Source organism: Variovorax robiniae (genome assembly GCF_037889955.1).
Taxonomy (GTDB): domain Bacteria; phylum Pseudomonadota; class Gammaproteobacteria; order Burkholderiales; family Burkholderiaceae_C; genus Variovorax; species Variovorax robiniae.
Map to the genome: position 1 here is coordinate 280,373 of NZ_JBBKZS010000005.1, position 57,671 is coordinate 338,043.

Consider the following 57,671-nt stretch of genomic DNA (forward strand, 5'->3'; position numbering starts at 1 on the left):
GCACCCGACTGAAGGCGCTGTGGTCGCACCTGGCGAACGAGCCGGTGGTGCTGCTGCCCTTTGGCCAGGCGCTGGTGTTCGAGCCGCGCCATCCCTTGCGCGACATCGATGGCCGCGATGCCTCCGGCGGCTGGCGTGCCGCGGCGGTGTCGGCGCTGTCGTCGGTCAACCGCGATTCGCCGATGCTGCGCTGGTACGAGGACCTGGCGAGCCGGCTGTGGGCCGACAGCAGCGACCGCGCGGCCATCGAGATCTTCACGTTGCCCACGCATGCCGACCCGGGCGACCCGTGCACCGCCGAGGCCGCGCTGCGCCACATGATGTGGGTGCCGGTGGCCGACGTCGGGCAGGTGCATGCGGGCTGGCTGCTGGCGCGCGACACCGAATGGGAAGAGGCGCACCGCAAGCTGGCCGCGCGACTGGCCCAGGCCTACGGCCACGGCGCCAGCGCGATCATCGGGCGGAACAAGCCCACGCGCGACTGGGGCCGCACGATGCGCCGCAGCGCGCTGGTGCTGGCGATCATCGCGGCGATGCTGGCTTTCATCCCGGTGCCTTTGACGACGCTGGCGCCGGTCGAAGTCACGCCGCTGGACCCGTTCGTGGTGGCCGCGCCGGTTGCCGGCGTGGTCGAGCGCATCCTGGTCGAGCCCGGCGCGCAGGTGAAAGTCGGCGACCCGCTGGTGCAATTGGTCGACACCGCGCTGCGCAGCGATTCGGAGGTCGCGCAGCAGAAGCTCGAAGTGGCACGCGCCAAGATGCTGCGCTTGCAGCAGGCCTCGATGGAGGACGCCACCGCCAAGCGCGAACTGGCCATCGCGCAGTCCGAGGAAGCCGTGGCCCGCGCCGAGCGCGACTATGCCAAGGCCATGTTCGACAAGGCCGTGATCAAGGCGCAGCAACCGGGCGTGGCACTGTATGGCGATCCGCGCGACTGGGTCGGCCGGCCGGTGGTGGTGGGCGAGGCGATCATGCGCGTGGCCGATCCGTCGCAGGTCGAGTTCCAGCTCAAGGTTCCCGTGGCTGATGCGGTGAACCTGCGCGAGGGCGCGGAGACCCGCGTGTTCCTCGATGCCGCGCCGTTGCGCCCCGTCGACGCGAAAGTCGTGCGTGCCGCCTACAAGGCCGAGACCGACCCCTCCGGCGTCGCCAGCTTCATCGTGACCGCGCGTGCCACCGACGCATCGGCCCCAGCGGCGCGCCTCGGCCTGCGCGGCACCGCGCGCGTCTACGGCGAGCAGGTCACGCTCTTCTTCTACCTGCTGAGGCGCCCGATCACGGCGCTGCGCCAATGGACCGGGATGTGAGCCATGGACCATGTCCTGCACCCTGGCGACATGCAATCGGCGCCGTTGCCGCGCCCTCTCACGAAGGAGAGCCTGGCCGACCGGCAGCTGCCGCCGCTGCGCCCCGACCTGCGGCTGATCGAGGGCGGCGCGCAGGAGCCGTGGAAGATCCACGACCCGCTGGCGCAGCGCTTCTTCGAGATCGACCAGGACGCGGTTGACCTGCTGGCCTGCTGGGGCCCGGGCACGATGGACGAGCTGCGCGCCCGCGCATCTGCGAAGACCGGCCGGCCGATCGCGGAGCACAGCGCGGCCTCGCTGCTGGAGTTCCTGTTGCGCAACGAACTGGTGCAATCGATCGAGCATGCGACCTATGCGCGCGCGCAGCAGCACGAGGCGATGTTGCGCAAGCGCTCGCTGTGGTCGCGCATCGTGCACAACTACCTGTTCCTCAAGGTGCCGCTGGCCCGGCCGGATCGCTTCCTGCGCGCGACGCAGCATCTCACCGGTTTCTTCTTCAAGCCCTGGTTCTGGTGGCTGCTGTTGCTGGCGGCGCTCGGCGGGCTGTACCTCGTGTCGCGGCAGTGGGAGGCCTTCAAGAGCACGCTGCCCGAGATGTTCAGCGCCGCGGGCATCGTCACCTTCGGCATCAGCCTGGCCGTGGTGAAGACGCTTCACGAACTGGGGCATGGCTATGCGGCGGTGCGCATGGGCACGCGTATCACCACCATGGGCGTGGCCTTCATCGTGATGATGCCGGTGCTCTACACCGACACCACCGATGCCTGGCGCCTGCGCAGCCACCGCCAGCGCGTGCTGATCGACGCGGCCGGCATGGCGGTGGAGCTGATCGTCGCCGTGGTCGCGACATGGGTGTGGGTGCTGGTGCCCGATGGGCCGGTGCGGCATGCGGCCTTTGCGCTGGCTACCACGGGCTGGGTGCTGAGCATCGCGATCAACATCAACCCGCTGATGCGCTTCGACGGCTACTACCTGTTCAGCGACCTCGTGAACGTGCCGAACCTTCAGTACCGCGCCTTCGACATGGGCAAGTGGTTCCTGCGCGAACAGCTCTTCGGCTATGGCGACAAGCCACCACCCGCCGAAGGATCGCATTCGCGCGCCTTCTTCATCGGCTTCGCCTTCGCGACCTGGATCTACCGCTTCTTCCTGTTCCTGGGCATCGCGCTCTTGGTCTACCACTTCTTCTTCAAGGTGCTGGGCATCGTGATGTTCATCGTGGAGCTGGGCTGGTTCATCGCGCTGCCGATCTGGCGCGAGGTGCGCGTGTGGCTCAAGCGCCGGCGCGAGAGCGGCGCGCGACTGCGCATCACGGCGCTGGTGGTGCTGGTGCTGGTGGCGCTCTTCGTGGTGCCGCTGCCGTACCGCGTGCGCATTCCGGCGGTGCTCACGGCGGCGCAGCAGGTGCCCTCCTTCGCGCCGCGGCCGGCGCGCATCGACGAGATCCTGGTCGAGCCCGGGCAGGTCGTGAAGGAAGGCCAACCCATGATCCGCATGGGCGCGCCGGAACTGGACCAGCAACTCGTCAGCGCCCGTGACCGCGCGCAACTGCTCGAGGAACGCCTGGCCCGCCGCACCTCCGACACCAAGGACCTGGCCGACAGCCTGGTGCTGGTGCGCGAGCTGCGCATGGAGCGCGACCGCATCGACGGCTACCTGCGCGAACAGGCCCGCCTGGTGGTGCAGGCGCCGATCGACGGCGTGGTGCTGGACGTGACGCGTGAGCTGCACAAGGGCCGCTGGGTCGATGCGCGCACGCAGCTCGTGCTGGTGGGTGTGCCCGGTGTCGTCGAGGCGCGCGGCTATGTCGACGGCGACGACCTGGAGCGCATCCGCGAAGGCGTCAGCGGCCGCTTCGTCGATGAGGACCGGTTGAGGCCGCCGCTCGACGTGAAGCTCAAGCGCATTGGCGCCGCCGCCTCGGACACGCTGGACAACTGGGTGCTGGCCTCCGTGCATGGCGGGCCGGTGGCCTCGCGGCTGGACGGCAAGAAGGCGAAGTCCGAGCACGCGACCTTCGAGCTGTCGGCGACGGTGCTCGACCCGGTCGGGCCGATGCCGATGGAGATCCGCGGCGAGCTGCAACTGAAGGGCGCGTTGCAGAGCCTGGCGGTGCGCGTGTTCGAGCGCGTGGCGCATGTGCTGGTGCGCGAAGGCGCCGCCTGAAGGGCACCGCGCAAGCGGCAAGGACAGGAAGGAAAGGACACTGCCATGTTCAAGCGCAATACCCAGGCGAGGCATCACGCCGAAGTCGATTGGTCGCGCCCTTCCGCCGATCTGGCGGCACCGCTGCACCTCCAGGCGCTGGAGCCGCGCGTGCTGCTGGACGCCGCGGCAGCGGCCACTGCGATGCAGCATCAGGCCGACATGCAGGCGCTCGCGGTGCAAGCGGTCCACGACATGCAGGCCGAGGCCGCGCTGGTGCAAGCACTGGCCCATGCCATGGCGCCGCCGTCCGTCACGCCGCCCGCCGTCGCCCCCCATGGCCCCGCCGTCTACTTCATCGACGCCGCCCTGCCCGACACGCAGCAACTGGTCGCCGCATTGCCCGCGAATGCCGAGGTCCACTACATCGAGCCCGGCACCGACGGCGTGAAGGACATCGCACAGGCCCTGCAGGGGCGCACCGGCATCAGCGCCATCCACATCGTCGGCCATGGCAGCGAAGGCGTGGCCGACCTCGGCACCGCGACGCTGACCACCGCCACGATGCAGGGCGCCTACCGCGATGAACTCGCTGCCATCGGCCGCACGCTCACGCCCGACGGCGACATCCTGCTCTATGCCTGCGACTTCGGCGCGGGCGCCGACGGCCTGTTCGCCGCGCAGATGCTGGGCAGCCTCACGCAGGCCGACATCGCCGCCTCCACCGACCTCACCGGCACAGGGCGCTTGGGCGGCGACTGGCAACTGGAACTGCACATCGGCACCATCGATGCGCAGGCACTCGCCGCGCCGGAATGGAACCACCTGCTGGTGCCGGGCCCGAGCGCCATCACCGTCTGGTCGCCCACCGACACCACGGCCGATGGCACCAACACCGCCACCGTCACGCAGACCGCGACCGGCGGCATCGCACGCACCATCGACTTCACGCTCAATGCCTTCGACGGCCCCGGCGATGGCGCGGTCACGCAGACGGCCGACTGGTCGACCATCGCCGCCACCTCTGCCGTGGCGGCCGGCGCCGTCAATGCCGGCTCCATCAATGACGCAACCACGGTCGACGTGTCATCGCTGGGTGGGGCGGCCACCAACACCATCGGCTTCACGCATGCGTCGGGCAATGCAGTGACGCTCATCGACCCGGTCATCCTGATCTCGGGCGGCGATGCGGGCTCGGTCTTCACCTTCACCGACCCCGGCGTCACTGGCCTCGTCATCCTCCAGCAGAACGGCGTGACGGCCACCGTCACTGGCAACCAGTTGAGCTTTGCCACCGGCGGCAACCTGGCCAGCGATGGCGTGGCGGTGCGCGTGCAGGGCAGCTTCACGAGTGCGATCCATTTCACGGCGACGAGTCCGCAGCCCGATGGCGCTGCGCTGATGTCGTTGCTGGTCGGCGATGTGGACGTGGCCGGCTCCTTCAACCAGATGCCGGCCGCGCAGTCCATGCAGCAGGCAGGCACGCTGGTGCTATCCGGCGCCAATGCGATCCAGGTGGTGGACGTGGATGGCATCGATCCCACGGGCGTCGAGCCGATCATCACCGTCACGCTCACCGCCACCGGCGGCACGATGAACCTGACCGACACCACCGGCCTGAGCTTCACCTCGGGCGATGGCCTGCAGGACGCGACGCTGAGCTTCAGCGGCACGCGCAGTGCCGTCAACGCGGCCCTCAACGGCCTGACCTACACCGGCAATGTGGACTTCTTCGGCACCGGGGCCATCGATGTGCAATCGACCGATGCCAACTCGCCGGTCGTCAACAGCACCTCGCTGCCGATCACGCTGGCGGAGTCGACCAACCATGCGCCGGTGCTGAGCAACCTGCGGGTCGATGGCGTGGTGCCGCTGGCCGACAGCCTCGATCCACCGGTGGGTGCGGTGGGCCTGGCGGTGACGGACATCGCCAACGACATCAACATCACGGACCAGGACGCCGGCGCGGTCAAGGGCATTGCCATCAACACCCTCGACACCACACTCGGCACCTGGTGGTACAGCATCGACAACGGCGCGAACTGGTCCAGGTTCGGTGCGATCTCGTACTCCACCTCGCTGCTGCTCGCGGCCGACAACTCGCGCATCTACCTGCAATCGGATGGTGAGTTCGGTGGCCGGGTCGACAACGGCTTCACCTTCCGGGCCTGGGACCAGACCACCGGCGTCAACGGCACGCGCGTCGACACCAATGCCAATGGCGGAACGCATGCCTTCTCGATCGTCTTCGACACGGTGGCGGTGGACGTGCTGTCCTCCAACCTCGCGCCAGGCAACACGCTGCCCGCGAGTTTCACCACGCCGGAGGACACCGACGTCGCGCTCACCGGGCTGTCGGTGACGGACACCGATGCAGGCGCCACCGACACCTACAGCATCGCGCTCACCGTGGGCAGTGGCACGCTGAACGCGACGGCGGGCGGCGGCGTCACCGTCACCGGCGGCGGCACCACCTCGCTCACGCTCAGCGGCACGCTGGCCAACATCAACGCCTTCCTCGCCGCAAGCGCGCCGGTCTACACGCCGGTGCCCAACTTCAACGGCTCGGTGCCGCTCACCATGCTCACCAACGACGGCGCACCCGGCGCAGCGCAGACCGACAGCGACACCAGCGCCATCGTGGTCACGCCCGTCAACGATGCGCCGGTGCTGGACCCGACGCCGGTGCTTGCGATGCCCGGCATGGTGGAAGACAGCGGCGTGGTGCCGACCGGCGCCGCGGGCGTCGCGGTGTCTTCGCTGTTGACCACCAACGTGACCGACATCGACGTGACGCCCGCGCCGATCAAGGGCATGGCCATCACCGGCGCCGATGCGACCAACGGCACCTGGTACTACTCCACCAACGGCGGCAGCAGTTGGCAGGTGATGGGTGCGGTGTCGGACGCGAGTGCGCTGTTGCTGTCGTCGCCGAGCAACTCGCGCATCTGCTTCCGGCCGAACGCCAACTTCACCGGCACCGTCGACCCGGTGCTGACCTTCCGCGCGTGGGACGCGACCAGCGGCACGCTGGGCAGCAAGGCCAACACCACGCCGAACGGCGGCACCACGGCCTTCTCGATCGCCACGGACACGCTGTCGATCGCCGTGAGCGCGGTGAACGATCCGCCCGTCAACGGCTTCCCGGCCGCGGGCTGGACCGCACCGGAAGACACGCAGCAAACGCTCACGGGCCTTTCCGTCAGCGACGTGGATGCGGGCGCGGCCAACATCACGGTGCGACTCTCGGTACCCAACGGCTTCCTCACCGCCTTCGCCGGCAACGGCGTGACGGTCGGCGGCAACGGCACCACCTCCATCCTGCTGACCGGCACCGCGGCCGACATCACGGCCTGGCTGGCTGCCACGCCACCGGTCTATTCCCCGCCCGCCGAATTCAGCGGCACCGCCGTGCTCACGATGGTGAGCGACGACGCGGGCAACACCGGCACCGGTGGCGCGAAGACCGACACCGACACGATCAACATCGTGGTGACCGCAGTGGACGACCCGCCCGTCATCACGCTCACCACCAACCTGCTGACGAACGGCTCCTTCGAAAGCGGCAGCGCCGGTTGGACCAGCAACACCGGCGGCGTCGAGACCAATCCGTCCGCCTTCTACGGCGTGCCCGCGACACCCGACGGCACCCGCGTCATGGAAGTGGAAGGCAGCGCCAACACGCCCGAGACCGCCGAGACATGGGACGAGACCTCGGTGCCCACCATCGTCGGCGAGACCTACCGGCTCTCCTTCATCGCGGTGAACCGGGCCGGCCATGTCGGGGACAGCGGCTATGCCTCCATCGACGGCGTGAAGGTGCTGCCCTTCGTCACGACCTCCGTGTGGACCACCTACAGCATCAGCTTCACCGCGACCAGCACGTCCACGGTGGTGCGCATCACCTCCACCGGCAGCGCCAGCGGCAGCGGTGCCAACCCGCTGCCCGGCGATGGCGAAGGCCTGATCGTGGACGACGTGCAGGTGCACCAGATCTCCAGTGCCACGCAGACCACATGGACCGAGGACGGTCCCGCCGTGGCCGTCGCGCCGACGCCGCTCATCACCGACGCCGACAGCGCCAACATGGTGTCGGCGCGGTTGGTCATCACCAATGCCGAAGCGGGCGACGAACTGCTGGTGCAGGGTGCCCTGCCCGCGGGCATCACGGCCAGCTATGACGCGGCCACCTTCACGCTCACGCTCACCGGCAGCGCGACCAAGGCGGCCTACGACAGCGCGATCCAGAACGTCTACTTCCAGAGCACCTCGCAAGACCCGCCTGCGGGCCTGCGCGACATCGCGGTGACGGTCAATGACGGCACCTCGAACTCGAACACCGCCATTGCCAACGTGCTGGTCGAGAAAGCCAATGATCCGCCCGTCAACACGCTGCCCCCGACCTATGGCACGGGCAAGGACCAGAGCCTTGCGCTCACGGGGCTTTCCGTGGCCGACCCGGATGTGGAAACCGGCGAGATCAGCGTGACCTTGAGCGTGACAAGCGGCACGCTCACCGGCACCTCGGGCGCGGGCGTCACGGTAACGGGATCGGGCACCGCCTCGTTGTCGCTGACCGGCACGCTGGCCAGCATCAACGCATTCCTGGCCTCGGCTGCTGCGCCGCTCTTCGTGCCCGCGGCCGGTTCCACCGCCGACGTCACGCTGACCATGCTGACCAACGACGGCGGCAACACCGGCACCGGCGGCGCACTGACCGACACCGACATCGCCACCATCACCATCCTCGCCGACGGCGACGGCGACGGCTCGCCCGACAGCGCGGACATCGACGACGACAACGACGGCATCCTGGACGTCAACGAATCCTCGCCGGTATCGGTGAGCTTCAGCACCGCGACCTCCACGGCGACGCCCGTCGCAGCGCAACCGATCACCATGATCAACGACGGCATCACCACGCCCGCCAACTACTACCTGACGGACGACATCACCATCGCGCTGATGACCTTCAGCTTCGCGCAGCCCACCGACGGCGTGCGGGCGATCCAGATCTACAACAACGGCGGCAACAACATCACCGACGGCGAGTCGATGGGTGCGATCGGCACGATCAACGTGTACGACGCCAACAACCAACTGCTCTACAGCAGCACGGCCTACGCGGCGGACGATTCGATTCCCGAGGGTGCAGCGGGCCGCCCCTTCACGATCGCGTTGCCGGGGCTGAACGGCGTTTCTCGCGTGGAATTCGTCAATGTCAGATCCCGCACCAACGGAAGCAACCCCGGCATTTCCGTCGGGGAGATCGTCGCCGTCGGCGCGGTCGACATCGACACCGATGGCGACGGCGTGCCCGACCGCCTCGACCTGGACAGCGACAACGACGGCATCACGGACAACGTGGAAGCGCAGGCCTCGGCGGCCTACATCGCGCCTTCAGGTCAAGGCGCGGCGATGGTCGATGCGGACGGCGACGGCCTCGACGACAACTACGACGCCAACACCGCCGGTGCGGACCGCAGCGTGGGCCTCGTGCCGGTCAACACCGACGCCACCGCCGCGGTGCCCGATGCGATCCCTGACGTCCTCGACCCCGACAGCGACAACGACGGCACGCCCGACATCGCCGAGCGCGGCGACGGCCGCCCGACCTCGATCACCAGCAGTACCGACACCGACGGCGACGGCCTGCTCGACATCTTCGAAGGCCCGGTCGTCAACAACGGCTACGTGGTGACCGGCGCCAACCTCACCGGCACCACGATCAACCTGCTGGACAGCGACGCCGATGCCGGAGCAGGCGGCGCGAGCGCGGTGCCGATGACCGCCGACTTCGACTTCCGCGACGCCGCCAACACCCCCTTCATCGACCTCAACTCGCCCGCCATCGGCAGCGACACCGCACGCAACAACACGGTGAACTACAGCGACGGCCAGCCGCCCGTGAACATCGCCACCGCCACCGCGGGCATCAACGACGTGCAGGAGAACGACCTGGCCAGCCTGCACATCGCGGTGGCCGGCACCCTGGACGGCGCCAACGAGATCGTGAACATCGGCGGCAAGGACTTCGCGCTGAACGCCAACAGCACGCAGACCGCGAGCGCCGGCACCACGCCCTTCCTCATCGCCTACACGGTCGCGGACGGCTTCACCATCACGCGCAATGGCGGCGGCGTGATGACGCCGGCCGACCTCGCCTTGCTGGTGCGCGGCATCACCTACAGAGACACCCTGCCGCATGCCACCGAAGGCAGCCGGACGCTGACCTTCACGCTCACCGACAGCACGGCCCTCGCTTCGCCCGATGCCGTCGCGACCATCGTCGTCACGCCCGCCAACAACCCGCCGGTGGCTGTCGACGACACGCTGGTGACCAACGAAGACACGCCCCTGCCGATGACGCTGGCCGCCAACGACACCGACGTGGACGGCGACACCCTCAGCGTGTACTCGATCAACGGCACCGTGCTCACACCCGGCACCGCGCAGGACATCGTCGTGCCCAACGGCCACGTCACCGTGTCCACCACCGGCGTCACGACCGTGCTCGCGGGCACCTTCGCCATCGTCACGCCGCAGTTCCCGCTCGCCACGCTAACCATCGGCAGCACCACCTTCACCACTGCGGAACTGCAGGCGTTCACGCCCGCCGCGCCATCGGCCGCGATCGCGATGGCGCATGGCACGCTGCAGGTCATCGGCTTCGATGTGGCAACCGGCACGCTCGACTATCGCTTCACGCTGACGAGCGCCGCCGACCACACGGCCGGCAACGTCATCGACACCATCAACCTCTCGCTGACAGACTCGGTGGGCAACAACACCGCCGCCTTCCCGAAGACCCTGGCCATCGAGATCGTCGACGACGTGCCCACCGCCACCGGCGATGCCGCCGCCATCACCGAGAACGCCGCGCCCAACACCGTGACCGGCAATGTCGAGACCAACGATGTTCCGGGCGCCGACGGCGTCACCACCACCGGCATCGTCGCCGGCCTGACGCCCGCAGCGGGCAACGTGGCGGCACCCGTCGCAGGCAACTTCGGCAGCGTCACCATGCAGGCCGATGGCAGCTGGGTCTACACGCTGGACAACGCCAACCCCTTCGTCGACGCACTCGGCACAGGCCAGTCGCTCACAGACACCTTCACCTACCAGGTCACCGACGCCGACGGCGACGTGGCCACGGCGCAACTGGTGGTGACGATCAACGGCGCCAACGATGCACCAGTCAACACCGTGCCCGGTGCGCAGACCGTCGATGAAGACACGGTGCTCGCCTTCACCGGACCCGCACTCATCAGCGTCAACGACGTGGACCGCAACATCGCCACCACCCGCGTCAGCGTGGCCCACGGCACGCTCAACCTGACACCCGGTGGCGCCACGGTCGTCGGGGGTGCCCTCGGCACCGGCTCCATCACCTTGTCCGGCACGCAGGCCTTCATCAACGCCTCCCTGGCCACCCTGACCTACCAGGGCCTGCTGGACTTCAACGGCACCGACACGCTGACCATCGTCTCCACCGACAGCGACGGCACGCCGCTCTCGGACACCGACACCGTGCTGATCAACGTCACGCCGGTGAACGACGCGCCGGTCAACACCGTGCCCGGCGCGCAGGCCGTCAACGAAGACACGCCCCTGGCCTTCACCGGCGCGGCCACGATCAGCGTCAACGACGTGGATGGCAACCTCGCGACCACGCAACTCAGCGTGAACAGCGGCACGCTGACCGTCACGCCTGGCGGTGCCACCATCAGCGCCGGCGCCAGCGGCTCCGCCACGCTCACGCTGTCCGGCACACAAGCCCAGATCAACGCGGCCCTCGCCACGCTCAGCTACCAGGGCAATGCGAACTTCAACGGCACCGACACGCTCACCGTGCTCTCGACCGATGGCGGCGCGCCCGCCCTCACCGACAGCGACACAATCCAGATCACGGTCAACCCGATCAACGACGCCCCCGTCAACACGCTGCCCGCCACAGGCTGGACCACCAACGAAGACACCACGCTCCCACTCACAGGCATCGCCGTCACCGACGTAGATTCGGCCGCCGGCCCCATCACCGTGCAGTTGAGCGTCACCACCGGCACGCTCACCGCCGCGAATGGCACGGGCGTCACGGTCGCGGGTTCCGGCACGGCCAGCATCGTGCTCAGCGGCACCGTCGCCGACATCAACGCCTATCTCGCCTCGGCCGCCGCGCCGGTCTATGTGCCGGTGCCCGAAGCCAGCGGCCCGGTCACGCTCAGCATGATCACCAGCGACGCCGGCAACAGCGGCGCCGGCGGCCCGCTGACCGACAGCGACACCGCGCTCATCAACGTCGTCGCCATCAACGACGCACCCGTCAACACCCTGCCGCTGGCCGGATGGACCACCGACGAGGACGTGCCCGTCGTGCTCACTGGCATCTCCGCATTGGACATCGATGCGGGCCTGGGCATCGTCACCGTGCAGTTGTCGGTGAACTCCGGCACGCTGAGCGCGAACAACGCAGGCAACGTCGCCGTCACCGGCTCCGGCACCGCCACGATCCTCTTCACCGGCACGCTGCCCGACATCAACGCCTACCTCGCGTCCCTCGAGGCGCCGGTCTACACGCCCGCGCTGAACGCCACCGGCGGCTTCGTCCTGACGATGGTCACCGACGACCTGGGCAACACCGGCGCGGGCGGCGCGCAACGCGACCTGGACACGACCACCGTCGCCATCAACGTCGGCGCGCAGGACGACCCGCCGGTCAACACCCTGCCCGCCGCCGGCTGGACCACGAATGAAGACACGGCCATCGCCCTCACCGGCCTCTCCATCGCCGACGTGGACGCGGGCCTCGGCATCATCAGCGTGCAACTCAGCGTGGACGCCGGCACGCTCACGGCCAACGACTTCGGCAACATCACGGTGACCAACTCGGGCACCTCGTCGATCACGCTGACCGGGCGGCTCATCGGCATCAACCTCTACCTGGCCTCGGCCGCGGCGCCCGTCTACCATCCTGCCGCCGACGCCAACGGCACCGTCACGCTGACGATGCTCACCAACGACAACGGCAACACCGGCACCGGTGGCCCGCTCACCGACACCGACACCGCCCTCATCACGATCAATCCGGTCAACGACGCGCCGATCAACACGCTGCCCGCGGCCGGCTGGACCACCAACGAGGACACGGCGGTCGCGCTCACAGGCCTGGCCGTCGCCGACGTGGATGCCGCCGCCGGCACGATCACCGTGCAACTCGGCGTGGACAGCGGCACGCTGACAGCGGCCAACGGCGCGGGCGTCACGGTCGCCAACAGCGGCAGCGCGTCCCTCACGCTCAGCGGCACGCTGGCCGACATCAATGCGTACCTGGCCTCCGCCGCCGCACCGACATATACGCCGGTGCCGGACGCCAACGGCGCGGTCACGCTCACCCTGCTCACCAACGACGGCGGCAACACCGGCGTCGGAGGGCCACTGACCGACGCCGACACAGCCACGATCAACATCACGCCGGTCAACGATGCACCGGTGCACACGGTGCCGGGCCCGCAAGTGGTGAATGAAGACACGCCGCTCGCCTTCACCGGCGCCGCGCTCATCAGCGTCGACGACCTGGACGGCAACCTCGCGACCACGCAACTGACTGTCGCCAACGGCACGCTGACCGTCGACCTCGCCGGCGGCGCCACCGTCAGCGCTGGCGCCAATGGGAGCAACACCCTGACGCTGGCCGGCACGCAGGCGCAGATCAACGCCGCACTCGCCACGCTGCGCTACCAGGGCCATGCCAATTTCAACGGCAGCGACTCGCTCAGCATCGTGTCGACGGACACCGGCGCGCCGATCCTCGGCGACGGCGACACCATCGCGATCACCGTCACCCCGGTCAACGATGCACCGGTCGCCGCCAACGACGGCCCCTTCGCCACCGCGCCGAACACGCCGGTGACCGGCAACGTCATCACCGGCACGCCGGCCGATGCCGGCGCCGACTTCGACATCGACCTGGATGCGCTCGCCGTCACCCAGTTCACCGTGGATGCCAATGGCGACGGCACGCCAGAAGCCTTTGCGCCAGGCACCACGGCCAAGCTGACCAGTGGCACCGGCCAGCCCATCGGCACGCTGGTCATCAACGCCGATGGTGGCTTCGTCTTCACTCCGGCGCCCGGCTACGACGGCCCAGTGCCGCCGGCCAGCTACATCGTCAGCGATGGCAACGCGACCGGCACCGCCACGCTGAGCTTCAACGCAGTGCCGAACACACCGCCCGTCACGCAGGCCGACGTCGCGGTGACCGACGAAGACACGCCCCTCTCCGTGCCCGCCGCCACCGGCCTGCTGGCCAACGACAGCGATGCCGACGGCGATGCACTCGCCATCACCGACTACAGCGTCGCCGGCCTGGGTTCGTTCGCCCCAGGGGCGTCCGCGAACATCGCCGGCATCGGCGTGCTCACGATCAACGCGGACGGCAGCTACGCCTTCGTGCCCGCGCCCGACTACAACGGCCCGGTGCCGGCCGTCAGCTACACCATGAGCGACGGCAGCACCGCCCGCACTGGCACCCTGGCGCTGAGCGTCACGCCAGTCAACGATGTGCCGGCCGTCGGCAATGGCGGCGGCTCATCGCTGGGCGGCGCCATCATCGTGGACGCGGACTCCGGCCTGCTGGCCGGCGCCACCGACATCGATGGCGACGACCTGGTCATCACCAGCTTCACCGTCGATGGCGTCCCCGGCCCGATCCCGGCCGGCACCCCGGCCAACATCCCCGGCGTCGGCGTGCTCACCATCAACCCCGACGGCAGCTACAGCTTCGTGCCCGACAACGGCTTCTCCGGCCCCCTGCCCAAGACCAGCTTCACCGTGAGCGACGGCGAAGGCGGCACCGCCACCGGCGAACTGTCGCTCGACGTGATCGCGCAGCCGCAGCCGCAGCCGCCCGCGCCCCTGGGCGATGCCCCGGTCAACGCCAGCTTCGTGTTCGTCTACGCCCCGGGCGACGCCGCGCAGGGCAGCCCGACCCCGGCCCCGATGGGCAGCGTGAGCGGCGCGGTGCTGGGCGCCGTCGCCGACCTGGGCAACATCGGCGTCTCCACGCTGCTGGGCTCCGACAACGTGATCCTCAACGCAGTCAACGACCTGGCCTCGCTCAACGGCACCCACCTGACCGGCGACGAACTGGCGCTCGGCTCGCCCGCGGGTTACAACGCCATCTCGCATGCGGCCGGTGGCAACGGCGGCCTCGGCGAGCGCTTCGGCGGACTCGGTGCACGCGCGAGCGACACGGACCGTCTCGACTTCGCCGCGCTCGGCAGCGGCTCCTCGCTGCGCCTGATGGCCGCGCCGGGCCGCACCGACGTGGTCCTGGAGATGCAGACCCGCGGCCGGCAGATCTGGATCGGCGTGGACGACACCCTCGACACCGGCCGCTCGCCGATCCAGCGCGTCGACGTCACCCTCGCCGACGGCCGCCCGCTGCCGCCCTGGATCCGTGTGGACGCGAGCGGCCTGATCCTCATCGAGGCCCCGGCCGGCACCGAGATGATCGGCCTGCGCATCACCGTGCTCCGCCGCAGCGGCGAGTCGCACACGCACACCGTGGACGTCGACACCGGCGCCGACCAATTGCAGCAGCGCGCTACCGCCGCGCCGCAGCGGCCAGCCAACGGCACCCGCGCCGACGCGACGCACCACGACGACCCTCCGCGTGACTTCGCCACCCAACTCGCGCAAGCGAGCCGGCGACCGGCGGAAGTCGATGCGGCATTGCTGGAAGCGCTGGCTTGATCGCGCGCCTCCATGAAGAAGTCGCCGCCTGCCGAGAGCCCCGACGCATACATTGCCGCACTCGCCGGCTGGCAACAACGTTACGCGCAAGCCTTGCGATCGACCGTCGTCGATGCCGCGCCCCTGCAGGAAGCGATCAAGTGGGGCCACCTGGTGTACTTCTCGAACGGACCGGTGCTGCTCATTCGCGCAGAGGAGAAGCGCGTCTTGCTGGGCTTCTGGCGCGGCCGGCATCTGCGCGGTATCGAGCCGCGGTTGAAGCCCGGCGGAAAGTACGAGATGGCCACGCTGGAACTCGTGGAGCAAACGCCGCTGGCGCAAGCCACCGTGCTCAGTCTGGTCCAGGAAGCCGTCGCGCTCAACGAGGCCCACGGCGATCCCACGAACCTGCGTGATCCCGGGCCGGAATCCAAACCGCGAAAATGAGGGCTACACCACAGGAGAGTCCGTCTTGACCACCGTCGCCATCAACCCCGCCATCCACGTCAGCAACAGCAACGGCTTTGTCCTGTTCGGCGGCGTGAACGTCCTCGAGTCGAAGGACATGGCCCTGCGTTCGGCCGAGGAGTACGTCCGGGTGACGCGAAAGCTCGGCATCCCCTACGTCTTCAAGGCAAGCTTCGACAAGGCCAACCGCTCTTCTATCCATTCCTACCGGGGCCCTGGGCTGGAAGAGGGCCTGAAGATCTTCGAAGCCGTCAAGGCGGAGTTCGGCGTGCCGCTTCTCACCGACGTGCACGAGCCCTGGCAGGCCAAGCCGGTGGCCGAGGTGGTGGATGTGCTGCAACTCCCCGCGTTCCTCGCCCGCCAGACCGACCTGGTCGTCGCGCTCGCCAGGACCGGCAAGGTCATCAACATCAAGAAGCCCCAGTTCCTGAGCCCGCCGCAGGTGCTCAACATCGTCGAGAAGCTCCGGGAGGCGGGGAACGCTTCCGTCATCCTGTGCGATCGCGGGACCCAATTCGGCTACGACAACCTTGTCGTGGACATGCTGGGGTTCGGCGTGATGAAAAAGGTCACCGGTAACCTGCCGGTCATCTTCGACGTGACCCACGCGCTCCAGCAACGCGAGGCGAACGCTGCCGCCTCCGGCGGGCGGCGCGAGCAGGTCGCCGAACTGGCGCGTGCGGGCCTGGCGGTGGGCCTGGCGGGCCTCTTCCTCGAAGCGCATCCGGATCCGGCGCAGGCGAAATGCGACGGTCCCAGTGCGCTGCCGCTGGACCAATTGGAGCCTTTCCTCACGCAGTTGAAGGCATTGGACGACCTGGTGAAGTCGTTTGCGCCATTGCAGATCCGCGCCTGAACAAGACGTTCGCCTCACGCAGTCGCGTGCGTGCCGGCGTCAGGCCGCCAGGCTAAGGCGGCTCGAAGACGGCTGTTCGCCTGCGCTTCAACCGCTCGTGACCCCCGCCGACAAGCGCGCCATGAGCGCCGCCAGCGCCGCCCCCACCGGCTCCTGCACCTTCAGCGTCAGCAAGTCGTCCGCCCGCGTGCGCCCCAGGTTCACCGCCGCCACCGGCTTGCCCGCCGCCGCCGCGGCCTGCACGAAGCGGTATCCCGAATAGACCATCAGCGATGAACCGGCCACCAGCACCGCGTCGCATTCAGCGAGCGCGCCGCGCGCATCCGTGACGCGCTGCGGCGGCACGCTTTCGCCGAAGAACACCACGTCCGGCTTCAGCACCCCGCCGCAGACCGGACAGGCCGGCACCTCGAAGCGTGCGAAATCGCGGCCGTCCAGGTCGGCATCGCCATCGGGAGCGATGCGCGCCTCGAATCCGGCCCACGCGGGGTTGCGCCCCAGCAATTCCGCCTGCAACGCCGCGCGCGGGCTGCGGGTATCGCAGGCCATGCAGCGCACCGTGTCGATGCGCCCGTGCAGGTCGATGGTGCGGCGACTCCCGGCAGCGCTGTGCAGGCCATCGACGTTCTGCGTGAGCAGCAGCCCGACATGGCCGGCCTCTTCCAGTTGCGCCAGCGCCCGATGCGCCTCACCGGGCCGGGCGCCCGCCATGACCGGGAACCCGATCATGCTGCGCGCCCAGTAGCGCCGCCGCGTCAGCTCATCGCCCATGAAAGCCTGGTAGGTGACGGGTGACGGGCGTTTCCAGTCGCCATTGCCGTCACGGTAGTCCGGAATGCCGGATTCGGTGCTGCAGCCCGCACCGGTCAGCACGAACAGGCGGGGGTGCCGAAGCACGAAATCGGCAAGCGCGGCGCTGGAATTCATGGGTCCGGAGGCTACGGCAGAACGCATTTCCGCGTTTTCGCAGGTCCTGTCGTTGGGAAAGATCGCCCCGCACCTGAGACCTTTCTCACACCCGCATGGGAAACATCCGTATTCAAAACCGGACCCGCGCATTTGTGACGATTACTTTTTTATACGTTTATTTACATTTGTTCTATTCATTTAACAACTGCTCATCCATGTCGTCCCCGTGTCCTACCCCGGCGAACAAGTCGTCGTCCCTTGCTCTTTCCCTGATCGCCGCCGCAGCAGCTCTGACCCTCGCGGGTTGCGGCGGCGGTGGCGGCTCGCAAGGCTTTGCCTTCGTGGCGCCCGCTCCTGTTGCCGAAGTGCCCGCACCCGTCGCCAAGGCTCCCGCACCTGTCGCTGAGGCTCCCACGCCCGACAATGGCGCCAGCGCCCCCGCACCGGCCCCGGCGCCGGACAACGGCGGTAGCGCCCCCGCACCCGCCCCGGCCCCCGACACTGGCGGCAGCGCCCCGGCACCCGCCCCTGCACCCGGCGATGGCGGTAGCACGCCCCCGCCCCCGCCCCCGCCGCCACCCCCACCGGCCCCCGCCGCTCCGAAGACCTGGAAGGACGCCGACTGCAGCCACACCGGCGCGAACCTCCCCGCCTGCTCCTCCGACTTCTCGGACAACGCGGCGCGCGTCACGGTGGTCACGGAAAGCGGCAACCCGGCCATCGAACTGCGGGCCACGGCCGCTCCGATGGCGTCCAACAACAGCGCCAACAACGGGATCAAGGGCAACAAGGCCGTCTACGGTCTGAACTTCCTGCACCAGGTCAAGCTGAGCGAACTCACCGACGCCAGCTTCAAGATGAAGCTGGGCACCACCGTGCCGGAGACGACCATGGTGGATTCCTACCTCACGGTCACCATCAGCCTGAATTGCGATGGCCTGACCTGGTACAACCTGCTGACGTACCCGAGCGAGATGCAGACCACAGGCCCGGACGTCGATGGCTACACGACCTACGCCCTGACGCCGGGTGGCACGCAATGGCGTCGCTCGGGCGCGAACCCGCTGCTCGGACCCGACAACGCAATCTTGTTGAACGCAGCCTATGGCGACAAGAGCCTGGGCGGCCCGCTGTCGCTCGAAGCATTGATCACGGCCTACCCGAAAGCGTGCATCTACAACTTCGGCAATCCCAATGCCAACAACACCAATCCGCCGGGCCCCAGCCTGACGCCCGCAGCGGTGTTCAACCTCAGCGACAAGAACAACGTCGTCGACAAGCTGTACTGGATCAAGGACCTGAAGATCGGCCCCGTCACCGTTTTCTAAACCCATCGACTGATCGATGCGCAGGGCGCCCCGGTGTGGCCCTTTTTCATTGCACCTTCGATGTAGGCCCCGGCCCACGGTCTCCATGCGCCTTTATCCGGCAAGACGCGGCCACGGGGAGACGTATCTTCATGAATCTCCCCCGCGGAGATCTCGTTACCCTCCTCCCGGCGCCCCTCGGCGTCGTTAAACAGCGCCCTTCGGGGCGCTGCTTTTTTTGGGCGATCAGGAAGCAAAGGTCTGGCGGCGCAGCGCGTCGATATCGCCATGCAGGCTTTCCGCCCACGCCCGCCGATCCCGCCCCTGCGGCGCCTGCGGCTCACCGAAGCGCACGAAGGCCGTCAGCGGCGGCGCGCACAACGTGCGCCAGACCGAGTCGAGCAGGCTGTCGTCGCCGATGTAGCTGGGCGCGAAGCTCGTCTCACCGGTCGATGTCTCCGCGAAACGCAGCGCCGCCGGCAGCACCGGCGCGCCCGAGGAGATGGCCGCCTGCAGCAGGTTGGCATGAAAGGGCAGCAGTTCCCGCCCATCGCCCGTCGTGCCTTCCGGGAACACGGCGATCAGGTCGCCGCCGCGCATCGCCTCGGCCATGCGGTGCACCACCCGCAATGCATCGCGCGGCCGTTCGCGCTCGATGAAGAGCGTGCCCGCCTCGGCCGACATCATCCCCAGCATCGGCCAATGCCGGATGTTCGACTTGGCCACGAAGCGCACGTGCTGCGCCGCATGCACCGCCAGGATGTCCAGCCATGACAGGTGGTTGATGACCACCAGCATCGGCCCGTGCCCCGGCGGCGTGCCCTGCACCACCACCTGGATGCCGAACACATCCAGCATGCCGCGCGCCCAGTCCTGGACACACTTCGCGCGCTCCTCGGGCGTGCGCCGCGCGAAGGTGAAGCGGATCGTGCACCAGCCCTTGAAGGCATAGGCGATGGCGTACAGCAGCTTCCAGCAGGCGACGAGCGAGCGCATCGGCGAAGTGGCCTCAGGCGTGGTGGACGATGCGTCCGCCCACCAGGGTCATGCGCACACGCCCGCGCATCGCGTAGCCGGCGAAGGGCGTGTGCTTGCCCTGGCTCTTCAGCTTGTCCGGCGTCACTTGCCATTCGTCGACCGGGTTGAAGACGCAGAGGTCTGCCACCGCGCCCACTTCGATGCTGGCCTTGGCATCCGCGCCCAGCATGCGCACCGGCGCCGAGGTCACGACCTCGATGGCCCGCTTCATGCCCGCACCGCTCTGTTCGCCCCACTGCAGCGCCAGCGGCAGCAGCAGTTCCAGGCCGGTCGCGCCGGCCTCGGCTTCGGCGAAGGGCAGTGTCTTGGCATCGGTCTCGACCGGCGTGTGGTCGGACACCAGCGCATCGATGGTGCCGTCGGCCAGCGCCGCCGACAGCGCATCGCGATCGCGCTGCTGGCGCAGGGGCGGATTCACTCGCGCACGGCTGTCGAAGTAGCCGATGTCCGTGTCGCAGAGGTGCAGCGAATTGATGCTGACATCGCAGGTCAGCGGCAGCCCCTCGGCCTTCGCCGCGCGCACCAGCGCCACGCCTGCGGCACTCGACAGGCGGCACAGGTGCACGCGCGCGCCGGTGCTGCGCATCAGCTCGATGATGGTGAAGATCGCGATCGTTTCCGCCGCCACCGGCACGCCGGCCAGCCCCAGCCGCGTGGCCAGCGGCCCGCTCGCGGCCACGCCCTTGCCCAGGTCGCGATCCTGCGGACGCAGCCACAGCGTGTAGCCGAAGGTGCTCGCGTATTGCAGGGCACGTTGCAGCACCACGGTGCTGTTGAGCGGCACGTCGGCCTGGCCGAAGCCGACGCAGCCGGCCTCGGTGAGTTCGTTCATCTCGGTCAGCACTTCGCCTGACAGGCCGCGCGTGATCGCGCCCAGCGGAAAGAGGCGCGCGCACTGCAGCTTCTGCGCGCGGTGCTTCAGCATCTCGACCAGGCCCGATTCGTCGAGCACCGGGTCGGTGTCGGGCGGACACACCAGGCTCGTCACACCGCCCGCGACGGCCGCGGCCATCTCGCTGGCCAGCATGCCCTCGTGCTCGTAGCCGGGTTCACGCAGGCGGGCCGCCAGGTCGACCAGACCGGGAACCACAACCATGCCGCTGGCCTCGACGCCGACTTCCGGATTGAAATCGGCCGGAATGTCCTTGATGGCGAGGATCTTTCCATTCGAGATGGCGACGTCGGCCGTTTCGTCGAAGCCCGTTGCCGGATCCAGCACACGGGCGTTTGCAATAACGATGTTCTTCATGCTTCGTTGCCTGCGACGATGCTCATGACCGCCATGCGAACGGCGATCCCAAATGTGACCTGCGGCAGGATCACGCTCTGCTGTCCGTCGACCACGGCGGAGTCGATCTCCACGCCCCGGTTGATCGGCCCCGGATGCATCACGATCGCATCCGGCTTGGCGCGTTGCAGCTTCTCGGGCGTGAGGCCGTAGGTCTTGAAGAACTCCTGCGACGAGGGCAGCAGCGCGCCACTCATGCGCTCGTTCTGCAGGCGCAGCATGATCACGACGTCGCAGTCCTTGATGCCTTCTTCCAGCGTGTGGCAGACGCGCACGCCCATCGGCGCCAGGTCGGCCGGTACCAGCGTCTTGGGGCCGACCACGCGCACCTCGGCGCAGCCCAGCGTGGTCAGCGCATGGATGTCGGACCGTGCCACGCGCGAGTGCAGCACGTCGCCGACGATGGCCACCGTGAGATTGCTGAAGTCCTTCTTGTAGTGCCGGATCGTGTACATGTCGAGCAGGCCCTGCGTCGGGTGCGAATGCCGCCCGTCGCCTGCGTTGACCACATGCACGTGCGGCGCGACGTGCTGCGCGATCAGGTAGGGCGCGCCGGATTCGCTGTGCCGCACCACGAAGATGTCGGCGGCCATCGCGCTGAGGTTGGCGATGGTGTCGAGCAGCGACTCGCCCTTGGTCGCGGAAGAGCGCGCGATGTCCAGGTTGATCACGTCCGCACTGAGTCGCTTGGCCGCGATCTCGAAGGTGGTGCGCGTGCGCGTCGAGTTCTCGAAGAACAGGTTGAACACGCTCTTGCCGCGCAGCAGCGGCACCTTCTTCACCTCGCGGTCGCTCACGCTGGTGAAGTTGGCGGCGGTGTCGAGGATGTGCGTGAGCGTGTCCTTGGGCAGTCCTTCGATGGACAGCAGGTGCAGCAGTTCGCCGTGCTTGTTGAGTTGGGGGTTGCGCTTGTAGAGCATCAGTCGAGCCTCCTTGCGCTCATTTGTTTTCTTCGATCTGCAGGCTGAAGGCGCCATCGGCGGCGCGCGCGAGCGCAAGCAGTTGCGTGTCCGGCAGCATGAGCCGCGTCGCCGCGAAATCCGCCGCCACCGGCAATTGCCGCCCGCCGCGATCGACCAGGACCGCCAGCCGCACGCAGGCCGGCCGGCCGAAGTCGAACAGCTCGTTGAGCACCGCGCGGATCGTGCGGCCGGTGTAGAGCACATCGTCGAGCAGCAGCACGTCGGCGCCGTTCACGTCGAAGGGCAGCAGCGTCTGCGCGCTGGCCGACAGCCCGCGCCGCGCGAAGTCGTCGCGATGCATGGCCGAGGAAATGATGCCGGGCGCGCCGGCCAGGCCCAGGTCTTTCTGCAGGCGCCCGACCAGCCAGGCGCCGCCGGAGGTCACGCCGACCAACTTGGTGTCGGCACGCATCAGCGCTTTCACGCCGGCCAGCAGGTCGACGTAGAGCGCCTCTGCATCAGGAATTTGACTCAAGGGAGGCTCCTCAGGAATTGTTCAAGAATGATGCAGGCCGATGCCGCGTCGGCATCCTTGGCGCCGGCGGCCAGCGCCTCGGTCGTGCTGTAGCGCTCATCGACCTCGTACACAGGCAGCTTGAAGCGGCCATGCAACTGGCGCGCGAAGCGTTGGGCCTTGGCGGTGTTTGCATGCGGCGCGCCGTCCGGGTGGTAGGGCACGCCCACCACCAGCGCATCAGGCTGCCACTCGCGGATGCGGGCTTCGACATGGGCGAAGCGCGCATCGCCCTCGGCCTTGATCGTGGCTTGCGGCGTGGCGCTGCGCATCAGCCGGTTGCCGCTGGCCACGCCGGTGCGCTTCAGGCCGAAGTCGAAGGCCAGGAAACTCTGGAAATGGGAAGGAACGGAAACGGAAGCGGCAGCCGTGGGGGCAGGACCCGCCGGAGCGCTCATCGATCCACCCGCGGCGCAGCCATCATGCGTGCCCCGCATCGGGCGACAGCTTCCAGGCCTCCAGGCCGAGCAGCGCGAGCGCCCGGTCGTAGCGCTGTGCCACTGGCGTGTCGAAGATCACGGCCGGATCGGCTGCCACGGTGAGCCAGCTGTTCTCGGCCAGCTCCGATTCCAGTTGCCCATGCTCCCAAGCCGAGTAGCCCAGCGACACGAGCACCTTGCGCGGCCCGGAGCCGGTGGCGATGGCTTCAAGCACATCCTTCGACGTCGTCATCTCCAGGCCGCCCGGGATCGTCATGGTGGACGCATACACCGATTCGTTGCTGTCCGGCGCATTGGCCGTGACGGGCTCGTGCAGCACGAAGCCGCGCTCGGTCTGCACCGGCCCGCCCTGGAACACCGGCCCTTCGCCGAAGGCCGGATTCGACAAGTGCAGCTCGACCTTTTCGAACAGCACGCGCAGGTTGATGTCGCTCGGCTTGTTGATCATCAGCCCCAGCGCGCCGCGTTCGCTGTGCTCGCACAGGTACACCACGCTGCGGCTGAAGGTCTCGTCCTGCATGCCCGGCATGGCGATCAGGAAATGATGCGTCAGGTTCATCGGGGCAGAATCAGAGGACATGCCTCCGATTTTACTGGCCGTTGACAAGACCTATCCCAGGGGATTGATGTGGTTTCGCCGCGACCTTCGTGTCGACGACAACGCGGCGCTCTATCACGCGCTGCGAACCTGCCGCCAGGTGCTGTGCGTGTTCGTCTTCGACAAGCGCATCCTCGACCCGCTGCCGCGTGCCGACCGGCGCGTCGAATTCATTCGCGAATCGCTGGTGGAACTGGCCGCCGAACTGCGGCAACTCGGCGGCGACCTGATCGTGCGGCATGCGGTGGCCGAGGATGAGATCGCCACGCTGGCCCACACGCTCGACGTGCAGGCCGTCTTCACCAACCGCGACGACGAGCCTGTCGCCCTGGCGCGCGATGCCAAGGTGCGCGGCGCGCTGGCCAATGCCGGCATCGTGCTGCACACCTTCAAGGACCACACGATCTTCGACCGCGACGAAGTCGTGACGCAGGCCGGGGCGCCCTACACGGTGTTCACGCCTTACAAGCGCGCCTGGCTTGCGAAGCTCGACGCGTTCTACCTGAAGCCCTACCCCACGCGTGGTTACGCCGACGCGCTGCTGCCCCCGCCCGAGGCCTTCCGTGCACCCGTGCCGACCTTGCAGCAGATCGGCTTCGAGCCGACCAACCTGGGCCAGCTGGAAATGCCCACCGGCGCAACTGGGGGCACCGCGCTGTTCGAAGATTTCTTCCAGCGCATCGATCGCTACGACGCCGCGCGCAACTACCCCGCGGTGCGCGGGCCGAGCTACCTCGGCGTGCACCTGCGCTTCGGCACCGTGTCGGTCCGGCAATTGGCCGGCGTCGCGCACCAGCTTTCGCTGCAAGGCGACAACGGCGCAGCCACCTGGCTCAGCGAACTGGTCTGGCGCGACTTCTACGTGCAGATCCTCGCGCACCACCCGCGCGTGGCACATGGCAAGAGCTTCCGGCCCGCCTACGACAAGATCCAGTGGCACCACGGCAAGCATGCCGACGGCCTCTTCGACGCCTGGTGCAAGGGCAGGACCGGCTATCCGCTGGTCGATGCCGCGATGGCCCAGATCAACCAGAGCGGCTACATGCACAACCGCCTGCGCATGGTGGTGGCCAGCTTCCTCTGCAAGGACCTGGGCCTCGACTGGCGCCGCGGCGAGGCGTACTTTGCCGAGCACCTGAACGATTTCGACCTCGCCTCGAACAACGGCGGCTGGCAATGGGCCAGCTCCAGCGGCTGCGATGCGCAACCGTACTTCCGCATCTTCAATCCGGTCACGCAAAGCGAGCGCTTCGACCCGGAAGGCAAGTTCATTCGTCGTTATCTGCCGCAACTGGCGAAGCTTTCGAACAAGGTGATCCATGCGCCGTGGACCGCATCGCCGGTCGAGCTGGAGGCGGCGGGCGTGAAGCTTGGGGACAACTATCCGAAGCCGGTGGTCGACCATGCGGAGGCGCGCGAACGAACGCTGCAACGCTACGCGGTCGTGCGCGCCGTTGAAACAAAGTCGCATTGACGGCGGCGGTCAAAGGCGTATGGTCATGGCCCCCAGGGTCGGGCTTCCCCCGACTCGCCCCCCACCCAGGCCAGCCACCCTTTCGGAAGTGAGGCATCCCATGATGACCGCGACCACCGATCTTGCGCTCCACCGTGCCGTCGATGCAGCCCATCACCTGACCGACCCCGAGCCGCCGTGGACGGACATCCTCGATGGCGTGCGGCAGGTCCTCGGCGGTGACAGCGCGAGCTTCATCATGTTCGACGGCACCGGCGCGCTGCTCACGCTGGAGCAGGTCCACGTCGACCCGCTGGCCGAACTCGAATACGCCTGCCACTACCACGCACAGGACATCGTCACGCCCGCCACCATCGGCGCGGGCGAAGGCACGTGGTTCGACACGCAGGAGTTGTTCTCGCCCAGCGCCCTGTCCCGCAACGGCTACTACGTCGACTTCATGTGCCGCCATCGCATGCGGCAGATGCTCACCTACATCGTCGAGGAGAACCCGCAGCGGCGCGGCGGCCTGACGGTGCAGCGCAGCGAGCCGCACGACCATGCGCGGTGGCAGTTCGAAAGCACCCCGATCCGCACGCTCGCGGGCGCCATCCAGGAGGCGGTGCTGCGGCGGCGCGAGGTGGCGGACCACTGGTACGACTGCGCCGAGTCCGGCTTCTGCGCCTACGACGAAGCGCTCTGCATGGCGAACAGCAACGGCGCGATGCTGCGCATGTCGCCCAAGGCGCAAGCCTGGCTGGGCGACGCAACGGCGCTGCGCGTGCGGGGCGGCCGGCTGTGGCATCCCAACGAGGGCTTCCGCGCGCGACTGCTCGATGCGCTGGAGCGCGTCGTCGCGCACGGCACGCCGGAGCGGCTCACCGTTCCTGCCCATCAGAAGTCGGACGGACTCCTGTTGGACTTGGCCCCGGCCGACGCCCGGCTGCGCCTGGGCCGCGAATCCAGCGTGCTGGTGCGGATGCTGCGCCTGGCTTGATCCCGAGAGCTGGCGGATCGGTGCGCAAAACTTGACGATGGCCGACGTCCTGCGAAGGCGGGACGCGGAATGTGGTCACTTGCGCGGGCCTCGCACCTGAATCGCCCGCAGAATCCGCGGACCAGAACAAGTCACCAGGGTGGAAAGAATGAATGTCGCGACGCGCCATCGGCCTTCGTCGATCGGTTCATGGCTGCGCCGGGCCGCAACCGCGCAAGCCAGGAGACTTCTCATCGGCTGCCTGGCCCTCTCCGCCTGGGGCGCGGCGCAGGCCGACAGTTGCGGCATCGAGCGTGTCGGCTCGACGGCGCTGGTGACGCAAGGCGGTCACTTCGTCTCGCCCGTCGTCGTCAACGGCCAATCCGGGATCGCCTTCGTTCCAGACACAGCATCGGAACGCAGTGCCATCGACGCAGCCGTCGCCGGGCAGTTGGACCTGCCCCAGTTCGGCACCCAACCGCGCCGCATGATCGGCACCGATGGCGTGCCGGGCCGCGCGTACTTCGATGTGACGGCCGAGCGTTTCAACTTCGCGGACATGCCCCATCGCAACGTGCGGATGGGCGTCAGCGATCTGTCGGGCGGACGACCCGACGGCGTACGGGGCGTGGTCGGCGCGGAGTTGCTGAACCGCTACGACCTCGAGTTCGACTTCCCCGGCCAACGCCTGAACCTCTACCGCGTGAGCGATTGCGGCCCGTACAGCGCCGCGCTGCTGCTGCCATGGCTGCAGCCCTACGACGCCGTGCCGCTCAAGGTCAGCGACAGGCACATCCTCTCCCTGCCCCTCACGATCGACGGCAAGACGCTGGAGATGGCCCTGGACACCGGCGCCACCAGCACCAAGATCACGATGGCCGCGGCCACCGGCAAGCTGGGCCTGGACCTCGATCGCCTGAAGGCCGAGGCGCCGCGCTCGACGAGCTACAGCAGCACCGGTGCGTCGATGTCGAACTTCGGCATGCGATTCGACAAGGTGCGACTCGGCCAGGCCTCCTACGCCAACGCCCGCATCCGGGTCTCCGAGATCGACGTGCGGCCCTACGACGGATTGCTCGGCCTGGACTTCCTGCGCAAGCGCAAGGTCTGGGTGTCGTATGCGACGCAGCAACTGTTGCTTGAACGGGTGCCGGCCAGGCCCTGACCGATCCAGAAAAAAAAGCGCCCGGCGCTTGCACGCCGGGCGCCGAGCCTTGGAAAAAAATCAGGCCGCGGCTGCCAGCACCGTCTCGTCGGTGAACGCCCGCACCAGGCGCAGCAGTTCCTCCTCCGAATACGGCTTGCCCAGGTAGTGGTTCACGCCCAGTTGCTTGGCATGCTCCCGATGCTTCTCGGCGATGCGCGAGGTGATCATGATGATCGGCATGCCGGCCAGCGATTCGTCCGCGCGGATGTTGCGCGCCAGGTCGAAGCCGTCCATGCGCGGCATCTCGATGTCCGACAGCACCACCGCCGGACGCTCCTGCTGCAAGCGTTCCAGCGCCTGCAGGCCGTCCGCCGCCAGGGCCACCCGATAGCCTTCGCGTTGCAGCAGGCGCTGCGTCACGCGGCGCACCGTGATCGAGTCGTCCACCACCAGCACCAGCGGCACCTGCGCCGGGGCCTGCTGCACCTCGACCGCAACGGGCACGTCGGCCTTGCCGCCCATGCCGGCCTTCGCCTGCGATGGCAGGACCGAGGACTGCAGCACCCGGGCCTGTTCGCCATGCACCGCGGCCAGCGCCACCGGGTTGTAGATCAGCGCCACCGCGCCCGAGGCCAGCACCGAGATGCCGGCCATGCCGGGCAGCCGCGCCAGTTGCGGGCCGAGGTTCTTCACCACGACTTCCTGGTTGCCCAGCACTTCGTCCACGTGCAGCGCGACGCGCTGTGCCGCGCTGCGCACCACCACGACCACGTTGTTCTTGGCCAGGCCGCGCTCGCTGCGCGCACTCGCCTGCAGCAGCGCACCGCTCCAGAAGTACGGCACCTGCTCGCCGCCAAAGCCGTACTGCTGCTTCACGTAAGCCGACTCGAGGTCCGCCGCACTCGCGCGCTGCACCAGTTCGACCAGGCCCGAGGGCACGCCGAAGGAGACATTGCCCGCGCGCAGCATCACCACGTGCGTCACCGCGGTGGTGAGCGGCAGCACCAACTTGAAGGTGGTGCCCTGCCCGCGCGTCGATTGCGTCTCGATGCGTCCGCCGAGCGCCGCCACATGCGAGCGCACCACGTCCATGCCGATGCCGCGACCGGCCAGCTCGGACACCTGCGCCGCCGTCGAGAACCCCGGCTGGAAGATGAATTCGGCCGCTTCCTGCTCGGTGGGTTCATGCCCCGCCGCCACCAGGCCCAGCGAACGGGCCCGCTCGGCGATGCGCCGGTAGTCGAGCCCGGCGCCGTCGTCGCGGAAGCTCACCGACACGTCGTTGCCTTCGTGGTGCAGCTCGATGCCGATGAAGCCGTTGGCATCCTTGCCGGCCTTCTCGCGCACCACCGCGTCCTCGATGCCGTGCGCCACGCAATTGCGCAGCAGATGCTCGAAAGCGGGCGTCATGCGGTCCAGCACGCCGCGGTCCATCTCGATGTTGCCGCCGGTGATATCCAGGCGCACCTGCTTGCCGGTGTCCTTGGACGCCTGGCGCACCACGCGGTAGAGGCGTTCCGACAGGTCCTCGAACTGGACCATGCGCGTGCGCAGCAAACCACGTTGCAGTTCGCGCGTCTGGCGCGCCTGGGCGCTCAGGTCGTCTTCCGTCTGCTGCACCGTCTTCTGCAAGGTGCGCTGCACGGTGGCCACGTCGTTCACCGACTCGGCCATCATGCGCGTGAGTTCCTGCACGCGGGTGAAGCGGTCGAACTCCAGCGGGTCGAAGCCCTGCTGCGAATCCTTGGCCTGGGCGAGGCGCGATTGCATCTGGCTCTCGGCCTGTACCTCGATGTCGCGCAACTGCTGGCGCAGACGCTCCAGGTTGCCGGTGAGGTCGGTCAGAGAACTGCGCAGTTGGCCGATCTCGACCTCCAGCCGCGAGCGCGTGATGATGACCTCGCCGGCCTGGGCCACCAGGCGGTCGAGCAACTGCGTGCGCACGCGCACGGCCTGGCTCGAAGCCTGGCGCGAGACGGCCAGCGCCACCGGTGTCGGCAAGGCCTTGGCGGCTGGCGCGGTGGCTTGTGCTTCTTCCGACGGCTCGGCCAACGGTTCGTTCGCGGACTCGTCTGTCGCGACGACCGGCGCTGGCGCAGCGTCCTCCACCATCGCACGGCGCGTGGCGGCAGCGGCCTCGACCGCGCGATTCGCGACTTCGGCCTGGCCGGCATCGTCGGCCGCGCGCAGGTCGTCGAAGGTGGCCTGCAACACGTCGAGGCGCGCGATCAGTCGGGCGATGGAACCACGGGCCACGCTTTCGTTGCCGAGCAGTTCGATCTCGGACTCCATGCGGTGCGCGCGTTCACCCAGGCGCATTGCGCCGGCCAACCGTGCGCTGCCCTTGAGCGTGTGCAGCGTGCGCAGGATCGACGCACGCGGCGTCATCACCTCCGGCTCGTCGTGCCAGGCGCGCAGCGCCGTCCCGAGTGCCGGCAGCAACTCCGCAGCTTCTTCCTCGAAGATCGGGAACAGGTCGGCATCGACCGCGTCGACCAGGTCGATCGGGTCTTCGCTGTCGTCATAGACCACATGCTCGACGACGGCGAAGGCGGGCATCGAGACCAGGGTGCGGACTTCGCCGGTGGGCGTCGGAGCGGTGACAGGTGCGGCGGCGACGGGTGCTGGCGTGGCAGGCTCGGCAGGCGCGTCGGGCTCGGCCGCAATGGCCTCGACGGGCTCGACCTCGACCGACGAGGCTTCGAGCGCTTCTGCATCCAAGGGTTCGCCGACTGGGGCCTCGACCTTCACCGGTTCGGGCTGAGCGTCTGCGGCTTGCGCAGCCTCGATTTCCGGCTCGACCTCGTCCACCTTGGCTTCGGCGAATTCGCTTTCCAGCGCATCGGCTTCGGCCGGCATCGGCGGCGCGGCCACGTTGCGCAGCGCCTCCAGGGTCTCGGGCGCGGGCTCCTTCAGGAAGCCGGCGGCGAACTGATGCAACAGGCGACGCAATTCTTCCGTCGCGGCGATGAGCACCTCGCCCTGCGCCGGCGTACCGCCGCCATGCAGGTGCAGGTGCTGCAGCGCGGATTCGAGCAGGCGCGCCATGCCCGACAGGCTCTGGAAGCCGACCGTGGCCGAACTGCCCGCCAGCGAATGCGCCAGCGCGACCGCCGAATCGGGCATCGGCAGGTGCGGTTCGACCGCCCACTCGCTGACGCCGTTCGCCAGCAGGCGCGACCATTCGTCAGCCTCGTTGAGGAAGACGTTGTACAGCGCGATGCCAATGCGCAACGGGCCGATCGCCTTGATCGGATCGTCCGCGCTGGGCGTGGCCAGTGGTTCCGCTTCTGCGGCGGCGGCGACAGGCTCAGCTTCGGCCTCGGCCTCGGTTGCGGCGTCTGCGTCAACGGCTGCGTTGGCCTCGACGAATGCGTTGGCCTCGACGGTTGCGTCAGCGTCGATGAGTGCGTCAGTTTCGACGGCTGCATCGGCGGCAACGGTCGCGTCAGCTTCAACGGTCGCGTCAGCCTCGACGCTTGCATCGGCATCTGCCACGGCATCCAGGTCAAAGTCGATGCCTGCGGCTGCGTCAACGCCTGCGTCCGCGTCAGCGTCCAGTTCAAGGACGTGATCCACTTCCACCGGCGCAGAGGCTGGCGCATCGACTGGTGCTTCCGCCCAAGCCTCGGCTTCCCGCATCGAGGCGGACTGCGGCAGCGGCTCGCTTTCAGCGACGGCTTCAGAGGGCTCCAGCGGGTCGAAGTCGACCTCGGCCACAGGCGAAACGTCCGGCGCATCGACCGGCATCACGGGCGCCTCGGCCTTCGACGTGAACTCGAGCGGGAAGTCGATCAGCGCCTCGGTCGGCGCATCCACCGGCGTATCGCGCAGCGGCTGCAGGTCGGTCGATTCGAAGGAGAAGTCCTTGTTCGCCGGCGCAGGCGCGGCGAAGAAGTCGATCTCCTCGGCGCCGGCGATCGGCGCGGTGTCGGGCTTGACCGACGGCGCACCGTCATCGAGACCGGCGATATCGGTCGTCTCGAACGAGCCGAGGAACTCGTCGTAGCTTTCCTGGCGCTGCGGCGTCTCGTCGACCGCGCCGCGCGAATGCAGGCCGGACCAATCGGTGGGTTCATCTGCCTCGGGCGCGGCAGCGGGTGCGAACGGCGGCACATCCGAACGGGACACCGGCACGTCGAACGATGGTGTGTCGAAGTCGGTCGACGCAAAGTCCAGATCCGGCAGCTCGGGCAGCGGCGGCCGGGCGTAGGCGCTGTCGGGCAGCGGCACGGATGCGTGAGGCGACGGAACCACGGGCGCTGGCGCGGGCGGTTCGTCGGCGATGCGGCGGGCGGCCACGGCCAGTTGATCCGCGCTGGGCATCGGCGGCGGCGCGACGATCTGCTGGCCGCTGCTCAATGCATCGGCCAGGGTGTTGAAGGGTTCGGCCTTCCAGGTGTGGGCTTCGCCCGATGCGATGGCCTCGACCCACTTCGCGAAGTCGCGCATCGCGGTACCGGCACCTTCCAGAAGGTCCGGCGTCGCGGGACGCTGGTCGGCCAGCCAGGTGTTGAGCACCTGCTCGAAGGACCAGGCGGCATTGCCGTACTCGGTCAGGCCGACCATGCGCGAGCTGCCCTTGAGCGTGTGGAAGGCGCGCCGCAACACGGTCAGTTCGCCGATGTCCGACGGATCGCGGCGCAGCGCCGCAATGGCCGCGAGGCCGTTGTGCAGCACTTCGCGCGCTTCGTCCAGGAAGATGCTCTGCAGGTCGTCTTCGTCCAGCTCCGTCACTTCCGTGTCGGGCAGGGCTTCGAGCGGCGCGGGGCCGGTGATCTTCGCGGTCCAGCTGTCGGTGGCGCGGCTGAACTCCTCGATCGGCGTGGCCGGCTTGTTCTTCGGCGTGGCCAGCGCGGCCAGGCGCGCGGCGATCTGCGCGTCGATCTCATCGGCGCTCAGCAGGGACTCGGCACGCGGCGGCGTGACGGCAGCCGTGGTCGGTGCAATCGCCACAGGCGCAGCGACCGGCACGGGCACGGCCACGGGCGCGACGGGCGCGGGTTCCGGCTCCGCCACCACTTCGGCCTCGCCCGCCTGGCGACCCATGAGCGGCTTGAGTTCGCCGGTCTGCTCGTCGAACACGAACAGCTTCTTGGCCAAGGTCGGCTGGTAGCCCAGCATGTCGATCAGGAAGCCGAGCGCGCCGAGGTTGTTGCCCAGCGAATCGAAGGCACCCGACTCATCGGCCGGCGCGCTGCCGGCCATCAGGTTCTCGACGTTGTCGCGCATGCGCTGCACGGTCTGCGCGGCCTGGTCCAGGCCCAGCACGGAGAACACGCCACGCATCTGCATCAGTTGCGTCGGCACGGTGCGCAGCAGGCTCTTCTCGGTGGGACGGCGGAAGAACTGGTCGAGCGACTTTTCCAACTCGCCGAGGTGCGCACGCAGTTCGTCGACCACGGTTCCCATGGTCTGGCGATCGCTCACGCGGCGGTACAGCTCTTCCATCCACGGCTCGAGCGGCTCCGACTGTCCGCTCTCGCGCGCACGCTCGATGCGGCCGGCCAGTTGCACGGTGCGCGCCGTGAGCTGGCGGTCATGCGGGTCGAGGTCTTCGAACGCGGCCTCGAGGTACAGCACCGAGGTGGCGACTTCCATCGCCAGTTCGGTCTTCGGCGGCTTGCCGGACTTGACGGACGACTCGACCGCGTTGGTCAGCGCCTGCGCCATCGGCAGGCTCGGCGGATGCAGCTTCTGCAGCGATTCGGCCAGTTGCGCGAAGGTGTCCGCCACCTGCCGCAGGCGGGCCACGTCGCCACCCGAGAGCGCCGACCACATCTCCTTGGCCGACTCGATGCGCTTGCGTGCCTGCGCGAGCACGACCGGGTCGAAGCGACCGAACTGCTCGGTGGCGTAGTCGACCGCGCGTTCGCCGGCAATGCCCCATGCCGCACGCACGGCACGCAGGATGCGGGCTTCATCGCGAATGCCGGGCACGGCCTGCGCGCAGAAGAACAAGAGGTCGTGCGCGAGGCGCTCCGACACGGTGTTGTCGCTGCGCGCCAGCGTGGCGTACTGCAGCAGCACGCGCGATGCCGCGCGCTTCACGTACACGTCGGCCGGCACCAGCGCCAGGCCCAGGGCCTCGAAGAAAGCCGCGGCAATGGCCCAGAAGTCCGCCACATGCGGCACGCCCGACCCACGCGACAGGCCCACACAGATTTCCTGCAACCGACGTGCCGCTTCGTCGTCGCCGCTCTTGACGACCTTGAGCACTTCGCGGTCCAACCGCGAACGCACCGCCGGGTCGTACACCAGCGCCGGCTTGTGGCTCTGCAGCGAGATGTTGGCCCAGTGCCAGGAGGTGGTCCACAGGTCGGCCGGATGCACGCGCTCATTGCCGACCAGTTCCAGCACGTCGCGGTACTGCGGGAACAGCGCCACGGAGGACACCGTCTTGCCCGAGAGCATCGCGTTCAGGAAGTCGGCCACGGCGAAGCCGGCGCGGTCCATCTTGAGGACGGCCGCCTCGGTGCAGCGCGAGGGCTCCTGCACGAAGCTCTGCACCGCGAATTCCATCGCGCCCAGCACCAGTGCCGGTGCACGTTGGTCGACCATCTGCAGCGCACCGACGGCCTGGTGCAACTGTTGCCGCGCGACGCGCAGCGGTCCCAGGTCGGCATCGGGCGCGCCATTCGATTCCCGCAGGAATCGCTTCAGCGACTTGCTGGTCGCGTCGACCGATTTCTGGATCTCTTCAAGCACCCAGGCCAACGGCCCCAGGTCTTCGGTGGCCGGCGCGATGCCGGCGACGGGGGCGGTGGGAGTCGGCACGGGTGGGGCTCAGGCAGTGAATCAGACGATCTTGAAACGGGACACCGATTGGCGCAACTCTTCGGCCATGTGCGACAGCTCGCGCACCTGGGCGGCCGTGGTCCGCGTGCCTTCACCGGTTTGTTCCGTCACCGCAAAGATGTGCTGGATGTTGGCCGCCACCACGTTGGCCGAATTGGCTTCGCGGGAGGCGGATTGCGAAATCTGCTCGATCAGCTCGGCGAGGCGGCGCGACACGCGGTCGATCTCGGACAGCGCGGTACCCGCGTTGTCGGACAGCTTGGCCCCTTCGACCACACCCTGCGTGGAGCGCTCCATGGCGCCCACCGCGTCCTGGGTGTCGGTCTGAATCGCCTTCACCAGCGCCGAGATCTGGCGCGTGGCGTCTGCGGAACGTTCAGCGAGGCGCTGCACTTCTTCCGCCACCACCGAGAAGCCGCGGCCGGCTTCACCGGCGGACGCTGCTTGAATCGCAGCGTTCAGGGCCAGCACGTTGGTCTGTTCGGTAATGTCCGAGATCAGCTCGGTGATTTCGCCGATCTCCTGCGAAGACTCGCCCAGGCGCTTGATGCGCTTCGACGTTTCCTGGATCTGGTCGCGGATCGAGTTCATGCCGCCGATGGCGTTCTGCACGGCGTTCAAGCCGGAGGTCGCGGCTTCCAGCGACTGGCGCGCCACCGTGGCGGACTCCTGCGCTTGCGAGGACACGCCGTTGATGCGCTCCGCCATCGTGAGCACCGACTGGCCGGTGTCGCGAATCTCGCGCAGCTGTTCGGTCGAAGCGGCCAGCAGTTCGGTCGAGGTGTTTTCCACCTGCGACGTGGTGCTCGCCACGCGGGATGCCGTGTTCTGCACGTTGCCCACCAGCAAACGCAGTTCTTCCACCGTGTAGTTCACCGAGTCGGCGATGGCGCCGGTGATGTCCTCGGTCACGGTCGCTTCCTGCGTCAGGTCGCCTTCGGCCACCGTCTGCAGTTCGTTCATCAGGCGAAGAATGGCGGCCTGGTTGGCGGTGTTCACGCGGCTGGCTTCTTCGCGCTGCATGTCGGCGGCCAGGCGTTCTTGTTCGGCGATGGCGGCGCGTTCGCGGCCTTCACGCACCTGCACGAAACCGATGGCGCCGGCGAGTGCCAGTGCGGCGACCGACAGCACCAGCAGCATCAGGATGGTGCCGGCGCCAAGGCCGGTGCGGGCCGACAGCTTGTCCTGCAGGTCGCCGAGCAGGCCGCGCAGCGGCTCGCTGTCGGTCAGGATGGTGTTCTGTGCCTCACGGGCGGTCACCAGGCCTTGCAGGTTGCCAAGGATGGCGCCAGCCTGCGCACGCGTCTGCTCGAAGGTCTTGAGGATCTGTTCGAGTTGCGCGCGGGTCTGCGGGTCGCGGGTGGCCGGCAAGCGCTGTTGCGAGTTGCCGTCCAACAGGCCCTTGGTCACTTCCTGGAAGGTGTTCAGGTCCTTGCCGAGCAGGAACACGGCGTCGGGGCTCACGCCTTCGACCGTCAGGAATTCGTTGGCGGACTTGCCGATGCGCTGCGTCAGCATCACGAGCTGGCCGGCGGCCGAGATCTCGGGAATGCTCGCGTTCTGCTGCATCTTCAGCGATGCCACCGTCTCCGCCATTTCCAGCAGGTCGGAAGACTGGCGGTTGATGCCGCGCAGCGCCGTACCGACCTGGGTCAGGATCTTCTGTTGCGACAGCACCGCCTTGGCGCTCGCATCGGCACGCTGCACCAGCGGCGTGATCTTGGCGAACTCCTCGTCGTACTGGCTGCCCACGCGTTCCAGTTTGAGCGACTCATCACCGTTCGACAGGCCTTGCACGCGACGCGTCAAGTCATCGGCGCTGTCCTTCACTTCGGCAAAGGCCGGCACGTTGCCCACCATCGCTTGCGACACCGACTTGGCAAGACGTTGCGACTGCATCAGCGACTGGCCCGTGGCCGCCACCTGTTGCGCAAGGCGCTCGGCGCGAAGAATCGAGGAACCTGCCACGAGCAGCAGCAACAGCACCACGCCTGCAAGGGCCGCGGCCAAGATACGCTGCTGGCGTGCCGAGTTGGAACGCGGCGGCTCACCCGTCGGGGCGGCCTGCGCTGCGGCGGCCGCAGCCACCGGCTCGATGACCGGCTCTGCAGGCATCGACGGCTCCATCGATGGCGTCACGATGGGCTCCATCGTCGGCTCGATCGGCGCGGATTCGTCGATCACCGGCGCATCGTTGGCCGCCGGGATCGGCTCGCCCGCCACATGCGTGGTCGGCGGCAGGGCGTCGCGATGCACGTGAACGGTGTGCTCGTCCAGGGGCTGCACGGTCTCGACGTCGTCGAGCACCTGAGCGCCGTCGGCGCGATCCGCCACGCTGTCATCGTGCGCGGGCTTGAGTTTCTTGAACTTTTCGGCGATGGAGCTCACGGTCAGTCCTTTGGGTTTTCAATATCCGGCCAGCCGTCAGGCAGCGCCGATGCTCAGGAATTCAGGTTGTTGCGAAAGGGCTTGCAGGTTGACCTCCTGCCACTTGCCGCCGTCGGCGTCGATGTAGGCATGACCCATCCAGGCCGGCGCATCCGCATCCGGTGCGGCTGCATCGGTGAAGGCTTCCACGCCGCGCAGTCCGATCAGGCGATCGATCTGCAACGCGCAATTGACTTCCAGCAGTTCGTTGAGTGCCACCAGGCGCGACTGCGCCCGGGCCGCTTCCGTCACGGCCGCGGCGCTGCGCTGGCCGGTGGCGAAGGTGGACAGTTGCACCACGCCGTAGAGCCCGCCGCGCAGATTGGCCACGCCGAGGAACCATGGCTCGGTGTAGGGCACCGCCTGCGGTTGTGTCCACGGGAATATTTCGCCCGCATGCCCGAGCGGGAAGAGGTACTTCGCATCCCCCGCCTCGACGGCCAGCCACGAGGCCGACACGCCCGTGCTGCGCGCCGCCTGCAGGCGACCCGCAAGGCGGGACTGGAATGCGCGCAACGCGTCGCGATTGGCCATCGCTTCGAGCCCTATGCCAGGGCGCTGATCTTGGACATCAACTCTGCCGCAACCACGGGCTTGACGATGTAGTCCTTCGCCCCTTGGCGCATGCCCCACACGCGGTCGGTTTCCTGGTTCTTGCTGGTGCACAGGATGATCGGCAGGTTCTCGTACTTCGGGTTGCGTGCAATGGCGCGCGTCAACTGGAAGCCGTTCTGGCCGGGCATCACCACGTCCATGAGGATCAGGTCGGGGCGCTCTTCCTCGAGGCGGCGCATGGCGTCGTCGGCGTTTTCCGCCGTCTTCACGGCAAAGCCGTTCTTCTGCAACATGTCGGAGAGGAACATCAGCTCCGTCTTCGAGTCGTCAACAACGAGTACTTTGTGAATGGCCATCAGGAGGCTTCCGTTTGAACAATGCCGAACTGCTGCACCGCTTGCAGCAGCTGGTCTTTGGTGAAAGGCTTGGTGAGATAGTCCTGCGAGCCGACCATGCGGCCGCGCGCCTTGTCGAACACGCCGTCCTTGGAGGACAGCATGACGACCGGCACGGAAGAGAACTGGGCGTTGCGCTTGATGATGGCGCAGGTCTGATAACCGTCGAGGCGCGGCATCAGGATGTCGCAGAAGATCAGATGGGGCTTGTGGTCGTTGACCTTGGAGAGTGCATCGAATCCGTCTTCGGCGAGCAGGACTTCATGGCCGCCCTGCTTGAGGAAGATTTCGGCGCTGCGCCGAATCGTGTTGCTGTCATCAATCACCAACACTTTGTAACCGGATGCATGGGTGCCCATGGCGCACGCTCCTCAAATAGAGACTTCGATCAATACCGCGCCGACACGTTCGGCGCATCATGAAGCGCAGCCCTATGCCATGCTTCAGATTTCAACCATTTCAAAGTCTTCCTTGCGGGCGCCACACTCCGGGCATGTCCAATTCATGGGGACATCCGCCCAGGCTGTACCAGCCGCAATACCGTCCTCCGGCACCCCCGTCGCTTCGTCGTAGATCCACCCGCAAATCAGGCACATCCAGGTTTTCGTGTTCATCGCAGCTTAAAGTCCCTGTTCATAGAATGCAACGATTGTATCTAGACGTTTCACGGTTCCCCGTGACAACCGTCTCACTTATGCCACCATCACGGTGACTCACCACGGCGCATGAAAACTTACCTCTTACCTTCACGAGCCGCGAGTGATCCGGCTGATCTTACCGGGGCATCCGACGACGAAAACCTGGAGACGCAAGAGGACCTCAATCCCCCTTGCGTGCTGGTCTTCAATGCCAGCGATCCCAGCGGCGCCGGCGGTCTTGCGGGCGATGCGCTGGCGATGGCCTCGGTCGGAGCGCACATGCTGCCGGTGGTCACCGGCGCCTATGCACGCGACACCGCGGAGATCTTCGACCACTTCCCTTTCGACGAGGAAGCCGTGGCCGAACAGGCCCGCGCCATTCTTGAAGACGTGGAAGTCCGACTGATCAAGGTCGGCTTCGTCGGCACTCCCGAGATCCTCAGCACGATTGCGGAAACGGCCAGCGACTACCCTGATCTGCCGCTGGTGGCCTACATGCCCAACCTTTCATGGTGGGAAGAAAACCAGATCGAGCCCTATCACGATGCCTTCCGCGACCTGCTGCTGCCGCAGACCACGGTGCTGGTCGGCAACCACAGCACGCTGTGGCGTTGGTTGCTCCCCGACTGGACCGGTGATCGCAGCCCCACGGCGCGCGACATTGCCCGGGCGGCTGGCGAACACGGCGTGCCCTACACGCTCGTGACCGGCATCGTACTGCCCGACCAGTATTTCGACAATGTGCTGGCCTCGCCGCAAGCGGTGCTGGCCAACGAGAAATTCGAAAGGCTCGAAGCGGTGTTCTCCGGCGCGGGCGACACGCTGTCGGCCGCACTGGCCGCGCTGCTCGCGAGCGGCACCGACCTCACCGCCGCGACCTCCGAGGCATTGAGCTACATGGACCGCTGCCTGGATTCCGGCTTCCGCCCCGGCATGGGGCATGTGCTGCCGGACCGGCTGTTCTGGGCGCAGACGGAAGAAGACGACGAGGAAGATGGCGACGCGAGTCCGGCCGATCCGGCGGACTTTGCGCTGCCGCCGCACGAAACGAGACACTGAGTTCGCCCCCAGGATCCGCGGCGGCACCGGTGACAATCACCGCCATGACTGACCGCAACGACACTCTATTCGAGCGCGCCCGCGCCGTGATTCCTGGCGGCGTGAATTCGCCGGTGCGCGCCTTCAAGGCCGTGGGCGGGACACCGCGTTTCATCCAGCGTGCGCAAGGCGCGTACTTCTGGGACGCGAACGACAAGCGCTACATCGACTACATCGGCTCCTGGGGTCCGATGATCCTGGGACATGGCCATCCGGCCGTGGTCGAGGCGGTGCAGAAGGCCGTGCTGGAAGGCTTCTCGTACGGCGCGCCAACCGAGCGCGAGATCGAACTGGCCGAGGCCATCCTCGCGCTCGTGCCGTCGATGGAGATGGTGCGCCTCGTGAGTTCCGGCACAGAGGCCGCCATGAGCGCGCTGCGCCTGGCCCGCGGCGCCACCGGCCGCAAGTACATCATCAAGTTCGAAGGCTGTTACCACGGCCATGCGGATGCACTGCTGGTCAAGGCCGGCTCCGGCCTCGCGACCTTCGGCAACCCGACCTCCGCCGGCGTGCCGCCTGAAGTCGTGCAGCACACGCTGGTCCTCGAATACAACAACCTCGCGCAGCTGGAGGAAGCCTTTGCATTGCATGGCCACGAACTGGCCTGCCTGATGATCGAGGCCATCGCCGGCAACATGAACTTCGTGCGCGCCACGCCCGCGTTCGCGAAGCGGTGCCGCGAACTGTGCACACAACATGGCGCACTGTTGGTGTTCGACGAGGTGATGACGGGATTCCGCGTGGGCCTGCATGGCGCCCAAGGCGTGCTCGGCATTACGCCGGACCTCACGGTGCTCGGCAAGGTCATCGGCGGCGGCATGCCGCTCGCGGCCTTCGGCGGTCCGCGCGCGATCATGGAACAGTTGGCGCCGCTCGGCCCGGTCTACCAGGCCGGCACGTTGTCGGGCAACCCGGTGGCCACGGCCTGCGGCCTCGCCACGCTCAAGGAGATCGCCAAACCCGGCTTCTATGAAGCGCTCGGCGCCAAGACGCAATCCCTGGTCGCCGGCCTGAAGTCCGCCGCTGCCGCCGAAGGCATTCCCTTCAGCGCCGACAGCGAAGGCGGCATGTTCGGCTTCTTCCTGTTCGACCAATTGCCGCAGAACTACGCCAAGGTGATGACCACCGACAACGCGAAGTTCAACACGGTGTTCCACGGCCTGCTGGATCGCGGCGTCTACATCGCGCCCGCCTTGTACGAGGCCGGCTTCGTCAGCGCCGCGCACAGCGAGGAAGACATCGCGGCCACCATCGAGGCAGCGCGACAGGTCTTCAAGTCGCTGTAATCCGGGATAGGGCAGCCGAACGCAGAAGGAAGTCAGAAGCACGCAGAGGTCGCAAAAGGAATCCAAACAAATATTTGGGTTTTCCTTTTGCGACCTCTGCGAAACCTTTGCGACTTCTGCGTTCGGCTGTCCGAATTCTTAGTGCCTGAAGTGCCTCACTCCGCTTAGCACCATCACCACGCCACGCTCGTCCGCCGCATCGATCACTTCCTGGTCGCGCATCGAGCCCCCCGGCTGAATGACTGACGACGCACCCGCGTCCACCACCACATCCAGCCCATCGCGGAACGGGAAGAACGCATCGCTCGCCACCGCCGTGCCCTTGAGCGACAGGCCCGCATGCTCGGCCTTGATGCTCGCGATGCGCGCCGAATCGAGCCGGCTCATCTGGCCCGCGCCCACACCCATCGTCATGCCTCCCGCGCAGAACACGATCGCATTGCTCTTCACGTACTTCGCGACCTTCCAGGCGAACAGCAGGTCCTGCAACTGCTCGGGCGTCGGCTGCTTCTTGCTGACCACCTTGAGTTCGCTTTCGAGAAGCACGCGGTTGTCGGCCGTCTGCATCAACAGGCCCGAACCAATGCGCTTTACATCCACCGCATTGCGCCCGTTGTCCCAATCGGTCGCGCCGCCCGGCGGCAAGGCGATCTCCAGGATGCGCACGTTCAACTTGGCCTTGGTCGCCTTGAACACTTCCAGCGCTTCCGGTGTGTAGCCCGGCGCCATCAGCACTTCGACGAACTGCTTGTTGATCTCCTGCGCCGCCGCGACGTCGACCGTGCGGTTGAAGGCGATGATGCCGCCGAAGGCCGAGGTCGGGTCGGTCTTGAAGGCCTTCGAATAGGCTTCGAGCGCATTCGCGCCGATGGCCACGCCGCACGGGTTCGCATGCTTCACGATCACGCAGGCCGGCACGTCGAAACTCTTGACGCATTCCCAGGCCGCATCCGCATCGGCGATGTTGTTGTAGCTGAGTTCCTTGCCTTGCAACTGTTGCGCACTCACGAGCGAGCCCGGCGCGGGATACAGGTCGCGATAGAACGCGGCTTGTTGGTGCGGGTTCTCGCCGTAGCGCAGGTCCTGCAGCTTGATGAAGCGGCCGTTGCTCTGCGCCGGGAACAGCGAGCGCTTGGGCGCGGCCTGGCCCACGCTGGCGTCGAAGTCGATGCCCGAGAGGTAGTCGCTGATGGCGCCGTCGTAGTCGGCAATGCGATTGAACGCAGCCACCGACAGCGCGAACTTCGTCTTGTCGCTGAGCTTGCCATCGGCCTTCAGTTCGGCCAGCGCGCCTGCGTACTGCGAGGCGTCGGTGAGCACGCCGACGTCCCTCCAGTTCTTGGCCGCGCTGCGCACCATGGCCGGGCCGCCGATGTCGATGTTCTCGATCGCGTCTTCCAGCGTGCAACCGGCCTTGGCCACTGTCGCCTCGAAGGGATAGAGGTTCACCACCAGCAGGTCGATCGTGTCGATGCCGTGTTCCTTGATCGCAGCCACATGCGCGGGCAGGTCGCGCCGTGCGAGCAGGCCGCCGTGGATCTTGGGATGCAGCGTCTTCACGCGGCCGTCGAGCATTTCCGGAAAGCCGGTGTGGTCGGCCACCTCGGTCACCGGCAGGCCGGCATCGGCCAGCAGCTTGGCGGTGCCGCCGGTGGAGAGGAGCTTGATGCCGAGCGTGTGAAGCGCTTGCGCGAATTCGAGGATGCCGGTCTTGTCGGAAACGGAAAGCAGTGCGGTCAGTGCCATGAATCAGGTACGGGTTGTTATTTGAGGAGCTTGTGTTCGACAAGCTTTTTGCGCAGCGTGTTGCGGTTGAGTCCCAGCCATTGCGCGGCGCGGGACTGGTTGCCTTCGGCGCGCGTCATCACGACGTCGAGCAACGGTTTCTCCACCACCTGCACGATCATGTCGTACACGCCGTCGGGCTCGGTGCCGCGCAAATCGCGAAAGTAGCTCTCCAGACTGCTGCGTACGCAGTCCTCTATTTGTTTCTTGCTCATGTCGGGGTTCTCTTCTTCTCTCTCATCCGGCGGCAGCGGCCGCCTCCTCGTCCAGGAGCAGGTCTTCGCCTGCGTCCCGGGCTGGCATGCGGTCCGTGTGGACCGCAAGCGCATCAAAATAATCCGCGACCGCGCGCAGCTGCAGCGCACAGTCGTCGAGCGTGTTCATATGGGCGCGAAAGGCCTCGCCGCCCGGCAACGCGCGCACATACCAGCCGATGTGCTTGCGCGCGGTGCGCACGCCGCTGAACTCGCCGTACAGCGCGTAATGCGCCTGCAGGTGGTCGAGCATCAGGCGCCGCACTTCGGCGACGAGCGGCGGTGCAAGCTCGGTGCCCGTGGCCAGGAAGTGCGCGATCTCGCGGAAGATCCATGGCCGCCCTTGCGCCGCACGCCCGACCATCACGGCATCCGCGCCAGTGAGCGCCAACACATCGCGCGCCTTTTGCGGTGAGGTGATGTCGCCGTTGGCCACCACCGGCACGCGCACCGCGGCCTTGACCGCGGCGATGGTGTCGTACTCGGCGTTGCCCTTGTAGCCTTGCTCGCGCGTGCGTCCGTGCACGGTGAGCATCTGCACGCCGGCCGCTTCGAAGTCGCGCGCCAGCTTGACCGCATTGCGATGGTCCATGCTCCAGCCGGTGCGCATCTTCAGCGTCACGGGCACGCCATGCGGCGCCGCGGCATCGACCACGGCCTGCACGATCTCCAGCGCCAGCGGCTCGTCGCGCATCAGCGCGGAGCCGGCCCACTTGTTGCAGACCTTCTTGGCCGGGCAGCCCATGTTGATGTCGATGATCTGCGCGCCGCGGTCGATGTTGTAGGCGGCGGCCTCCGCCATCATGGCCGCATCGGTGCCGGCGATCTGCACCGAGATGGGGCCGGGCTCGCCCTCGTGGTTGGCGCGGCGCGAGGTCTTGAGCGTGTTCCACAACTCCTTGCGCGAGGTCACCATCTCGCTCACCGCATAACCCGCGCCCAGCTCGCGGCACAGCATGCGGAAGGGCCGGTCGGTCACGCCGGCCATGGGCGCGACGAACAGGCGGTTATCCAGCGCGATAGGGCCGATCTGCATGGTGGAGAGAGGAAGGGGAGCGAGCGAGGGCTGCTGAAAAATGAGGCACGATTGTACCGGCCCCAATTTTCAGGGACTGAAACAGAATGCGCCGTCAGGGCTATCACGCATTCGCTTGACATGCCCATCTCGCGTTTTCCCACACGCCATTCTTCAGCCACGTTCCTATACTCCAGCGCACATGCAAGCATGGTTCGACTCCCTCCTGGCGCTTCTCGCGCTTCCACAGTACGGCCTGTCGACGCTGTTTTTTGTTGCGTTCGTTTCTGCTACGTTGATTCCGCTGGGCTCGGAGCCCGCTCTGTTCGGCCTGCTCCAGCTGAGCCCCGACATGTTCTGGCCTGCGATCTTCGTGGCCACTGCCGGCAACACGCTGGGCGGTGCGGTCGACTGGTGGATGGGTTACGGCGCGCACGAGATTGCAGATAAGTACTCACATTCGAAGCACCACATGCGCGTGCTGACATGGCTGGAGAAGCTGGGTCCCAAGGCCTGCCTGCTTGCATGGCTGCCGCTGGTCGGAGACCCGCTCTGCGCGGTCGCAGGATGGCTCAAACTGTCGTTCTGGCCGTGTGTGCTCTACATGGCCATCGGGAAGTTTGCGCGCTACCTGACGATGACGGTGGCGCTGCTGTATATCTGGCCGAGCTGAGTTCAGCTCAACAGGCCATAGGGCCCGCCGCGCTCCAGCGCACGCTGGTAGGCCGGCCGCGCATGAATGCGCTCGAGGAAGGCCATCAACTTCGGCCGTGACGCATCGAGCCCGCCTCGCGCTCGCGCGGCCTCGACCGGGAAGCTCATCTGGATGTCCGCGCCGGTGAACGCATCGCCGGCGAACCATTCGCTCTTGCCCAATTCGCCTTCCATGAAATCGAGTTGCGACGCAATGTTCGGCATGACGAAGCGGCTCCTCGCCTTCTCGGCAATGCCCTTCGCGATGGGCCTGGCGAAGAAGGGCATGTCGCTGCTCTCGATCTTGTCGAAGATCAGCTTCATCAGCAGCGGCGGCATGGCGGAGCCTTCGGCGAAGTGCAGCCAGTAGCGGTAGCGCACCGCCTCCGCAGAACCGGCCGTCGGCGCGAGGCGACCCTGGCCGTATCGCTCGATGATCGTCTCGATGATCGCGCCGGACTCGGCGAGCACCAGGCCGTCGTCCGTGGACACCACCGGCGACTTGCCGAGCGGATGCACCTTGCGCAACTCGGGCGGCGCCAGCATCGTCTTCGCGTCGCGCTGGTAGTGGACGATCTCGTACGGAACGCCGAGTTCCTCGAGCAGCCACAGGACGCGCTGCGAGCGCGAGTTGTTCAGGTGATGGACGGTGAGCAAGCCACGCCTTACGAGCTGAACAGGAAGTTCATCACGTCGCCATCCTTGACGACGTATTCCTTGCCTTCGCTGCGCATCTTGCCTGCGTCCTTGGCGCCCTGCTCGCCCTTGTAGGCGATGTAGTCGTCGAAGGCGATGGTCTGGGCGCGAATGTAGCCCTTCTCGAAGTCGCCGTGGATCACGCCGGCCGCCTGCGGGCCGGTGTCGCCGATGTGGATGGTCCAGGCACGCACTTCCTTCACGCCGGCGGTGAAGTAGGTCTGCAGGCCCAGCAGCTTGAAGGCGGCGCGGATCAGGCGGTTCAGGCCCGGCTCCTCCTGGCCGATCTCGGCGAGGAACATCTTCTTGTCCTCGTCGTCCATGTCGGCCAGGTCGGCTTCGATCTTGGCGCAGATCGCGACGACGGGCGCGCCCTGCTTGGCCGCGTATTCGCGCAAGCGGTCGAGGTAGCGGTTGTTCTCGAAGCCGGACTCCGACACGTTGCCCACGAACATCGCCGGCTTGGAGGTGATCAGCGTGAAGCTCTTGACCAGCGGCATCTCTTCCTTCGAGAACTCCAGCGCGCGCACCGGGATGTTCTCGTTCAGCGCCTTCTGGCAACGTTCGAGCAGGCCGACCAGCTTCTGCGCATCCTTGTCGCCGGAGCGCGCCACCTTGGTGTGACGGTGCAGCGCCTTCTCGACCGTGGACAGGTCGGCCAGGCAGAGTTCGGTCTGGATCACTTCGATGTCGGAGATCGGGTCGACCTTGCCGGCCACGTGGATCACGTTGTCGTCGTCGAAGCAGCGCACCACGTTCACCGTGGCGTCGGTCTCGCGGATGTGCGCGAGAAACTTGTTGCCCAGGCCTTCACCCGTGCTGGCGCCCGCCACCAGGCCCGCGATGTCGACGAACTCGACGATGGCCGGCACGATGCGTTCGGGCTTGACGATCTCGCTGAGTTGCGCGAGCCGCGGGTCAGGCACTTCCACCACGCCGGTGTTCGGCTCGATGGTGCAGAAGGGATAGTTTTCCGCCGCGATGCCTGCCTTGGTCAATGCGTTGAAAAGGGTGGACTTGCCGACGTTCGGCAAGCCGACGATGCCGCACTGGAGACTCATGGCGGGGTTCTTTCAGGGAATCTGGGGAACCGGCGATTTTAGCGGCCGGGGCATCCCGGCCCCGGTGCGGGCTATTCGAAGCGGTAGTTGGCGCTGACCGGCTGGCCGACCTTCAGCATGTAATCGATGCCCTGCAGCACGATCGCGTTCATGCCGAAGGTGACCGCGCCATCTACGCGCGCGTTCTGCCGGTAGGTGCGCAGCATGTCGCCCACCTCGGGGCTGCTGACGGCGGTCTTGGGGTCGATGTCCGGCATCGGGCAGCGCGGGCAGGGCTTGACCGGCTGCAACAGTGCCTCGCCCTCGCCCGTCGCGATGTGCATGGTTTCCAGGCGGTCCTCGTCCTGCGCCTCGACGCCGGCCAGCACGATGTTGGGGCGGAAGCGCTCCATGACGACCGCCTCGTGGCCTTCCGCCACCAGCTTTTCGTTGAGCTCGGTGAGCGATGCCTCGCTCGCCACCAGCACCGCGAAGCCGTCGGCAAACTGGTTCTGCGCTTCCACGCCGTTGGTCCATTTCAGGCTGGAAAGGCGCTTGTGCTCCGGATCGAAGCGCACCAGGCGCAGCTTCTGCGGCTTGCCTGGCTCCGACAGGAAATCGCTGAACCACTGGGCCGCGACGTCGCCCATGTCGTAGGCCGCCACTTCGTCGTCCCACACTCGCACGCGCATCGGCTGCTCGACCCGGTCGTAGGCCACGTGCAGCGCCAGCATGCCAGGCGCGCGCAGCACCATCTCGAACTGCTTGAGCTTCGGCTGGATCAGCGCCATGCGTGGCAGCTCGCGCTGGGACACGAATTCGCCCTCGGCATCGACCACCATCCAGGCACGGTCGAATTCCAGGCCGGTTTCCGTCAGCAGCACCTCGGGAAGGTCCACCCCCGCGCAGGACTTGACCGGGTAGACGAGAAGACGGGCGATGGTGGCCTGGAGATCGAAAGCTGCAGATGTCACGGATGGGTTCCTTGAAGGCGAAGCGGGATTCTCCCGCAGTCCACGCCGCCCAGCCCCAACTCCTACAATCCCGCGATGGCTCTTCCCCCCGAGGTTTGCATTCGCGGCGCCGGCATTGTCGGCCGCACATTGGCGCTTTTGCTCGCGCGCGAGCGGGTGCGCGTTGCCCTCGTCGCCCCCGCCACCCGCTCCACCCAGGACGACGTGCGCGCCTATGCGCTCAACACCGCCTCGCGCACGATGCTCGAATCCCTGCGCGCCTGGCCCGACGACGCACATGCCACCGCAGTGCGCGCGATGCAGGTGCACGGAGACGACGGCGGCCGCGTCGAGTTCGACGCCGACCGCCAGAAGGTCGATGCACTGGCCTGGATCGTCGACGTGCCCGCACTGGAGCGCCAACTGGCCGACGCCGTGCGCTTCCAGCCGATGATCGAAGTGCGCGAGGCACCGGCCCCCGCCCCGCTGACCGTGGTCTGCGAAGGCAAGGGCAGCGCGACGCGCGAGGGCCTGGGCGTGCGCTACGACGTCACCCGCTACCCACAGCACGCCATCGCCGCGCGCCTCGAAGCCGAACGCCCCCATGACGGCATGGCCCGCCAGTGGTTCAACGACAAGGGCGAAGTGCTGGCCCTGCTACCCCTCGGTGGCGCGGCCGGCCGGCAACTGGCGCTGGTGTGGTCGGTCGACCAATTCCGCGCGCCCGACTTGATGGCACAGGACGCCGCCCAGTTCACCGCCGCCTTGGGCCAGGCCACGCACGATGCCCTCGGCGCCCTCACGCTGACCAGCGAACGCGCGGCTTGGCCGCTGCAGCGCGCCATGGCCGATCGCTGGACCGGCGCCTTTCCGGACGGCAAGTCCTGGGCCCTGGCCGGCGATGCCGCCCACACGGTGCATCCGCTCGCAGGCCAGGGCCTGAATCTCGGCCTGGCCGACGCCGCTGCGCTGGCCGGCGTCCTCAAGGACCGCGAATACTGGCGCAGCGTCGGCGACCCGCGCCTGCTGCGCCGCTACGAACGCGCCCGCCGTGCCGACGTGCTGGCCATGAGCCTCACCACCGACGGCCTCCAGCAACTTTTTTCGCAGACCGTGGATCCAATCCCGGCGCTGCGCAACTGGGGCATGCGCGGCTTCAACCAGGCCCAACCGCTCAAGAACTGGATCGCAAAGCAGGCCATGGGCCTTCGCTGATCCGCCACAACAAATCCCATCATGATGAAGCTCGCTCGCAACCTCCTCGCCACGCTGGCCTTCGGCAGCGTCCTTGCCGTGTCCCTGCAGGCCCAGGCCGGTGAAGCCGAGATCCGCAAGAACCTGGCCGCGCGCATTCCGCAGTTCGCCAAGATCGACGAAATCACCAAGTCGCCGATGCCGGGCCTCTTCGAAGTACGCATCAACGGCTTCGAGATCTTCTACACCGACGCCGACGGCAACTACCTGCTGCAAGGCAACCTGATCGACGTGAAGGCGCGCCGCAACCTCACTGAGGAACGCGTCGAGAAGCTCAGCGAAGTCGCTTTCGACAAGCTTCCCGTCAACGATGCCTTCAAGATCGTGCGCGGCAACGGCAAGCGCAAGCTGGCCGTGTTCGAAGACCCGAACTGCGGCTACTGCAAGCACTTCGAGCGCGACATGAAGAACGTCGACAACGTCACCGTCTACCTGTTCCTCTACCCCGTGCTGGGCCCGGATTCGACCGCCAAGTCGAAGAACATCTGGTGCACCAAGGACAAGGCCAAGACCTGGAACGACTGGATGTCGGGCGAGGTCAAGCCGCCGGAGGCACCCGCGAACTGCGACACGGCCGCACTTGAGCGCAACGTCGCCTTCGGCCGCAAGTACAACATCACCGGCACGCCCACGCTGATCTTTGCCGACGGCACGCGCGCACCGGGCGCCATTCCGGCCGCCCAGGTCGAGAAGCAACTCGCCGCGGCCAATTGATGGCGCCGGCCCTTGCAACCCAGCGCCGCAGGGCGCCGGCGCTGCGCTACCGCGTCGAATGCGCGGACCGCCATGCGCACCTGTTCGCCATCACGCTCACTATCGACAGCCCGGCCGCGTTGCAGCGCGTGTCGCTGCCGGTTTGGATACCGGGCAGCTACCTGGTGCGCGAGTTCGCCAAGAACCTGCAGAAGCTGAGCGCCTCGCAAGGCCGTCGCGCACTGGCAATGCAGCAACTCGACAAGCACTCCTGGCAAGTCGAATGCGCCGTTGGCAAGCCGCTGGTGCTGCGCTACGAAGTCTGCGCATATGACCATTCGGTGCGCACCGCCTGGCTCGACGCCGACCGAGGTTTCTTCAACGGCACCAGCCTTTGCCTGCGCGTCGAGGGACAGGAAGACAACCCGCATGGCATCGAGATCGTCGCGCCCGAGCCGGTGCCCGGCAGCGCCCGCTGGTCCTGCGCGACGGCCCTGCATGGCGTAGACACCGACGCCCAGGGCTTCGGCACCCACTGGGCCGCCAACTACGACGAACTGGCCGACTCGCCCGTCGAGATGGGCGACTTCTGGAGCGCCGACTTCACGGTGTTCGGCATTCCGCATCGCTTCGTGGTCGCGGGCGCCACCGCCTCCTTCGACGGCGACAAGCTGATCGCCGACACCCTTGCCATCTGCGAAACCGAGATGCGCTTCTGGCACGGCGACAAGGTCGGCAAGCGCGGCGGCCCGCCCGCGCCTTTCGACCGCTACGTGTTCATGCTGAACGCCGTCGACGACGGTTACGGCGGCTTGGAGCATTGCCATTCCACAGCGCTCATCTGCACGCGCCGCGACCTGCCGCAACTCGAGGCCCGCAAGCAGCCCGAGGGTTACACCACGCTGCTCGGCCTGATCAGCCACGAGTACTTCCACACCTGGAACGTGAAGCGGCTGCGCCCCGCCGAGTTCGCGCGCTACGACTACGGCCATGAGAACTACACCGAGCTGCTCTGGCTGTTCGAGGGTTTCACCAGCTACTACGATGACCTGCTGCTGCGCCGTGCGGAACGCATCGACAACGCGGGCTACCTGAAGCTCATCAACAAGACCATCAACGGCGTGCTGCAGTCGCCGGGGCGGCTGGTGCAGTCGGTGGCGCAGGCCAGCTTCGATGCCTGGGTCAAGTACTACCGCCAGGACGAACAGACGCCCAACAGCACCATCAGCTACTACACCAAGGGCTCGCTGGTCGCGATGTGCTTCGACCTCACGCTGCGCCGCGAGGGCAACGGTTCGCTCGACGACGTGATGCGACTGTTGTGGAACGTGAGCGCGGGCGGCCCGATCACCGAGGCCGACTTCGCGAGCGCGCTGTTGGCTATCGGCGGCCGCACCTACGACAAGGAGATCGCGGCCTGGGTGCACGGCACCGACGAGTTGCCCCTATCGGATCTGCTGCGCGCGCATGGCGTGGCCACGCTCGACGACCCGTCGCAGCGCGCGCAGGAACTGGGCCTGCGTGTGAGCGAGAACAATGGCAGCGTGCAGGTGAAGGTGGTGCTGCGCGGCGGCGCCGCCGAGCAGGCCGGCTTCGCGGCCAACGACGAATGGCTCGGGATCGAAGTGCCGGCGAAGAAGGGCCACCCGGCGCAGGCCTGGCGCATCACCAAGCTGGACGACCTGGCCCTCTACCTCGGCCCGCAGAAGAAGATGACCGCCATCGTCGCGCGCGACCGGCGCATTCTCCGCTTGCCGCTCACGCTGCCGACGGGTTCGACGACCTGGCGGCTGTTCGCGCAAGACGCCGCCTTGCTGGCAGCCTGGTTGGCGCCAACAAACTGAAGGGCCTCACATCGCGCGGCCGGCCACGGCCAGCGCGAACACGAGCACGCCGAGCGCAAGGTTCAACGCGACAAGCATGCGGATCAGGTGAAGCCGCTTCGCTGCGGCAGGCCACTCCCTGACAGCGATCGAACGCCGCAGCTTCGGATAGATGCCGAAGCGGATGTGGCCATAGACGGCCATCATCACCAGGCCGATGCCGAGCATTGCATGCACGTTCCAGCGCACCGCGCCCATGCCGCCCGCCAGCGCGATCATCGCGAAGCCGCTCAGCAGCAACAGCACGATCGCCACGTTCACCCCCACGAAGAAGCGCCCCAGCGCCGCGCCCAGCATCGGCAGCCGCAACGGAGGCTCCAGCAAGGCCACCGCCGCGGGGCGCACGGCAAAGTGCATCACGGCCATCCCGCCCACCCAGAAAGCGGCCGAAGCCAAATGAAGAAACAACAACACGGCAAACATCAAGCTCATCGGGGGCACCTCTTGTGGCTGCCGAGTGTGCACCGCGCGGGCCGCCCCGTCTCGCTATAGTCGTTCGATCCCTCTTTCCCCCATTCCTTCCATTCCAATGGAGACCTCCATGAGCTATGAAAACATCGAAGTGCGCACCGAGGCCGGCTCGGTCGGCATCATCACGCTGAACCGCCCGAAGGCACTCAACGCACTCAACGATGCATTGATGACCGACCTGGGCCACGCGCTCAAGGCCTTCGATGCCGACGAGGCCATCGGCTGCATCATCGTCACCGGCAGCGAGCGCGCCTTCGCCGCCGGCGCCGACATCCGCGCGATGGCCAAGTACAGCTTTGCCGACGTCTACAAGGGCGACTTCATCACCCGCAACTGGGAAATCATCCGCTCGATCCGCAAGCCCGTGATCGCCGCGGTGGCCGGCTTTGCGCTCGGCGGTGGCTGCGAGTTGGCGATGATGTGCGACTTCATCATCGCGGCGGACAACGCGAAATTCGGCCAGCCCGAGATCAAGATCGGCGTGATCCCCGGCGCCGGCGGCACGCAGCGCCTGCCGCGCGCAGTCGGCAAGAGCAAGGCGATGGACATGGCGCTGACAGCCCGCATGATGGACGCGGCCGAGGCCGAACGCGCCGGCCTGGTCAGCCGCGTGGTGCCGCTCGAAAAGCTGGCCGACGAGGCGCTCGGCGCGGCGCTGGTCATCGCGGGCTTCTCGCGCATCGCGGTGATGGCGGCGAAGGAATCGGTCAACCGTGCCTTCGAAAGCGGGCTCAGCGACGGCGTGATGTTCGAGCGCCGGCTGTTCCACTCGCTGTTCGCGACCAACGATCAGAAGGAAGGCATGGACGCCTTCGTGAACAAGCGCGAGCCGACGTTCACGCACCTTTGATTGGAACCGCCCGGGTCGCATGCCGCGCGGCGACGCGGCCCGCAGCCCGGAACTGTCTATTGCCTGCGCGAGGGTGCGGACTCTGTTTGCGGCGCCTGCGGTTCAGCGGGCTGGTCGGCAGACGGTGCGGCAGGCTGCACTGGAGGCGCCGCCGCCGCGGCTGGAGCCGGTGGTGAATGCAAAGCGGCCGGCGGCGGCGCCATCGCTTCGCGAAGCGCCTCGCGCAATCCCTCGAGCGCACCTTCCGGCGGCTGGCCGGTGGCGGGCGCCGATCCGCCCTCGCGCCAGCGCACCTCGCCGCGCGCCAGTTCGAACTGCGCCAGCGGCTTGCCGTTGCGCTCCAGCATGACGCGCCATTCCACCTTGTTGCGCAAGGGCTGCGGTCCCACGGCCGCGAGCGCGGCAGACCCCACCAGGGTGCCCAGGTCGCCGGCTTCACCGCGCGTGTAGGTCCTGCTTTCGCCGTTCGGGCCGACCACCGTCATGCGCGTCCACTGGCCCAGCGCCGTGAAGGTCGGAGGCGCGCCGGCCTCGGCGCGCACCGACGGCGATGGGGCCGCGCCGGGAGCGACACCCCCCGTGGCATTGCCTGCCGCGGCGGGCGGAGCCATTGCTTGCCTGGATGCACCAGCCTGCGCCGGCGGAGGAGCCATGGCCGCCGGTGGCGCCGGCGCGGCGGCGGCGAACTCGTCGCGAGCGCGTGCGGCGCGACGGTCCGGTGCGGCCGCAACCTTGGCCTCCGCTGCCGCGCGTTCGTCCGAGCGACGCGGCCCCGCCGACGGCGGGGCCGCTGGCGTTGGACTGGGCGCGCGCGCCACGCCGCCGCCCCCCGGGATCGGGACCTGGATCGCCTTGCTGGCCACTTCCTGCGCCTCTCGCTCCGCTTCCTGCGCCTTCCTCAAGGCGGCCTCGATCTCGATGTCGCGCGCCGTCGGCTGTGGCATCTGCAAGCGCGCGACGGGCGGCTCGGGCGGCAGTTCGCGTGTCGGCGGGACGGTCGGCGGCAGCGCGATCTGGGGTGCACCTACGCTGGCCGATGCCTCCGTTGCCGGGGCGGCGGCCTCATCCTTTGCCGCGGGGGTGGCGGGTGACGCGGGGGCAACAGGACTCGTCGCAGGCCCCGAAGGCGCCTGGCTGTCGAGTTGCGGACCCGGCACGGGTTGCCGCTGCCACAGCACCCCCACGAGCACGGCGACCAGCACCGTCGCGAACGCCGCTCGCCACGGCGCACGCGACTTTGCGGGCGCACCCAGGCCGAGCAGTTGGCGCCACCAGGACCGGTCCAGCGCCTCGGTCATTTCCGAATCGCTGGGCCCCACCGCTTCGTGCGCCATCTGGCGAATGCTCTTGCGCAGGTGAAAACCGGGCACGGCGGCGTGGTCCGGCGCGTTGTCGAGCGCGCGGCGCAGCACCGGATCGGGCAGGTCGTCGTCTTCAGGCGTGGCGTACTTGTCGTTCATGCCGTTCGCCCCAGCGCGGTCAGGTAACGTTCCATGCAGGCTCGCAATTTCTGCAAGCCGTAGCGCAAGCGGCTGCGCACGGTCTCGAAGCCGACGTCCAGGCTCAGAGACATCGCCTCGATGGTGAAGCCCTCTTCCTGTTGCAGCAGGAAGGCGGCGCGCTGTTCGTCCGGCAGTTCGTCGAGGCAGGCCAGCAGGCGACGGCCAGCCGCCCGCCAGAAGGCGATGTCCTCGGTCGAAGGATGCGATGCGGCCTCGGAGCGCAGCACGCCGCGGCTGAAAAGCATGCCCGCTTCCAATCCGTCGCCGTCCTCGTCGTGGGCATAAAACGACACTTCGCGGCCACTCAGGCGCAAGCGATCCATCGCCAGGTTGTGCGCGATGGTGAAGGCCCATGTCCGCCAGCTTGCGCGCTCCGGCGAAAAGCTCGCCCGGGCCTTGATGATCCGCTCCCAGGTTTCCTGGAACACCTCGTCGACCTCCGACGACAGGCGCACGCCCATCAGGCGGCGCACGAAGCGGTACAGCCCGCTCTCGTGGCGGGCGTAGAGCGTATCGAATGCGGCCCTGTCGCCGCTGGCGTAGGCGAGCATCAAGTGATCGTCCGGCACCGGCGCGTCGTTGCTGGCGGCGGTGTCGGCGTTGTCGAGGGAAACCGATGGCATGAAGCGATTCTCACCCGGGCTTGTACGGGCGGCGGTGCCGGTCAGGGTTGAAGCGCACTTGTAACAGGAACCTCGCTCAAAGTCGGGCTATAATTCGAGGCTCGGCTCTTTAGCTCAGTCGGTTAGAGCGATGGAATCATAATCCACAGGTCCGCGGTTCGAATCCGTGAAGAGCCACCAAAATGTGAAAAGGCCCCGCAAGTCAACGACTTACGGGGCTTTTTCTTTGGCCAGGGGTACCACTTTGGGGATCCACTTTGGCCGCCAGACCTGCTCGCCTGATCAAGAACCGTCACGGCATCTTCTGCCTGCGCTGGGTCGTTCCCCTTCGTTTTCGTGACAAAAGTCCGGGGGCAACATCCCCCCGCGAGGTTCGCATCTCGCTGCGAACGGCCGACCCCCAGCGCGCTCGTATCCTCGCGCTCGAATTCAACTTGGCGCTCGAGCGCCTCAAACTTTCCATGCCCCACCACGACCCTCGCCTCAGCGCGGCGCCCTTTATCTTGACCGTAGGCGGTATGCAAGTTGACATCCGAGACGAGAACGATCGACATCAATTCACCGGCTTCCTGCACGACAACCCCGACGTGCGCGAGGAAATGATCAACGCGATCCGATCGGGGGCCGCCTCCCGCAGCGAGGCCATGGACAACCTGGTGAACGGAGTTAAGCGAGCGACCGACGCGCTTGCGCCAGTGGCAAGTCCCATGCTCGTCAAGGACGCCGTCGAAAAGTTCGTCGCCTCGTTGACCACCGTGGGGGCAAATCGCCGCAGCACGGCCGGCGACAAACAAAGCACGCTGCGGATGTTTCGCGAGAACCTGATCGAACAAGGATGCCCGCCGGACAGCACGTACTTGCACACGCTCAATCGCGGTCATCTGCTCACGTTCGTCGAGGCCTATGCCGCGCGCCCCGCCAAGTCCGTTCACGGGACTAAAAAGAAGGAAAAGGCAGCCGAGGCGTCAGCGAAGAAGGAAAAGGAGGCCGTGGCGTCAGCACCGTCGTCGGACAAGCCGACCAAGAAGGTGTCGCCGCGTTCAGTCATCAAAGTCATCGAGCACCTTGAGGGATTTTTCGATTACGCACAGGCGAAGAACTGGGTGGCAAGCGACCCCGTAGACGACGCATTTCATAAAACAACCACCAACCTGCGCAAGGGAGCGGCGAGCGCCAAGAGAAGCAATTCGTATGCACTTTTCAAAGAGTCCGAGCTACAGCGCATTTTCGAGCCGCTCGTTTACCTCAAGAACCTCAACGCCGCGGACGACTTTTGGGCGCCGCTGATCGGTCTGTATACGGGCGCGCGTCTGGGGGAGATCGTGACCCTCCAGGTCGACGACATCTTGCCGGACCCTGACGACCCGAACCCCGATCCCGCCGCGCGACGTCACTTCATGCAGGTCAAGAAGATCATTCGTGGTCAAGACGAAGGGCCCAAAACCGACAACTCGGTACGGCAAGTACCGATTTCGCGAGAGCTTGTCGACTTGGGATTGCTCCGCTATGTGCAGCACGCCAAGGACCAGCGCGCGGAGATGCTTTTTCCGCACCGGCCGCCCAACCCGACACGAGAGAACGATCCGTCCAAGCATGTGAGTGCCGTCTTCGCAAAGCACTTGAAATCGGTCGCTCTGAAGAGTCCCGAGAAAGTGTTCCACTCGTTGCGACATACGGTGGTAACGCGCATGCACGTGCGGGGCGTGCCCGTGTCCGACGCGGAGTTGATCGTGGGCCACGCGGCTCAGGACTTCCATGCCCGAATGAGCGCAGCAGCAGGCCAGCGTGGGGGTCGCTCGTCCACCCATATTGAAACGTACATCGACGCGGAGGGATTCTCCGAAGAGGGCACGTCGCTGATGCAACGGTTGCAGCAACATGTGGACCGAACACTGCACTACCCGCTGGACTTCGACCGGCTGCGTGCGGCGGCGAAGATCGTCCAGGAACTAACAACGCGCAAGCCGAACGGCGAGTTCACGTCGGGCTGGCACACCAACAATCAAAAGCTCGGCGAGGAGATGCTTGCTCGGTTGGCCGCAACGCCTTTGGACGATGCTGCAAGCACTCAGGCGGCACCACAGACCGCCATCGCCTGATCACTCTCGTCGCGGCGAGGCGCCTGCCGTCCCCTCACCCAATGGACGCTGCAGGTGCCCGCCACAACCTTGACCGGTTTGACCACAGAACTTCGCGCTCGAAGGATCGTGATGACAGGACAACCTGTCACCACGCTGCCAGGATGACATGACGACAAGCCATCATGAAAACACTTGCGATCTACTCCAGGAAAGGCGGCTCCGGCAAGTCCACCGTTTCCATCCATCTGGCCGTCGTGGCTTCGGCGGTTCAGCGCGTCATCCTTGTCGACGCGGATCCTCAGGCCACCACGTCGGCTTGGGGTATCGAACGCTCGAACAACCAATCGTTGGTCACGCCCCTGGTCGCGCGTTGCGATCCGGGATCGATCGCGGAGGTCCTGGACTCGGCGCGTGCCGCAGGTTTTGAATTGGCGGTGGTGGACTGTCCCCCGCACGCGACGGCCGGCACCATGGAATTGCTTAAGGCCGCCGACCACATCGTCATCCCGGTTCAGGCCTCGATGCCGGATCTGGCGGCCAGCCAGCGCTCAGTAGCCATGGCGCGCGCGGCCGACAAGCCCTTCTCGTTCGTCGTGAACCGAGCGAGCCCGCGCGCACCAGAAGTCGAGCAAGCCCTGAGCACGCTCGCGACGGCTGGGCCCGTCACGCCCATCACGCTAGGCGATCGACGCGCATTCGCGAGAGCCCTGGTCGATGGGCATGCCGTGACGGAGTTCGCGCCGCGCAGCTCCAAAGCCGTTATCGAAGTCCAGGCCTATTGGGATTGGTTGAAAGCACACATGAAGGAGCAAGCAGCATGGCCGGTGGTTTAAGCAAGTTCGCTGTCAAAGAAATCGGGCTCCCCGAGCCCATCGAGACACTCCCCATGGCGCAAACCCGCGGGAAGAACAAACGCGTGGGCATTGCCGTGCGCCTGAGCACCGAGGATTGGCACCGCGCCACTGAGTTGGCCATGCGCGAGAAGACATCCCTGCAGCGTTTGTTGGTCGCTGGGATGAATGAGTTGCTCCGGCAGCGTGGCCTGCCGCCTCTTGCTGGCAACTAGGAACTTGCCGCCAGGCAAGGATTTCGCATCCCTTCTGACACGGGGTTGGGTACTTTCGAGATGCCTCGGCCGCGAGCCCCTCTTTGAAAATTCAACTGGGCGTCAGGCCGGGGCGTACCTTGTCGCGGTAGTCGGCTGCGCTCAACCTGAAATGACGAAGAAATTCTTCGAAGACGGTCGCGGAAAGTGGGGTACGGCGGGGCAGTTGGAAAGTGCGACCAGCCCGTCCGACGAACACCTCACACGTGAATTGGCTGCTTTGAGGCAGGAGCGCGCACTTGAAGTGGTTGAGGATGGCCTGTCGCAGTTCAGATCGCGAAGGTATGCCGTGCCGAGCAAGCTCGTCGGCCAAGTCCCTTGCCACCTTGCCCGTCCCGACGACGTGAAACGGCACATCGGCCCCCGAGAATTCGAATGGCAATTTGGCGTCGGCGCGCAATATGCCCTCCAATGGCAAACCCAAGCCGTCAGAGG

Annotated in this window: 42 protein-coding genes and 1 tRNA gene (2 of these 43 running past the window's edge); 20 read left to right on the forward strand and 23 right to left on the reverse strand. The window is 67.1% G+C overall.

The genetic code is table 11. The features are described from left to right. The 5 genes in view from WKW79_RS14690 to kdsA are tightly spaced (at most 45 nt apart) and all read left to right on the forward strand, a layout consistent with a single transcriptional unit that may run on beyond the window. Positions 1-1,307, forward strand: partial view of an efflux RND transporter periplasmic adaptor subunit gene (locus WKW79_RS14690; protein ID WP_340335904.1) — the 3' portion only. 193 nt of this gene lie to the left of the window's left edge; 1,307 of the gene's 1,500 nt are visible here — the last part of the coding sequence; its start codon lies beyond the left edge, outside the window; it ends in the stop codon at positions 1,305-1,307. 3 nt (positions 1,308-1,310) lie between these two features. Beyond that, a complete protein-coding gene (locus tag WKW79_RS14695) occupies positions 1,311-3,473 on the forward strand; it encodes a site-2 protease family protein (RefSeq protein ID WP_340335905.1) in 2,163 nt (720 codons plus the stop codon). Positions 3,474-3,518: 45 nt separating this feature from the next. Continuing rightward, entirely contained in the window at positions 3,519-15,206 is an 11,688-nt protein-coding gene (locus WKW79_RS14700) for a tandem-95 repeat protein (RefSeq protein WP_340335906.1), read from the forward strand. Positions 15,207-15,218: 12 nt separating this feature from the next. Further along, complete coding sequence (locus tag WKW79_RS14705) at positions 15,219-15,632, forward strand: DUF1801 domain-containing protein (protein WP_340335907.1); 414 nt, start codon at positions 15,219-15,221, stop codon at positions 15,630-15,632. Positions 15,633-15,657: 25 nt separating this feature from the next. After that, the gene (gene kdsA, locus WKW79_RS14710) at positions 15,658-16,509 is read left to right on the forward strand and encodes a 3-deoxy-8-phosphooctulonate synthase (RefSeq protein WP_340335908.1); all 852 of its coding nucleotides are present in this window, start codon (positions 15,658-15,660) and stop codon (positions 16,507-16,509) included. 87 nt (positions 16,510-16,596) lie between these two features. On the opposite strand, the gene WKW79_RS14715 is transcribed toward kdsA, so the two are convergent. After that, on the reverse strand, positions 16,597-17,463 hold the full coding sequence (locus WKW79_RS14715; protein WP_340335909.1) for an NAD-dependent protein deacetylase: 867 nt from the start codon (positions 17,461-17,463) through the stop codon (positions 16,597-16,599). 296 nt (positions 17,464-17,759) lie between these two features. On the opposite strand from WKW79_RS14715, the gene WKW79_RS14720 reads away from it, so the two are divergent. Beyond that, positions 17,760-18,746: a hypothetical protein gene (locus WKW79_RS14720; protein ID WP_340335910.1), complete on the forward strand. Its 987-nt coding sequence runs from the start codon at positions 17,760-17,762 to the stop codon at positions 18,744-18,746. 225 nt (positions 18,747-18,971) lie between these two features. Here WKW79_RS14720 and WKW79_RS14725 read toward each other — a convergent pair whose 3' ends face one another. The 6 genes from WKW79_RS14725 to WKW79_RS14750 are packed head-to-tail and all read right to left on the reverse strand — an operon-like array spanning position 18,972 to position 23,547. Continuing rightward, positions 18,972-19,721, reverse strand: a complete 750-nt coding sequence (locus tag WKW79_RS14725; protein ID WP_340335911.1) for a lysophospholipid acyltransferase family protein — start codon at positions 19,719-19,721, stop codon at positions 18,972-18,974. Between the two features lie 13 nt (positions 19,722-19,734). Next, positions 19,735-21,012 (reverse strand): dihydroorotase, encoded by a 1,278-nt coding sequence (locus tag WKW79_RS14730; protein ID WP_340335912.1) that lies wholly within the window; start codon positions 21,010-21,012, stop codon positions 19,735-19,737. Continuing rightward, a complete protein-coding gene (locus WKW79_RS14735) occupies positions 21,009-21,971 on the reverse strand; it encodes an aspartate carbamoyltransferase catalytic subunit (protein ID WP_340335913.1) in 963 nt (320 codons plus the stop codon). Before WKW79_RS14735 ends, WKW79_RS14730 begins: the two co-directional genes overlap by 4 nt. A 19-nt stretch (positions 21,972-21,990) precedes the next feature. Then, a complete protein-coding gene (pyrR, locus tag WKW79_RS14740) occupies positions 21,991-22,488 on the reverse strand; it encodes a bifunctional pyr operon transcriptional regulator/uracil phosphoribosyltransferase PyrR (protein ID WP_340335914.1) in 498 nt (165 codons plus the stop codon). Next, on the reverse strand, positions 22,485-22,925 hold the full coding sequence (gene ruvX, locus WKW79_RS14745; protein WP_340335915.1) for a Holliday junction resolvase RuvX: 441 nt from the start codon (positions 22,923-22,925) through the stop codon (positions 22,485-22,487). Before ruvX ends, pyrR begins: the two co-directional genes overlap by 4 nt. Before the next feature lie 22 nt (positions 22,926-22,947). After that, entirely contained in the window at positions 22,948-23,547 is a 600-nt protein-coding gene (locus WKW79_RS14750; RefSeq protein ID WP_213957345.1) for a YqgE/AlgH family protein, read from the reverse strand. Here WKW79_RS14750 and WKW79_RS14755 point away from each other — a divergent pair. From WKW79_RS14755 to WKW79_RS14765, 3 genes are all read left to right on the forward strand, one after another. Next, a complete protein-coding gene (locus WKW79_RS14755) occupies positions 23,546-25,039 on the forward strand; it encodes a cryptochrome/photolyase family protein (protein WP_340335916.1) in 1,494 nt (497 codons plus the stop codon). The genes WKW79_RS14750 and WKW79_RS14755 overlap by 2 nt on opposite strands. 100 nt (positions 25,040-25,139) lie before the next feature. Continuing rightward, positions 25,140-26,015 (forward strand): helix-turn-helix transcriptional regulator, encoded by an 876-nt coding sequence (locus WKW79_RS14760; RefSeq protein WP_340335917.1) that lies wholly within the window; start codon positions 25,140-25,142, stop codon positions 26,013-26,015. Positions 26,016-26,163: 148 nt separating this feature from the next. After that, positions 26,164-27,159, forward strand: a complete 996-nt coding sequence (locus WKW79_RS14765) for an aspartyl protease family protein (RefSeq protein WP_340335918.1) — start codon at positions 26,164-26,166, stop codon at positions 27,157-27,159. A 60-nt stretch (positions 27,160-27,219) separates the two neighbouring features. Here WKW79_RS14765 and WKW79_RS14770 read toward each other — a convergent pair whose 3' ends face one another. From WKW79_RS14770 to WKW79_RS14795, 6 genes are all read right to left on the reverse strand, one after another. Beyond that, positions 27,220-33,918: a hybrid sensor histidine kinase/response regulator gene (locus tag WKW79_RS14770; RefSeq protein WP_340335919.1), complete on the reverse strand. Its 6,699-nt coding sequence runs from the start codon at positions 33,916-33,918 to the stop codon at positions 27,220-27,222. 21 nt (positions 33,919-33,939) lie between these two features. Next, positions 33,940-36,066, reverse strand: a complete 2,127-nt coding sequence (locus tag WKW79_RS14775; protein WP_422823893.1) for a methyl-accepting chemotaxis protein — start codon at positions 36,064-36,066, stop codon at positions 33,940-33,942. 297 nt (positions 36,067-36,363) lie between these two features. Continuing rightward, positions 36,364-36,900: a chemotaxis protein CheW gene (locus WKW79_RS14780; protein ID WP_340335921.1), complete on the reverse strand. Its 537-nt coding sequence runs from the start codon at positions 36,898-36,900 to the stop codon at positions 36,364-36,366. Positions 36,901-36,911: 11 nt separating this feature from the next. After that, positions 36,912-37,277, reverse strand: a complete 366-nt coding sequence (locus WKW79_RS14785; protein ID WP_213957351.1) for a response regulator — start codon at positions 37,275-37,277, stop codon at positions 36,912-36,914. Further along, positions 37,277-37,675: a response regulator gene (locus tag WKW79_RS14790; RefSeq protein WP_340335922.1), complete on the reverse strand. Its 399-nt coding sequence runs from the start codon at positions 37,673-37,675 to the stop codon at positions 37,277-37,279. Before WKW79_RS14790 ends, WKW79_RS14785 begins: the two co-directional genes overlap by 1 nt. 84 nt (positions 37,676-37,759) lie before the next feature. Continuing rightward, positions 37,760-37,930: a rubredoxin gene (locus WKW79_RS14795; RefSeq protein ID WP_340335923.1), complete on the reverse strand. Its 171-nt coding sequence runs from the start codon at positions 37,928-37,930 to the stop codon at positions 37,760-37,762. Positions 37,931-38,041: 111 nt separating this feature from the next. On the opposite strand from WKW79_RS14795, the gene thiD reads away from it, so the two are divergent. After that, positions 38,042-39,013 carry a bifunctional hydroxymethylpyrimidine kinase/phosphomethylpyrimidine kinase gene (thiD, locus tag WKW79_RS14800; RefSeq protein ID WP_340335924.1) on the forward strand — a complete coding sequence of 324 codons (972 nt, stop codon included), beginning with the start codon at positions 38,042-38,044 and terminating at the stop codon, positions 39,011-39,013. 44 nt (positions 39,014-39,057) lie between these two features. After that, positions 39,058-40,338: a glutamate-1-semialdehyde 2,1-aminomutase gene (gene hemL / locus WKW79_RS14805; RefSeq protein ID WP_340335925.1), complete on the forward strand. Its 1,281-nt coding sequence runs from the start codon at positions 39,058-39,060 to the stop codon at positions 40,336-40,338. A gap of 138 nt (positions 40,339-40,476) precedes the next feature. Here the strand turns inward: hemL and purH are convergent, their stop codons facing one another. From purH to dusB, 3 genes are read right to left on the reverse strand one after another with little or no spacing between them, the layout of a single operon-like run. After that, complete coding sequence (gene purH, locus WKW79_RS14810) at positions 40,477-42,084, reverse strand: bifunctional phosphoribosylaminoimidazolecarboxamide formyltransferase/IMP cyclohydrolase (RefSeq protein ID WP_340335926.1); 1,608 nt, start codon at positions 42,082-42,084, stop codon at positions 40,477-40,479. 17 nt (positions 42,085-42,101) lie between these two features. Then, entirely contained in the window at positions 42,102-42,338 is a 237-nt protein-coding gene (locus tag WKW79_RS14815) for a Fis family transcriptional regulator (protein WP_340335927.1), read from the reverse strand. A 22-nt stretch (positions 42,339-42,360) separates the two neighbouring features. Then, positions 42,361-43,413, reverse strand: coding sequence for a tRNA dihydrouridine synthase DusB (dusB, locus tag WKW79_RS14820; protein ID WP_340335928.1), 1,053 nt, complete (start codon positions 43,411-43,413; stop codon positions 42,361-42,363). 181 nt (positions 43,414-43,594) lie between these two features. On the opposite strand from dusB, the gene WKW79_RS14825 reads away from it, so the two are divergent. Further along, complete coding sequence (locus WKW79_RS14825) at positions 43,595-44,065, forward strand: YqaA family protein (RefSeq protein WP_340335929.1); 471 nt, start codon at positions 43,595-43,597, stop codon at positions 44,063-44,065. Positions 44,066-44,067: 2 nt separating this feature from the next. On the opposite strand, the gene WKW79_RS14830 is transcribed toward WKW79_RS14825, so the two are convergent. The 3 genes from WKW79_RS14830 to WKW79_RS14840 form a co-directional block, all read right to left on the reverse strand. Continuing rightward, positions 44,068-44,742, reverse strand: coding sequence for a glutathione S-transferase (locus WKW79_RS14830; protein WP_340335930.1), 675 nt, complete (start codon positions 44,740-44,742; stop codon positions 44,068-44,070). Between the two features lie 8 nt (positions 44,743-44,750). Beyond that, the gene (gene ychF, locus WKW79_RS14835; protein ID WP_340335931.1) at positions 44,751-45,842 is read right to left on the reverse strand and encodes a redox-regulated ATPase YchF; all 1,092 of its coding nucleotides are present in this window, start codon (positions 45,840-45,842) and stop codon (positions 44,751-44,753) included. A gap of 71 nt (positions 45,843-45,913) precedes the next feature. Then, positions 45,914-46,795: an MOSC domain-containing protein gene (locus WKW79_RS14840; protein ID WP_340335932.1), complete on the reverse strand. Its 882-nt coding sequence runs from the start codon at positions 46,793-46,795 to the stop codon at positions 45,914-45,916. Between the two features lie 75 nt (positions 46,796-46,870). On the opposite strand from WKW79_RS14840, the gene WKW79_RS14845 reads away from it, so the two are divergent. From WKW79_RS14845 to WKW79_RS14855, 3 genes are read left to right on the forward strand one after another with little or no spacing between them, the layout of a single operon-like run. Further along, positions 46,871-47,989: an FAD-dependent monooxygenase gene (locus tag WKW79_RS14845; RefSeq protein ID WP_340335933.1), complete on the forward strand. Its 1,119-nt coding sequence runs from the start codon at positions 46,871-46,873 to the stop codon at positions 47,987-47,989. A gap of 24 nt (positions 47,990-48,013) precedes the next feature. Further along, complete coding sequence (locus tag WKW79_RS14850) at positions 48,014-48,742, forward strand: DsbC family protein (RefSeq protein WP_340336056.1); 729 nt, start codon at positions 48,014-48,016, stop codon at positions 48,740-48,742. Further along, a complete protein-coding gene (locus WKW79_RS14855) occupies positions 48,742-50,565 on the forward strand; it encodes a M61 family metallopeptidase (RefSeq protein WP_340335934.1) in 1,824 nt (607 codons plus the stop codon). The genes WKW79_RS14850 and WKW79_RS14855 overlap by 1 nt, the downstream gene beginning before the upstream one ends. A gap of 6 nt (positions 50,566-50,571) precedes the next feature. Here WKW79_RS14855 and WKW79_RS14860 read toward each other — a convergent pair whose 3' ends face one another. Next, positions 50,572-51,036: a CopD family protein gene (locus WKW79_RS14860; RefSeq protein ID WP_340335935.1), complete on the reverse strand. Its 465-nt coding sequence runs from the start codon at positions 51,034-51,036 to the stop codon at positions 50,572-50,574. Between the two features lie 109 nt (positions 51,037-51,145). On the opposite strand from WKW79_RS14860, the gene WKW79_RS14865 reads away from it, so the two are divergent. Further along, complete coding sequence (locus tag WKW79_RS14865; protein ID WP_340335936.1) at positions 51,146-51,925, forward strand: enoyl-CoA hydratase; 780 nt, start codon at positions 51,146-51,148, stop codon at positions 51,923-51,925. A 56-nt stretch (positions 51,926-51,981) separates the two neighbouring features. Here the strand turns inward: WKW79_RS14865 and WKW79_RS14870 are convergent, their stop codons facing one another. Continuing rightward, complete coding sequence (locus tag WKW79_RS14870) at positions 51,982-53,385, reverse strand: hypothetical protein (protein WP_340335937.1); 1,404 nt, start codon at positions 53,383-53,385, stop codon at positions 51,982-51,984. Further along, positions 53,382-54,050, reverse strand: coding sequence for a sigma-70 family RNA polymerase sigma factor (locus tag WKW79_RS14875; protein ID WP_340335938.1), 669 nt, complete (start codon positions 54,048-54,050; stop codon positions 53,382-53,384). Before WKW79_RS14875 ends, WKW79_RS14870 begins: the two co-directional genes overlap by 4 nt. A 103-nt stretch (positions 54,051-54,153) precedes the next feature. On the opposite strand from WKW79_RS14875, the gene WKW79_RS14880 reads away from it, so the two are divergent. The 4 genes from WKW79_RS14880 (at position 54,154) to WKW79_RS14895 (ending at position 57,197) form a co-directional block, all read left to right on the forward strand. Beyond that, positions 54,154-54,230 (forward strand) — tRNA-Met (locus tag WKW79_RS14880). Between the two features lie 77 nt (positions 54,231-54,307). Then, positions 54,308-56,149: a tyrosine-type recombinase/integrase gene (locus tag WKW79_RS14885; protein WP_340335939.1), complete on the forward strand. Its 1,842-nt coding sequence runs from the start codon at positions 54,308-54,310 to the stop codon at positions 56,147-56,149. 164 nt (positions 56,150-56,313) lie between these two features. Further along, positions 56,314-56,964 carry an AAA family ATPase gene (locus WKW79_RS14890; RefSeq protein ID WP_340335940.1) on the forward strand — a complete coding sequence of 217 codons (651 nt, stop codon included), beginning with the start codon at positions 56,314-56,316 and terminating at the stop codon, positions 56,962-56,964. Further along, on the forward strand, positions 56,949-57,197 hold the full coding sequence (locus tag WKW79_RS14895; protein ID WP_340335941.1) for a hypothetical protein: 249 nt from the start codon (positions 56,949-56,951) through the stop codon (positions 57,195-57,197). The genes WKW79_RS14890 and WKW79_RS14895 overlap by 16 nt, the downstream gene beginning before the upstream one ends. A gap of 91 nt (positions 57,198-57,288) precedes the next feature. Here WKW79_RS14895 and WKW79_RS14900 read toward each other — a convergent pair whose 3' ends face one another. Then, positions 57,289-57,671: the end of a hypothetical protein gene (locus WKW79_RS14900; RefSeq protein ID WP_340335942.1), read on the reverse strand. Its footprint extends 1,546 nt past the window's final position; the window shows 383 of its 1,929 coding nt (coding positions 1,547-1,929); the start codon falls outside the window, past its right edge — the gene reads right to left on this strand; it ends in the stop codon at positions 57,289-57,291.

What these genes read in the sequence shown, in the direction of transcription:
- hemL (WP_340335925.1), top strand. Translation starts at nt 39,058, where the DNA reads ATGACTGACCGCAACGACACTCTATTCGAGCGCGCCCGCGCCGTGATT.
- WKW79_RS14845 (WP_340335933.1), top strand. Translation starts at nt 46,871, where the DNA reads ATGGCTCTTCCCCCCGAGGTTTGCATTCGCGGCGCCGGCATTGTCGGC.
- WKW79_RS14890 (WP_340335940.1), top strand. Translation starts at nt 56,314, where the DNA reads ATGAAAACACTTGCGATCTACTCCAGGAAAGGCGGCTCCGGCAAGTCC.
- WKW79_RS14730 (WP_340335912.1), bottom strand. Translation starts at nt 21,012, where the DNA reads ATGAAGAACATCGTTATTGCAAACGCCCGTGTGCTGGATCCGGCAACG.
- WKW79_RS14790 (WP_340335922.1), bottom strand. Translation starts at nt 37,675, where the DNA reads ATGGGCACCCATGCATCCGGTTACAAAGTGTTGGTGATTGATGACAGC.
- WKW79_RS14895 (WP_340335941.1), top strand. Translation starts at nt 56,949, where the DNA reads ATGGCCGGTGGTTTAAGCAAGTTCGCTGTCAAAGAAATCGGGCTCCCC.
- WKW79_RS14750 (WP_213957345.1), bottom strand. Translation starts at nt 23,547, where the DNA reads ATGTCCTCTGATTCTGCCCCGATGAACCTGACGCATCATTTCCTGATC.
- WKW79_RS14795 (WP_340335923.1), bottom strand. Translation starts at nt 37,930, where the DNA reads ATGAACACGAAAACCTGGATGTGCCTGATTTGCGGGTGGATCTACGAC.
- WKW79_RS14870 (WP_340335937.1), bottom strand. Translation starts at nt 53,385, where the DNA reads ATGAACGACAAGTACGCCACGCCTGAAGACGACGACCTGCCCGATCCG.
- thiD (WP_340335924.1), top strand. Translation starts at nt 38,042, where the DNA reads ATGAAAACTTACCTCTTACCTTCACGAGCCGCGAGTGATCCGGCTGAT.
- WKW79_RS14785 (WP_213957351.1), bottom strand. Translation starts at nt 37,277, where the DNA reads ATGGCCATTCACAAAGTACTCGTTGTTGACGACTCGAAGACGGAGCTG.
- WKW79_RS14860 (WP_340335935.1), bottom strand. Translation starts at nt 51,036, where the DNA reads ATGAGCTTGATGTTTGCCGTGTTGTTGTTTCTTCATTTGGCTTCGGCC.
- WKW79_RS14735 (WP_340335913.1), bottom strand. Translation starts at nt 21,971, where the DNA reads ATGCTCTACAAGCGCAACCCCCAACTCAACAAGCACGGCGAACTGCTG.
- WKW79_RS14850 (WP_340336056.1), top strand. Translation starts at nt 48,014, where the DNA reads ATGAAGCTCGCTCGCAACCTCCTCGCCACGCTGGCCTTCGGCAGCGTC.
- WKW79_RS14825 (WP_340335929.1), top strand. Translation starts at nt 43,595, where the DNA reads ATGCAAGCATGGTTCGACTCCCTCCTGGCGCTTCTCGCGCTTCCACAG.
- WKW79_RS14715 (WP_340335909.1), bottom strand. Translation starts at nt 17,463, where the DNA reads ATGCGTTCTGCCGTAGCCTCCGGACCCATGAATTCCAGCGCCGCGCTT.
- ruvX (WP_340335915.1), bottom strand. Translation starts at nt 22,925, where the DNA reads ATGAGCGCTCCGGCGGGTCCTGCCCCCACGGCTGCCGCTTCCGTTTCC.
- dusB (WP_340335928.1), bottom strand. Translation starts at nt 43,413, where the DNA reads ATGCAGATCGGCCCTATCGCGCTGGATAACCGCCTGTTCGTCGCGCCC.
- purH (WP_340335926.1), bottom strand. Translation starts at nt 42,084, where the DNA reads ATGGCACTGACCGCACTGCTTTCCGTTTCCGACAAGACCGGCATCCTC.
- WKW79_RS14700 (WP_340335906.1), top strand. Translation starts at nt 3,519, where the DNA reads ATGTTCAAGCGCAATACCCAGGCGAGGCATCACGCCGAAGTCGATTGG.
- WKW79_RS14765 (WP_340335918.1), top strand. Translation starts at nt 26,164, where the DNA reads ATGAATGTCGCGACGCGCCATCGGCCTTCGTCGATCGGTTCATGGCTG.
- ychF (WP_340335931.1), bottom strand. Translation starts at nt 45,842, where the DNA reads ATGAGTCTCCAGTGCGGCATCGTCGGCTTGCCGAACGTCGGCAAGTCC.
- WKW79_RS14815 (WP_340335927.1), bottom strand. Translation starts at nt 42,338, where the DNA reads ATGAGCAAGAAACAAATAGAGGACTGCGTACGCAGCAGTCTGGAGAGC.
- WKW79_RS14725 (WP_340335911.1), bottom strand. Translation starts at nt 19,721, where the DNA reads ATGCGCTCGCTCGTCGCCTGCTGGAAGCTGCTGTACGCCATCGCCTAT.
- WKW79_RS14875 (WP_340335938.1), bottom strand. Translation starts at nt 54,050, where the DNA reads ATGCCATCGGTTTCCCTCGACAACGCCGACACCGCCGCCAGCAACGAC.
- WKW79_RS14755 (WP_340335916.1), top strand. Translation starts at nt 23,546, where the DNA reads ATGCCTCCGATTTTACTGGCCGTTGACAAGACCTATCCCAGGGGATTG.
- WKW79_RS14775 (WP_422823893.1), bottom strand. Translation starts at nt 36,066, where the DNA reads ATGGAGCCGTCGATGCCTGCAGAGCCGGTCATCGAGCCGGTGGCTGCG.
- WKW79_RS14865 (WP_340335936.1), top strand. Translation starts at nt 51,146, where the DNA reads ATGAGCTATGAAAACATCGAAGTGCGCACCGAGGCCGGCTCGGTCGGC.
- WKW79_RS14695 (WP_340335905.1), top strand. Translation starts at nt 1,311, where the DNA reads ATGGACCATGTCCTGCACCCTGGCGACATGCAATCGGCGCCGTTGCCG.
- WKW79_RS14780 (WP_340335921.1), bottom strand. Translation starts at nt 36,900, where the DNA reads ATGGCCAATCGCGACGCGTTGCGCGCATTCCAGTCCCGCCTTGCGGGT.
- WKW79_RS14705 (WP_340335907.1), top strand. Translation starts at nt 15,219, where the DNA reads ATGAAGAAGTCGCCGCCTGCCGAGAGCCCCGACGCATACATTGCCGCA.
- WKW79_RS14760 (WP_340335917.1), top strand. Translation starts at nt 25,140, where the DNA reads ATGATGACCGCGACCACCGATCTTGCGCTCCACCGTGCCGTCGATGCA.
- WKW79_RS14855 (WP_340335934.1), top strand. Translation starts at nt 48,742, where the DNA reads ATGGCGCCGGCCCTTGCAACCCAGCGCCGCAGGGCGCCGGCGCTGCGC.